Annotated in this window: 64 protein-coding genes (2 of these 64 running past the window's edge); 57 read left to right on the top strand and 7 right to left on the bottom strand. The window is 45.0% G+C overall.

From position 1 onward, the window contains the following. From NCY57_RS03095 to NCY57_RS03020, 16 genes are all read left to right on the top strand, one after another. Positions 1–837: the 3' portion of a relaxase/mobilization nuclease domain-containing protein gene (locus NCY57_RS03095; RefSeq protein ID WP_173885158.1), read on the top strand. It extends 465 nt beyond the left edge of the window; only the last 837 of its 1,302 coding nucleotides appear in the window; the start codon falls outside the window, past its left edge; the stop codon is at positions 835–837. Positions 838–842: 5 nt separating this feature from the next. Continuing rightward, positions 843–1,655 (top strand): PcfB family protein, encoded by an 813-nt coding sequence (locus NCY57_RS03090; RefSeq protein ID WP_027642813.1) that lies wholly within the window; start codon positions 843–845, stop codon positions 1,653–1,655. 5 nt (positions 1,656–1,660) lie between these two features. Next, a complete protein-coding gene (locus NCY57_RS03085) occupies positions 1,661–2,602 on the top strand; it encodes an ArdC family protein (RefSeq protein WP_054335461.1) in 942 nt (313 codons plus the stop codon). 128 nt (positions 2,603–2,730) lie between these two features. After that, positions 2,731–3,039 (top strand): hypothetical protein, encoded by a 309-nt coding sequence (locus NCY57_RS03080; RefSeq protein WP_027642811.1) that lies wholly within the window; start codon positions 2,731–2,733, stop codon positions 3,037–3,039. Positions 3,040–3,086: 47 nt separating this feature from the next. After that, entirely contained in the window at positions 3,087–3,347 is a 261-nt protein-coding gene (locus tag NCY57_RS03075) for a DUF4314 domain-containing protein (RefSeq protein WP_027642810.1), read from the top strand. A gap of 41 nt (positions 3,348–3,388) precedes the next feature. After that, entirely contained in the window at positions 3,389–5,110 is a 1,722-nt protein-coding gene (locus tag NCY57_RS03070) for a VirD4-like conjugal transfer protein, CD1115 family (RefSeq protein WP_180214483.1), read from the top strand. Positions 5,111–5,126: 16 nt separating this feature from the next. Next, positions 5,127–5,522 carry a hypothetical protein gene (locus tag NCY57_RS03065; protein WP_022279583.1) on the top strand — a complete coding sequence of 132 codons (396 nt, stop codon included), beginning with the start codon at positions 5,127–5,129 and terminating at the stop codon, positions 5,520–5,522. Between the two features lie 64 nt (positions 5,523–5,586). Then, positions 5,587–6,429, top strand: coding sequence for a hypothetical protein (locus NCY57_RS03060; protein WP_022279582.1), 843 nt, complete (start codon positions 5,587–5,589; stop codon positions 6,427–6,429). 12 nt (positions 6,430–6,441) lie between these two features. Continuing rightward, entirely contained in the window at positions 6,442–6,885 is a 444-nt protein-coding gene (locus tag NCY57_RS03055; RefSeq protein ID WP_022279581.1) for a DUF4313 domain-containing protein, read from the top strand. An 8-nt stretch (positions 6,886–6,893) separates the two neighbouring features. Beyond that, positions 6,894–7,331: a PrgI family protein gene (locus tag NCY57_RS03050; protein WP_022279580.1), complete on the top strand. Its 438-nt coding sequence runs from the start codon at positions 6,894–6,896 to the stop codon at positions 7,329–7,331. Continuing rightward, entirely contained in the window at positions 7,328–9,673 is a 2,346-nt protein-coding gene (locus tag NCY57_RS03045; RefSeq protein WP_330638964.1) for a VirB4-like conjugal transfer ATPase, CD1110 family, read from the top strand. The genes NCY57_RS03050 and NCY57_RS03045 overlap by 4 nt, the downstream gene beginning before the upstream one ends. Positions 9,674–9,709: 36 nt before the next feature. Next, positions 9,710–10,072 (top strand): hypothetical protein, encoded by a 363-nt coding sequence (locus NCY57_RS03040; protein WP_022279578.1) that lies wholly within the window; start codon positions 9,710–9,712, stop codon positions 10,070–10,072. A gap of 33 nt (positions 10,073–10,105) precedes the next feature. After that, the gene (locus NCY57_RS03035) at positions 10,106–11,929 is read left to right on the top strand and encodes a lysozyme family protein (RefSeq protein WP_054335463.1); all 1,824 of its coding nucleotides are present in this window, start codon (positions 10,106–10,108) and stop codon (positions 11,927–11,929) included. Between the two features lie 294 nt (positions 11,930–12,223). After that, positions 12,224–12,703, top strand: coding sequence for a flavodoxin (locus NCY57_RS03030; protein ID WP_022279576.1), 480 nt, complete (start codon positions 12,224–12,226; stop codon positions 12,701–12,703). A gap of 126 nt (positions 12,704–12,829) precedes the next feature. After that, a complete protein-coding gene (locus NCY57_RS03025; protein WP_022279575.1) occupies positions 12,830–13,249 on the top strand; it encodes a hypothetical protein in 420 nt (139 codons plus the stop codon). 106 nt (positions 13,250–13,355) lie between these two features. After that, positions 13,356–13,634 (top strand): helix-turn-helix domain-containing protein, encoded by a 279-nt coding sequence (locus NCY57_RS03020; protein ID WP_022279574.1) that lies wholly within the window; start codon positions 13,356–13,358, stop codon positions 13,632–13,634. 364 nt (positions 13,635–13,998) lie between these two features. Here the strand turns inward: NCY57_RS03020 and NCY57_RS03015 are convergent, their stop codons facing one another. Beyond that, positions 13,999–15,363: a sensor histidine kinase gene (locus tag NCY57_RS03015; protein ID WP_250789470.1), complete on the bottom strand. Its 1,365-nt coding sequence runs from the start codon at positions 15,361–15,363 to the stop codon at positions 13,999–14,001. Beyond that, the gene (locus NCY57_RS03010) at positions 15,360–16,052 is read right to left on the bottom strand and encodes a response regulator transcription factor (protein WP_022279572.1); all 693 of its coding nucleotides are present in this window, start codon (positions 16,050–16,052) and stop codon (positions 15,360–15,362) included. Before NCY57_RS03010 ends, NCY57_RS03015 begins: the two co-directional genes overlap by 4 nt. Before the next feature lie 148 nt (positions 16,053–16,200). Here NCY57_RS03010 and NCY57_RS03005 point away from each other — a divergent pair, with 148 nt between their 5' ends. From NCY57_RS03005 to NCY57_RS02925, 18 genes are all read left to right on the top strand, one after another. Continuing rightward, the gene (locus tag NCY57_RS03005; RefSeq protein ID WP_022279571.1) at positions 16,201–17,124 is read left to right on the top strand and encodes an ABC transporter ATP-binding protein; all 924 of its coding nucleotides are present in this window, start codon (positions 16,201–16,203) and stop codon (positions 17,122–17,124) included. Then, positions 17,117–17,902, top strand: a complete 786-nt coding sequence (locus NCY57_RS03000; protein ID WP_022279570.1) for an ABC transporter permease — start codon at positions 17,117–17,119, stop codon at positions 17,900–17,902. The genes NCY57_RS03005 and NCY57_RS03000 overlap by 8 nt, the downstream gene beginning before the upstream one ends. A 10-nt stretch (positions 17,903–17,912) precedes the next feature. After that, complete coding sequence (locus tag NCY57_RS02995) at positions 17,913–18,686, top strand: ABC transporter permease (RefSeq protein ID WP_022279569.1); 774 nt, start codon at positions 17,913–17,915, stop codon at positions 18,684–18,686. Between the two features lie 17 nt (positions 18,687–18,703). Continuing rightward, positions 18,704–19,048, top strand: coding sequence for a YxeA family protein (locus NCY57_RS02990; RefSeq protein WP_022279568.1), 345 nt, complete (start codon positions 18,704–18,706; stop codon positions 19,046–19,048). Between the two features lie 21 nt (positions 19,049–19,069). Continuing rightward, positions 19,070–19,414, top strand: a complete 345-nt coding sequence (locus NCY57_RS02985; protein ID WP_022279567.1) for a response regulator — start codon at positions 19,070–19,072, stop codon at positions 19,412–19,414. 43 nt (positions 19,415–19,457) lie between these two features. Further along, positions 19,458–20,381, top strand: a complete 924-nt coding sequence (locus NCY57_RS02980) for an ABC transporter ATP-binding protein (RefSeq protein ID WP_022279566.1) — start codon at positions 19,458–19,460, stop codon at positions 20,379–20,381. Continuing rightward, positions 20,374–21,132, top strand: a complete 759-nt coding sequence (locus tag NCY57_RS02975) for an ABC transporter permease (protein ID WP_022279565.1) — start codon at positions 20,374–20,376, stop codon at positions 21,130–21,132. Before NCY57_RS02980 ends, NCY57_RS02975 begins: the two co-directional genes overlap by 8 nt. A gap of 3 nt (positions 21,133–21,135) precedes the next feature. Continuing rightward, positions 21,136–21,870 (top strand): ABC transporter permease, encoded by a 735-nt coding sequence (locus tag NCY57_RS02970; RefSeq protein WP_022279564.1) that lies wholly within the window; start codon positions 21,136–21,138, stop codon positions 21,868–21,870. 70 nt (positions 21,871–21,940) lie between these two features. Continuing rightward, positions 21,941–22,348 carry a winged helix-turn-helix domain-containing protein gene (locus NCY57_RS02965; protein ID WP_250789484.1) on the top strand — a complete coding sequence of 136 codons (408 nt, stop codon included), beginning with the start codon at positions 21,941–21,943 and terminating at the stop codon, positions 22,346–22,348. Positions 22,349–22,423: 75 nt separating this feature from the next. Then, positions 22,424–22,930 (top strand): GNAT family N-acetyltransferase, encoded by a 507-nt coding sequence (locus NCY57_RS02960; RefSeq protein ID WP_022279562.1) that lies wholly within the window; start codon positions 22,424–22,426, stop codon positions 22,928–22,930. 94 nt (positions 22,931–23,024) lie between these two features. After that, positions 23,025–23,525 (top strand): GNAT family N-acetyltransferase, encoded by a 501-nt coding sequence (locus tag NCY57_RS02955; protein ID WP_022279561.1) that lies wholly within the window; start codon positions 23,025–23,027, stop codon positions 23,523–23,525. After that, on the top strand, positions 23,525–23,650 hold the full coding sequence (locus NCY57_RS16770) for a transcriptional regulator (RefSeq protein ID WP_022279560.1): 126 nt from the start codon (positions 23,525–23,527) through the stop codon (positions 23,648–23,650). The genes NCY57_RS02955 and NCY57_RS16770 overlap by 1 nt, the downstream gene beginning before the upstream one ends. Positions 23,651–23,877: 227 nt before the next feature. Beyond that, on the top strand, positions 23,878–24,564 hold the full coding sequence (locus NCY57_RS02950) for a response regulator transcription factor (RefSeq protein ID WP_022279559.1): 687 nt from the start codon (positions 23,878–23,880) through the stop codon (positions 24,562–24,564). An 8-nt stretch (positions 24,565–24,572) separates the two neighbouring features. Further along, positions 24,573–25,610 (top strand): sensor histidine kinase, encoded by a 1,038-nt coding sequence (locus NCY57_RS02945; RefSeq protein WP_022279558.1) that lies wholly within the window; start codon positions 24,573–24,575, stop codon positions 25,608–25,610. 73 nt (positions 25,611–25,683) lie between these two features. Continuing rightward, positions 25,684–26,367, top strand: a complete 684-nt coding sequence (locus NCY57_RS02940) for an ABC transporter ATP-binding protein (protein ID WP_022279557.1) — start codon at positions 25,684–25,686, stop codon at positions 26,365–26,367. Further along, positions 26,364–28,178 carry an ABC transporter permease gene (locus NCY57_RS02935; protein ID WP_022279556.1) on the top strand — a complete coding sequence of 605 codons (1,815 nt, stop codon included), beginning with the start codon at positions 26,364–26,366 and terminating at the stop codon, positions 28,176–28,178. The genes NCY57_RS02940 and NCY57_RS02935 overlap by 4 nt, the downstream gene beginning before the upstream one ends. Before the next feature lie 271 nt (positions 28,179–28,449). Further along, positions 28,450–29,187 (top strand): transglycosylase domain-containing protein, encoded by a 738-nt coding sequence (locus NCY57_RS02930; protein ID WP_022279554.1) that lies wholly within the window; start codon positions 28,450–28,452, stop codon positions 29,185–29,187. Positions 29,188–29,242: 55 nt separating this feature from the next. Then, a complete protein-coding gene (locus NCY57_RS02925) occupies positions 29,243–29,647 on the top strand; it encodes a winged helix-turn-helix domain-containing protein (protein ID WP_250789469.1) in 405 nt (134 codons plus the stop codon). Between the two features lie 59 nt (positions 29,648–29,706). Here NCY57_RS02925 and NCY57_RS02920 read toward each other — a convergent pair whose 3' ends face one another. Next, the gene (locus NCY57_RS02920) at positions 29,707–30,054 is read right to left on the bottom strand and encodes a winged helix-turn-helix transcriptional regulator (protein WP_022279552.1); all 348 of its coding nucleotides are present in this window, start codon (positions 30,052–30,054) and stop codon (positions 29,707–29,709) included. A gap of 148 nt (positions 30,055–30,202) precedes the next feature. On the opposite strand from NCY57_RS02920, the gene NCY57_RS02915 reads away from it, so the two are divergent. Next, the gene (locus NCY57_RS02915; RefSeq protein ID WP_022279551.1) at positions 30,203–30,721 is read left to right on the top strand and encodes a nitroreductase family protein; all 519 of its coding nucleotides are present in this window, start codon (positions 30,203–30,205) and stop codon (positions 30,719–30,721) included. A gap of 48 nt (positions 30,722–30,769) precedes the next feature. Here NCY57_RS02915 and NCY57_RS02910 read toward each other — a convergent pair whose 3' ends face one another. After that, positions 30,770–31,087, bottom strand: coding sequence for an ArsR/SmtB family transcription factor (locus tag NCY57_RS02910; RefSeq protein WP_022279550.1), 318 nt, complete (start codon positions 31,085–31,087; stop codon positions 30,770–30,772). Here NCY57_RS02910 and NCY57_RS02905 point away from each other — a divergent pair. Continuing rightward, a complete protein-coding gene (locus NCY57_RS02905) occupies positions 31,086–31,538 on the top strand; it encodes a metalloregulator ArsR/SmtB family transcription factor (protein WP_330638961.1) in 453 nt (150 codons plus the stop codon). The two genes, NCY57_RS02910 and NCY57_RS02905, sit on opposite strands and share 2 nt — an antisense overlap. 46 nt (positions 31,539–31,584) lie before the next feature. Here NCY57_RS02905 and NCY57_RS02900 read toward each other — a convergent pair whose 3' ends face one another. Continuing rightward, a complete protein-coding gene (locus NCY57_RS02900; RefSeq protein ID WP_022279548.1) occupies positions 31,585–33,465 on the bottom strand; it encodes a heavy metal translocating P-type ATPase in 1,881 nt (626 codons plus the stop codon). A gap of 107 nt (positions 33,466–33,572) precedes the next feature. Further along, positions 33,573–33,791, bottom strand: a complete 219-nt coding sequence (locus NCY57_RS02895) for a heavy-metal-associated domain-containing protein (protein WP_022279547.1) — start codon at positions 33,789–33,791, stop codon at positions 33,573–33,575. A gap of 295 nt (positions 33,792–34,086) precedes the next feature. On the opposite strand from NCY57_RS02895, the gene NCY57_RS02890 reads away from it, so the two are divergent. The 10 genes from NCY57_RS02890 to NCY57_RS02845 all read left to right on the top strand — a co-directional run bounded on the left by NCY57_RS02890 (position 34,087) and on the right by NCY57_RS02845 (position 45,267). Continuing rightward, positions 34,087–36,672 (top strand): heavy metal translocating P-type ATPase, encoded by a 2,586-nt coding sequence (locus tag NCY57_RS02890; RefSeq protein ID WP_250789468.1) that lies wholly within the window; start codon positions 34,087–34,089, stop codon positions 36,670–36,672. An 11-nt stretch (positions 36,673–36,683) separates the two neighbouring features. Then, on the top strand, positions 36,684–36,947 hold the full coding sequence (locus NCY57_RS02885; protein ID WP_022279545.1) for a metal-sensing transcriptional repressor: 264 nt from the start codon (positions 36,684–36,686) through the stop codon (positions 36,945–36,947). Positions 36,948–37,003: 56 nt separating this feature from the next. Further along, positions 37,004–37,738: an ABC transporter ATP-binding protein gene (locus NCY57_RS02880; RefSeq protein ID WP_250789467.1), complete on the top strand. Its 735-nt coding sequence runs from the start codon at positions 37,004–37,006 to the stop codon at positions 37,736–37,738. 3 nt (positions 37,739–37,741) lie between these two features. Continuing rightward, positions 37,742–38,644: a SufB/SufD family protein gene (locus NCY57_RS02875; protein WP_250789466.1), complete on the top strand. Its 903-nt coding sequence runs from the start codon at positions 37,742–37,744 to the stop codon at positions 38,642–38,644. 181 nt (positions 38,645–38,825) lie between these two features. Next, entirely contained in the window at positions 38,826–40,199 is a 1,374-nt protein-coding gene (locus NCY57_RS02870; RefSeq protein ID WP_022279542.1) for an MATE family efflux transporter, read from the top strand. Between the two features lie 12 nt (positions 40,200–40,211). Beyond that, on the top strand, positions 40,212–40,427 hold the full coding sequence (locus NCY57_RS02865) for a FeoA family protein (protein WP_022279541.1): 216 nt from the start codon (positions 40,212–40,214) through the stop codon (positions 40,425–40,427). A 4-nt stretch (positions 40,428–40,431) separates the two neighbouring features. Continuing rightward, positions 40,432–42,471, top strand: a complete 2,040-nt coding sequence (gene feoB, locus NCY57_RS02860) for a ferrous iron transport protein B (protein ID WP_022279540.1) — start codon at positions 40,432–40,434, stop codon at positions 42,469–42,471. 131 nt (positions 42,472–42,602) lie between these two features. Further along, the gene (locus tag NCY57_RS02855; RefSeq protein WP_022279538.1) at positions 42,603–43,955 is read left to right on the top strand and encodes a radical SAM protein; all 1,353 of its coding nucleotides are present in this window, start codon (positions 42,603–42,605) and stop codon (positions 43,953–43,955) included. A gap of 1 nt (position 43,956) precedes the next feature. Next, the gene (locus tag NCY57_RS02850; protein WP_250789465.1) at positions 43,957–44,100 is read left to right on the top strand and encodes a FeoB-associated Cys-rich membrane protein; all 144 of its coding nucleotides are present in this window, start codon (positions 43,957–43,959) and stop codon (positions 44,098–44,100) included. A gap of 120 nt (positions 44,101–44,220) precedes the next feature. After that, positions 44,221–45,267 (top strand): helix-turn-helix domain-containing protein, encoded by a 1,047-nt coding sequence (locus NCY57_RS02845; protein WP_022279536.1) that lies wholly within the window; start codon positions 44,221–44,223, stop codon positions 45,265–45,267. Between the two features lie 279 nt (positions 45,268–45,546). On the opposite strand, the gene NCY57_RS02840 is transcribed toward NCY57_RS02845, so the two are convergent. Next, positions 45,547–45,912 (bottom strand): helix-turn-helix domain-containing protein, encoded by a 366-nt coding sequence (locus NCY57_RS02840; RefSeq protein WP_022279535.1) that lies wholly within the window; start codon positions 45,910–45,912, stop codon positions 45,547–45,549. A gap of 652 nt (positions 45,913–46,564) precedes the next feature. Here NCY57_RS02840 and NCY57_RS02835 point away from each other — a divergent pair. The 11 genes from NCY57_RS02835 to NCY57_RS02785 form a co-directional block, all read left to right on the top strand. Then, positions 46,565–46,777: a hypothetical protein gene (locus tag NCY57_RS02835; protein WP_022279533.1), complete on the top strand. Its 213-nt coding sequence runs from the start codon at positions 46,565–46,567 to the stop codon at positions 46,775–46,777. Beyond that, positions 46,774–47,595, top strand: coding sequence for a DUF3825 domain-containing protein (locus NCY57_RS02830; protein ID WP_022279532.1), 822 nt, complete (start codon positions 46,774–46,776; stop codon positions 47,593–47,595). The genes NCY57_RS02835 and NCY57_RS02830 overlap by 4 nt, the downstream gene beginning before the upstream one ends. 263 nt (positions 47,596–47,858) lie before the next feature. Next, positions 47,859–48,299, top strand: coding sequence for a hypothetical protein (locus NCY57_RS02825; protein ID WP_022279531.1), 441 nt, complete (start codon positions 47,859–47,861; stop codon positions 48,297–48,299). A gap of 596 nt (positions 48,300–48,895) precedes the next feature. Next, positions 48,896–50,863, top strand: a complete 1,968-nt coding sequence (locus NCY57_RS02820; protein WP_022279530.1) for an ATP-dependent DNA helicase — start codon at positions 48,896–48,898, stop codon at positions 50,861–50,863. Between the two features lie 159 nt (positions 50,864–51,022). Then, positions 51,023–52,141 carry a tyrosine-type recombinase/integrase gene (locus tag NCY57_RS02815; RefSeq protein WP_022279529.1) on the top strand — a complete coding sequence of 373 codons (1,119 nt, stop codon included), beginning with the start codon at positions 51,023–51,025 and terminating at the stop codon, positions 52,139–52,141. Positions 52,142–52,156: 15 nt separating this feature from the next. Continuing rightward, positions 52,157–54,133, top strand: a complete 1,977-nt coding sequence (locus NCY57_RS02810) for a tyrosine-type recombinase/integrase (RefSeq protein WP_022279528.1) — start codon at positions 52,157–52,159, stop codon at positions 54,131–54,133. Then, on the top strand, positions 54,130–55,623 hold the full coding sequence (locus tag NCY57_RS02805; RefSeq protein WP_022279527.1) for a tyrosine-type recombinase/integrase: 1,494 nt from the start codon (positions 54,130–54,132) through the stop codon (positions 55,621–55,623). Before NCY57_RS02810 ends, NCY57_RS02805 begins: the two co-directional genes overlap by 4 nt. After that, the gene (locus tag NCY57_RS02800; protein ID WP_250789464.1) at positions 55,613–56,038 is read left to right on the top strand and encodes a DUF6262 family protein; all 426 of its coding nucleotides are present in this window, start codon (positions 55,613–55,615) and stop codon (positions 56,036–56,038) included. The genes NCY57_RS02805 and NCY57_RS02800 overlap by 11 nt, the downstream gene beginning before the upstream one ends. Before the next feature lie 20 nt (positions 56,039–56,058). Next, a complete protein-coding gene (locus tag NCY57_RS02795) occupies positions 56,059–56,442 on the top strand; it encodes a DUF6262 family protein (protein WP_022279525.1) in 384 nt (127 codons plus the stop codon). Positions 56,443–56,612: 170 nt separating this feature from the next. Further along, positions 56,613–56,762 carry a Flp1 family type IVb pilin gene (locus NCY57_RS02790; protein ID WP_250789463.1) on the top strand — a complete coding sequence of 50 codons (150 nt, stop codon included), beginning with the start codon at positions 56,613–56,615 and terminating at the stop codon, positions 56,760–56,762. 59 nt (positions 56,763–56,821) lie between these two features. Further along, positions 56,822–57,399: the 5' end (the start) of a DUF5702 domain-containing protein gene (locus tag NCY57_RS02785; protein ID WP_022426241.1), read on the top strand. The gene runs 916 nt beyond the window's last position; 578 of the gene's 1,494 nt are visible here — the first part of the coding sequence; it begins with the start codon at positions 56,822–56,824; the stop codon falls past the right edge of the window.

Genomic DNA, 57,399 nt, shown 5'->3' with positions numbered 1-57,399 from the left:
GATGTGCGGAGGATATCCGATGGATTGTGCAAAAAATATGGCCTGTCCATTATCCAGCCGGGAGGCGGCAAAGGGAAGGCTTATGCTGAATGGCAGGCGGAGCAGGACGGGAAACCAACCTGGAGGACCGCCATCCGTATGGATATTAGAGAAACTGTGGCAGAGAGCTTTAGCTGGCGGCAGTTTATCAGCATGATGGAAAAGAAGGGATATTCCTTTAAATTGAACCGGAAATATATTGCCCTGCGCGCTCCAGGCATGGAGCGGTATGTGAGGCTGAAAAGCCTTGGAAAGAATTATACCGAGGAAGCCATCCGGGGATGGATCTTACAGCCCAAACTTCCCCAAGGGCAACAGGCTGGAAAAGGAAATCCCGCAAAGCGGAAAAAGCTTCACGGGCTGCAGGCCCTTTATTATTCTTATCTTTACCAGATGGGGGTTCTCAAGCGGAAACCAAAGCGTGTTCCTTATGTGGTGCGGCAGGATATCCGGCGTCTGGATGAACGGATCGCCCAGATGGAATTTTTGCAGAAACATGGGATCACGACCAGGGAAGAATTAGAAAACTATCGGAAACCGCTGGAACAGCAGGTTCTGGCCCTTACGAAAGAACGCCATCGTCTGTACCGGGCAGAACCGGAGTCTGTGCGGATCCAGGAGATCACAGGCACGCTGAAGCCGCTGCGGAAAGATATCCGCATGTGTGTAAAGATCGAACAGCACTCACTGGAAATTGAGCAGAGGATGAGGGAACTGGAGAAACAATCGGAGCATGAAAAACAAGAATCCTGCGAACAGGCAGGAAAAGAACATCAGGAACAGAGAGAAGGGAGGTGAGAGCCATGAATTTTGGTGGAGATGCGGCAGACCAGGTCGTGCGTTACTCTCTGGAAGGGATCGATTACAGCCTGCGCTTATCCGGCACGCTTGCAAAAAATCTTGCTGTATTTTTTGCGGCAGTGTTAAAGGACCAGAAGAAAACTTATGGTAAGACTCGCATGGTGCGGATGTTGAAGGAGAACCGTCCATTGAAATTTTTTACCGTGCCGTCTGACCGTTTAAAAGAATTCGCCCGTGAGGGAAAGAAAAGAGGCCTGTTATATGTTGTCATCCGAGACAGGAAGAATCCGTCCCAGTGTGAGATTATGGTGTTTGCGGATGATGCCGCCAAGGTCAACCGTGTCATGGATAAAATGAATCTTGACTTCTTAAAATCTGAAAGCGGTGAAGCTGTTCAGGAAGTGGCAATGGAAGCAGATCGGAACCAGGAAATGCCAGAGGCCCCGACTGAGACCGTGGAGATGCCGGAGGGCGAGATCCAGTTTGAACTTGGGGATATGGAGCAGGATTTTGGGTTTGAGGAACCAGCGCCGGATATGGAAAATTTTATGCAGGCGCAGGAAGAAAGGAATCCGTCCGAACCTTCCTCGCGCAGCAAAGATATTTCTACCGGGCAGGAAAAGTCTGAACAGGATTTATTAAATGCGCCGGAAAAGACAGAAGGAAAGGAGAAACCGTCTGTCCGCGCGGAATTGGACCAGATCAAACAGGAAAAGCAGGAGTCTGCAAAAAAGAAAGAAAACAGCAAAAACCGCAGACAGAACCGCTCGGCTGGCAGGAAAAAGAGAAAAAAAGCAAAAACGAAGGGAAGGTGATATAAATGGATTTATCAAAATATTTATCGGGAGGGGAGCCGCCTGTAACAGAGGAACAGCCCCGTATGAGCAAAGAGGAATATGCCGCCTTAAAGAAGCAGGAGCGCGAAGAAGTATGGGCAGAGATTGACGCAAAGGCCCAGGATGTGTTTAAGGACGGGGATTCCTTAAAAGGATTCCTTGATTTTATGGCACAGTGCAAACCTCAGAAAACGCCAAACCTGCTTCTGCTCTACAGCCAGAATCCGGAGATCCGGCAGGTCATGACATTTGAGAAAGTGAAAGAGGAAGGTTATTCCCTGCGTGCGGGAGTGCATGGATACCGTTTTCTGGTCACGCAGGATTATGAAAAAGACGGCGTGACTATGCAGGGGACAAATATCGGAAAAGCATATGATATCAGCCAGATCCGCATGAAGCCGCCAGTCCCGCCGGAGCCGAAAGATATGGAAACGCTCATGGGAGCGCTTTTGACAAACCCGGATGTGCCGATCCGTATTGCGGACAATCTGCCGGAGGGAGTGCAGGCGCAGTATATCCCAAGACAGCGTACCATTTATGTGAGGAATGGCATGAGTGAAGTGACTACATTCCATGCCATCAACCGGGAACTGGCCTGCGCCGTCATGGACGCCCATGACGGCAGCTATGCCCGCCAGAAGGTATCGCCCAAAGCGTTCTGCACCGCTTATATCGTTGCACAGAAATACGGTGTGGATACTTCCGGCTTCCGTTTTGATAAGGTGTGTGAGATGCAGGGCAACGGCGATAAGGATCCCAAGGAGCTTCGTGCCTTTATCGGGGATATCCGTAATGCCGCTTATGGCATCAGCAACCATTTGAACCGCAACCTCGGAGAGCAGGAACAGGAATTTGTTGCAGATGAGTTTGCCGTTTCTGATGGAAAAGTAAAATCAGGGAAAGAGAAAAAACAGCCGGAACGCTGATAAACAGGCACTTTGCCGTTGGAAAAAAGGCGTCCGGAAAAGTGCTTTTTTTGGGGAAAAGTAAGTAGCTTTCTGCTGGTGAGTGTGGTATGTTGTGGTCAGGAAGAATAAAAAAAGGAGGCCGGAGGATGGAAAAGAGACGATGTGTAAAAACAGATGAGATTACCGTCAATATGCTGGTGCATGCACTGCGGGATGTGTTCCGGGAAGAAAAAGAAGCGGGCGCATCCACAAAAGAGACGGGGGATCTTATCCTGCGGCTGGCCGGCCACAAGGATAAGAAACTCTATCTGACAGAAGGAGAACATAAAAAAGCGGTACAGGCTTTAAATGGGCTCAGAGATACTTATATTGAGAATGGAAGATATACCGATGGGATCGATACGGTTTTAATGCGTATCATGAACGCAAGGTACAGGACCTATCGGACACGGTAACGGACAGGCGGGATGCCTGTCTTTTTTGATCGGAAAGGAGGAATGCCATGAATGAATGGGAAAGACTGAGCAGGCAGGCGCAAGGCATTAAGCAAAGGTATCCTAAAGGGACAAAAGTCCGCCTGGGCTGCATGGATGGAGAAAAGGGAATGCCGCCCGGACTTTTAGGGACGGTATCTTTTGTGGATGACATCGGCCAGATCCATGTGAATTGGGAAAATGGAAGGTCACTGGCATTAAATACGGAAGTGGATAGTTTCCAAGTAGTAAGCCGGCCGAAGAAAGAACGGGGTGAACCTTCCCGGTAAGTAAAAGCGGCAAGTCAGAGTGGATTGTCTGGCTTGCCGCTTTGCCGTTTGTATGGTGGGCGGCGGCATTGATCGCAGATGCCATCATCCCCGGAGGGAACCTTTTTGAGATGATGGAAGCCCTGACGGAGAAGCTGAATCATCCCCTGGCACTGCACTATACGGAATATACCATGAAGTCCATCCTGATCTGCACCCTTTTGTATGCCTTTGGAATCGGCATCTATTATGCCAACCGGAGGAATTACCGCAGGGGGGAGGAACACGGGTCGGCCAAATGGGGGAATGCCGCGCAGTTGTGTAAAAAGTACCAGGAGAAGCCTTATGCCGACAATATCCTGTTTACACAAAATTTCCGCATGGGGCTTGACTGTTACCGCCATAAAAGGAACTTGAACGTCCTTGTCGTGGGCGGCAGCGGAGCGGGAAAATCCAGGACATACGCTTTACCGAATATACTCCAGGGGAATTGCTCTCTGGTAATTACAGATCCAAAAGGGGAACTTCTTAGGAAAACAGGCGGATTTTTGGAGAAGGCCGGATATGAGGTGAGGGTATTTGACCTGATCAATCCGGATACCTCTTTCGGTTATAATCCGTTTGAATATGTGAAGGATGATAAGGATGTGCTGAAACTCATCACAAACCTGATCCGGAATACGACACCCAAGGGGGCGCAGTCCTCGGATCCGTTTTGGGAGAAAAGCGAGACTGCGCTTCTTCAGGCACTCATGCTGTACCTTCTGCATGAAGCCCCGCCGGAGGAACAGAACTTTGCCATGATTATGGAGATGCTATCATCTGCCCAGGTAAAGGAAGATGATGAAGATTACGAGTCACCGCTGGATATCCTGTTTGAGCGTTTGGAAATGCGCGATCCGGAAAATATTGCCGTGAAACAATATCATATTTACAAACAGGCTGCAGGAAAGACAGCAAAGTCGATCCTGATTTCCGTAGGTGTCCGATTGGCGGCGTTTAACCTGCCGCAGATCGCAAATTTAACTTGCCATGATGAACTGGACCTTGCCAGCATGGGAGAAAAAAAGGTGGCGCTTTTCTGCTGTATCCCGGATGCGGATACATCCCTTAATTATCTGGTGGGCATGATCTATACCCAACTTTTCCAAACACTTTATTATGTGGCTGACCGCAAATACGGGGGCAGGCTGCCGATTCCGGTAAACTGCATCATGGATGAGTGGCCGAATGTTGCCCTGCCGGATGATTTTGAAAAAATTTTGAGTACCTGCCGTTCACGTTCGATTTTCTGCAGCATTATCGTGCAGAATATGAGCCAGATCAAGGCACTTTTTAAGGACTCCTGGGAGAGCCTGGTGGGTAACTGTGATGAGCTGTTATACCTTGGCGGCAATGAAAAAGAGACGCATAAGTATATCTCGGAACTGCTTGGAAAGGAAACCATCGATACCAACACGTATGGGCAGACAAAAGGACGGTCAGGAAGTTACTCTACAAATTTCCAGCAAAGCGGAAGGGAACTTCTCATGCCGGATGAAGTGCGTATGCTGGATAACCAGTACGCGCTTTTATTTGTCCGTGGGGAACGCGCCATGAAGGACAAAAAATATGATTTGATGAAACACCCCAATATCAGGCTGACAGAGGACGGAGGGGCAGAAGCGTATGACTATGCGAAAGCGCCGCTGGCCCATGATACCTTTGCGTTTGATGCGGGCAGATATGAAGATTATGAGCTGCTCTCTGATGAGGACATCATCGGAGGGCAGTTTCCTATTTAAGAATGGAGGGATGCCGATGAAATGTAATTTATTGAACCAGATGAAACTGAAAAAGGGCTGCATGGAGGAAACTGGCAGACAGGAGGCAAAAAAAGAAACCTCATCCATGCCGATGAGCAGGGTGCAGAAGAAGCTGTTTGCTGTTTATTCTGTGCTGATGTTTATCGGGAATGTGTGTACGACTTACGCTTATGCGGCAGGGGATCCCCTGTCTGTTGTGAATAACCTGTCGACTTTCATTTTCTCCCTGATCCGGGCTATCGGCCTGATCCTGTTGGGCTTTGGTATCGTGCAGGTGGGCCTCAGCCTTAAGAGCCATGATCCAAGCCAGAGGGCGAACGGATTTTTGACACTGGCAGGCGGTATCATCATTACTTTCGCAAAAGAGATCCTTGACCTGATTATGGCGTAAGGATGCCAGCGGGCGGGCAGGAATACTGTCCGCCCCTTATCACACGAAGGAGGTGAGATAGGAAATGGAAAGCGATAACTGGATCGTGCAGAACCTGCAATCTGCATTAAATACCTGGAATGACAAATTAAATGAAATCTGGACACTGCTGACACAGGATCCGGAATCCTTTAAAGGCGGGGCTATCTGGAGCGTGATGACAAATATCAATGGCGCCTTGAAAGCCATCGCTTTGGGGCTTTTGGTTTTATTTTTTGCCATGGGGATCATTAAGACCTGCGGCAGTTTTACAGAAATGAAAAAGCCGGAGCATGTGCTGAAAGCATTCATCCGTTTTGCATTGGCTCAGGGAGCCGTGGTATACGGCATGGACTTGATGAAAGCACTCTTTTCTATCATACAGGGCATTGTCACAACGATTTTAGCCAATGCAAGTATGTCTGGCGGGACAGTGTCACAGTTGCCAGCGGAGATCGTGGAAAAGGTGGAATCCGTAGGCATGCTGGATTCTATTCCGCTTTGGATCGTAACGCTGCTTGGCAGCCTGCTGATCACGGTATTGTCTTTTATTATGATCCTGACCGTTTATGGACGGATGTTCAAGCTGTATATGTATACCGCCATTGCACCCATTCCCCTTTCGTCTTTTGCAGGGGAGCCGTCCCAATCGGTAGGGAAAAACTTCATCCGTTCCTATGCGGGAGTTTGTCTGGAGGGAGCGATCATTGCATTGGCCTGTATCATATTTTCAGTATTCACATCCAGCACACCTGCCGTGTCGGATACCAGCCTGTCGGCGGTGACGATTGTCTGGAATTATGTGGGCGAGCTGGTGTTTAATCTGCTGATCCTTGTAGGTGCGGTCAAAGCATCTGACCGGATCGTTAAGGAGATCATGGGATTGTAGGAGGATAAGGAAATGGATGAAATAAAAACATTGGGATTTGACTGGGAATTCGGGCATGAGGAATTGGCGCTTGAGGTGTCATCCTATGCAAACAACGGATGCCTCTATATCGGCCTTCATAACAAAACGGAAGAAGGCTTCGACCAATTTGGGAATCTGACAGTAAACCTGCCAATGAGCAGCATGATCCCGCCAGAACCCAATGAGGCATACATTGATCATTTTTTAAGCAAAGAGAATCTGAGATTTATTAAAAAGCATAAATTGGGTGTCGTTCTGCCGGAAATTGGATTCTCCGGTTACTGTGCCTATGCAAAAGTGGCTTTTGACATGGAGAGATTAAGGGAATTTGATCCAAAAGGAGTAGAAGGATATCTCCAGAGAAGAAAAGAGCAGGATGCCCCAAAGAAAGAAACGAAACCGAAGAAAAGAAAGCATGAACAGAAAGAAAGGTAGGAACGAATATGGAAGTGAAAATGAATAAGGAGATCCGGGATTACCAGGAATCTATGTTTTTTGGACTGAATTTCAGGCAGTGTGCATTTTCAGTGCTGGCAATCCTTGCGGCGGTGGCGATCTATTTTGGAACGAAAGGGCGTTTGCCCGATGAGATCCAGGGATGGCTGTGCATGCTTGGGGCCGCCCCGTTTGCCGCCTGTGGATTTTTCAAATATCACGGGATGACCGCAGAACAGTTTTTATGGGCATTTATAAAATCTGAAATCCTGTATCCGAAAAAGCTGAGTTTCCAACCGGAAAACCTTTACTATTCCTGCATGGAAGAAAGCATCCTTGCAGGGGAGCGTACCGGGGGTGACGGAACGGCCATCACCCGGAAGAAAGAGAATGTGGCGAAAAAGAAAAAGGTGAAGAAGAAAAAAGGAAAGGGGGGATGCCTTTGATTAAAACACTGAGTCAGGCATTAAAAATGGATAAAGAGCGGTTTCGGGTGCCAAAATCTGTCCAGCAGGCGGTTCCGATCCGCAGGATATGGCCGGACGGCATCTTTCAGGTGGGAAATAAATATTCAAAATCGTTCCGGTTTACGGATATCAATTATGCCATCGCAAGCAAAGCGGATAAAACGGAGATGTTCCTCGATTATTCGGAACTTTTGAATGCGCTGGATTCTGGTTCATCCGCCAAGATCACGCTGAATAACCGCAGGATCAATAAAGAGGAATTTGAGCATTCCCTGCTGATCCCGATGAAAGGGGATGGACTGGATCATTACCGCCAGGAATATAACGATATGCTATTGTCCAAAGTCAGCGGTACCAGCAACAGTATCTATCAGGAGCGGTACCTTACTGTCAGCATCCATAAAAAGAACGTGGATGAAGCGCGGACATACTTTGCGCGTGTGGGAACGGATATCGTAACCCATTTAGCAAAGCTGTCCTCGGTAGCAGAAGAACTGGACGCCGGGGAGCGGCTGCAGCTATTTCGTGATTTCTTTAAGACGGATGAGCCGTCTGCGTTTCCCTTTGACCTGAAAGCCTTTGCAAAGAAAGGGCATAGTTTTAAGGACTGGATCTGTCCTGAGAGCATGGAATTTCACAGCGACCACTTCCGGATCAATGGAAGATATGGGCGTGTGCTTTATATGCAGGATTACGCCAGTTATGTAAAAGACGATATGGTGTCAGAACTGTGTGATCTAAGCCGGGACCTGATGCTGTCTATTGACATTCTGCCAGTGCCGACCGATGAAGCGGTGCGTGAGATCCAGAACAAGCTGCTTGGTGTGGAAACCAATGTAACGAACTGGCAGAGGCGGCAGAATGCCAATAATAACTTCTCTGCGGTGGTTCCTTATGACATGGAGCTTCAGAGAAAAGAGACAAAAGAAATGCTGGAGGATCTGACGACCAGGGACCAGCGGATGATGTTCGGGCTTCTGACGATGGTACATATGGCAGAAACCAAAGAGCAGTTGGATTCCGATACGGAGACACTTTTTTCTGTGGCAAGAAAACATCTCTGCCAGCTTTCCACCTTGAAGTGGCAGCAAGTGGACGGGCTGGATACAGTGCTTCCCTATGGGCTCCGGAAGATTAATGCCCTGCGTACCCTGACAACGGAATCCACAGCGGTGCTGATCCCATTCCATACACAGGAGATCATGCAGCCTGGGGGTATCTATTATGGGCAGAATGCGGTCAGCAAAAATATGCTGGTGGCAGACCGCAGAAGGCTTCTGAATGGAAACTCATTCCGTCTTGGCGTCAGCGGATCCGGTAAGAGTTTTTCCGCAAAGGAAGAGATCGTGGACCTGGCACTGTCCACAGAGGACGATATCCTGATCCTGGATCCGGAGTCAGAGTTCGGTTCCCTTGTAGAAGCGTTAAACGGTGAAGTCATTAAAATCTCGGCTACATCGGATACCCATTTGAACGCCATGGATATGGATTCCGCATATGGAAATGACAAGAATCCGCTGATCGAGAAATCGGAATTCATCCTGTCCCTGTTCGAACAGCTCGTGGGTGCGGGTAATCTCTCAGCCAAAGAGAAATCCATCCTCGACCGCTGTACGGCAGATGTTTACCGGGATTATATCCGCAGCGGGTATCAGGGGCAGGTGCCGACATTAAAGGATCTTTACCGACAGTTGATGCTCCAGCCGGAGGAAGAAGCCAGAGGGCTGGCATTGTCCTCAGAATTATTTATTAACGGAAGTTTAAATACCTTTGCACAGCCGACCAATGTCAATACCAAAAACCGGATCATTGCGTATGACATCCGGGAGCTTGGCGAACAACTGATGCCTCTTGGCATGCTGGTCACTCTGGATTCCATTTTTAACCGTGTGATCCAGAACTGGAAGATGGGAAAGACAACCTGGATCTTTGCGGATGAGTTTTATCTGCTTTTCCGGTATGAGTACAGCGCCGACTTTTTCTATCGTCTGTATAAAAGAATCCGAAAGTATTCTGGCTTTGTGACCGGCCTGACGCAGAATGTGGAGGAACTCTTAAAATCTGATACCGCAAGGCTGATGTTAGCAAACAGTGAATTTTTGATCCTTTTGAATCAGGCAACGACTGACAGGGATGAACTGGCGAACCTTTTGAATATCTCGGATAACCAGTTATCGTATATCACGAATGTGGGCGCCGGCCATGGCCTGATCCGCTGTTCCGGCAATATCGTGCCATTTGAAAACAGCTTCCCGAAAAATACAGCGTTATACCGCTTGATGACGACCAAGCCAGGGGAGGCACAGGGGTTGAATCCATAAAAAAACATAAGGCGTTGATGCCAGGAAGGAGGAAGTATGGAGCAACAGGAAACAGCCAGCATCCGGTTTTATACAGCCGGATGCATGGAATTTGAAAACTATTCAGAGTGTTATGAGAATCTGACACTGGCACAGGCAGTGGATATCTATAAAAAAATACGGAAACGGAATGCCTGCAGCATCCCCGGCATTGGGTTTGAATTGCAGGATCCGGCAATCCCGGATTATTCAGGGATACACTGGCCGCTTTTAGTGGCAGATCAGATCGATAAGGAATCCATTGACATGATTCCGGCCTATGCGAACCATCCGCTGGTACAAAAAGCGGTAAAGGAACTGGAGGGCTATCTGCCGAAGATCCAGAAAGGGGCAAAGCACAGGAACACTCCAGAACGATAATCGGTTCCAGGATATGCGGATGGGAGGTGAGATATGAAGGATATCAAAACAAGAGAGCATGACCGGAAACCGAAGGTTTTGGAAAAGGCTTCCCGTATGCCAAAAGAGCTGGCGAAAGAAGCCGGGCTTGCGGCTAAGGAAAAATCTCTCCAGGGATCCAGAGTATCCGACGCAGCGGACCATCCGGATTCCCCGACCGGGTATGCTGGTGATAAAGTGGAAAGCGTACTGAAAAGAGGGGCAAAGGAAAGCGGCCGGACAGCCACAAAGGTTTCTTATGCCGCCGGAAAACAGGCAGCCCAAAAGACCTATCAGAATCTGCAAAAACGTACTGGAGCAGAAAGGGCGAAGAAAGGGATGGATGCGCATTCCGGGCAGGGACCGGAAGATGCCGTGGAAAAGGGACGGGTGCGTACAAAAGAAAGAGCCAGAAAAGATGCGGCCAGGAAAAAGGTACAGAACCAGTCTTTGGAGCATCAGGCAGAGAAAAATACCATGATCCAGGATTCCGGCAGAACGGGCAGAGGCCAGACCATCCGTACCAGGGAAAATGCCAGACGCACCGTGCGGGAACAGGCATCCAGGCAGCCACCAAAAGTAAAGTCAGCAGACAGGCTGTCGGTGAAGAAAGCACCCCGGATCATAAAGCCTCAGACCGTGCCGGGAAGTACCATGCAAAAGATATCATCTGCACAGAGAAAGGCACAGGCGGCCAAGGCTGCAAAGCGGACTGCCATCCATAATATGCAGCAGGGCGCAAGACGGGCAGAACAGGCGGCATCCGCAGTGGTGCGGTTCAAACGTGCGGTGGAGGCCGCGGTAAAAGCCGTCCGGAATGGGCTTGTCGCATTGGCGGCCGGAGCTGGTTCCATGTTCATTGTACTGATCCTGATTGTTGGCGTCATTGGCGGTGTCTTTGCCTACAGTTCTTCACAGAGCAGTGCATCTTTAAGTGAGCAGGTACTGGCCTATACGGCAACGATCCAAAAGTATGCCAGCCAATATGGTATCCCGGAATATGTCCCTGTGATCCAGGCGATCATGATGCAGGAATCCGGAGGGAATGGAACGGATCCGATGCAGTCCAGTGAATGTCCTTACAATACACGGTATCCAAACAGCCCCGGAGCCATTGCAGATCCGGAATATTCCATAGAGGTTGGAGTGCAATATTATGCAGACTGTGTCCGGGAGGCTGGATGCACCAGCCCGCAGGACATGGACAAGCTGAAACTGTCGCTGCAGGGATATAACTATGGAAACGGGTACATATCATGGGCGGTAAGAAATTACGGGGGATATAGTGAAGCCAATGCACTGCTGTTTTCCCAACAGCAGGCAGCCTCCCATGGATGGGCAAGGTATGGGGATCCGGAGTACGTTCCCCATGTGCTTCGCTATTATTCCGGAGGAAATCCGTTTGCAGCCCTGTTCGGAAACGAGCAGATCGTATCTGTAGCACTGACGCAGTTAGGGAATGTAGGTGGAGACAAGTTCTGGTCGTGGTATGGATTTGACAGTCATGTCAGTTGGTGCGCCTGCTTTGTTTCATGGTGTGCGGATCAGAGCGGCCTCATAGAGAGCGGTGCTGTTCCAAGATTTTCTCTCTGTACAGATGGAGTAGACTGGTTCCAGGGAAAAGGAAAATGGCAGGCTGCAGGAAGCAGCCCAACCGCAGGGATGATTATTTTCTTTGACTGGGATGGAGATGGCAAGTCCGACCATGTAGGTATTGTAGAAAAAAGCGAGGGCGGCAGAGTCTATACGGTGGAAGGAAATTCCGGAAATGCCGTAAAGCAGAACAACTATGATCTTAATTATTCTTGTATCATGGGATATGGGGTAGTGTCATATTAAACGGCAATATATAGGCAAGAATTAAAAACAAGGGGGAGACATGGCACTTTGCACGAACAGCAAGGTGTCATGTCTCTACAACATTCTCACTATTTATATAGATAGGTATAGACATACTCTCTTACTGGCTTGCGTACCATAAATTGATACAATGCACCCTTGAGGGTATTTGGGTTCAAATTTAACGATTACCCATACTCAAAAAACGATAGGGTGCATTTGCCACAGATTTATGGTATTCTATAGTAAAACACAGTGTTAAAATATGATTTCCTTGAAAGGTGGGTATTGATTATGAGCAAGGTATTAGTAGCGTATTTCAGTGCCAGCGGCGTAACAGCGAAACTGGCGAAGCGGCTTGCAGAGGCTATCGGAGCAGATTTACATGAGATTCAGCCGGAGGTTCCATATACGGATGCGGATCTGGACTGGATGAATAAAAAGAGCCGAAGCAGTGTGGAAATGAATGATAAATCATTCCGGCCTGCCGTTGCAAATAAAGTGGAGAACATGGAGCAGTATTCCGTGATTTTCACAGCATTCCCTATCTGGTGGTACGTCGCTCCGACTATTGTGAACACGTTTCTGGAGCAATATGAACTGACTGGAAAGACGATTATTCCACTGGCAACTTCGGGCAGCAGCGGTATGGGGAACACAAACAAGGAACTGGCGGTTTCCTGTCCGGGAGCGGAATTAAAGGAAGGAAAGCGATTCCCTGCGGATGCAAGTGCGGAAGAACTGAAAGCATGGGCAGAAGGGTTCGGGATTTAAAGAAAAGACCGATAAACTTATCAATATAGACCCATAAAGTTATCTCTCATGACAACGAATAATAAGAAATCTATGGTAACATCCTACCCGTAGTGGTAAATTATTCTACAGGAAAGGGTGCGAAGCATGGAAAACGAAATATATGAAAAAGACTACGGAGAGGAATTCAGGGAGCGAAGCGATAAGTCAGAGGGAAAGGATTTTCTGGACACATTGATGGAGGTTGGATTCTTTCAGAAGTACCAGGAAGAAATGGATAAAATCCCAAAGCGTGTGGTTCCCAAAGAAAAAGCAGATTATGAATACCTGCTTGGCGAGTGTGATGCTTACGTCCGGCAGTTCGGAGGAAGAATCCGGGGCGAGGTAGATTATCAGAAATGGCAGGCGACCATTGATCTGTACCTGGAGCATTTTGAGTTTTGTGATCGGGAGGCGCTGACGCTGCTAAAGGAGATCGCAGACCGGGCGGAAAATGTGACGTTTTCAATGAAAGATGGATTGATTCGGATGTCGGTGTTTATTGGGTATTTTGATGAAGTGTATTAAAGGGAAAGTGTATTAGGGTGTGAGGGCATCTGTCAGTGACTGGCGGATGTTTTTTCTCACAGATATGGTATGTTGTTAGCAGTATATCAACTTGGAGGTACGGAGCATGGAGGATCAGCAGAATACATTGACTTATGAAATCATCAAAGCGGCAGTTGCCGGGGAAAAATGGGCAACGGAAAAGATTATGGCATATTACGATGATTATATGACAGAGCTTGCCACAGTGAAAGAAAAGCAGCCGGACGGCAGTGTAAAGAGTTACGTGGATGAGGATTTAAAGCAGGAGATAGCTCTGAAACTGCTGGAGGAGATACCGAACTTTCCGATGGAGGAAGCGGAAAGGATAGTAGGAGATGAAGAAGAACCTGATGAGGGAATATAACATTAGTGTATAATGGTGTCTGATTTCACGAAGTATCGGGCTTGAAAACGGTTCGAGGGTACATTATGTGGTAGAAAAGCCCGAAATAAGCCCTATATGTGGGAAAAAACCGGCTCATGCAGAAATCAGAGTACATAAAATTTGTGTGTTTCTTGGACGAATGGTTCATACTCATGGAAGAATAAAAGGGTGGGGTAAACTTCTGAAAAAGAAGCCCCCACCTTTTCGCATAACTAAGAGGGTGTCAGAACTTTTCCGCAAAACAGAAAATTCGGTTGTACCTTTTCGCAAAAGAGGATTTGTGCTGAAAAAACTCCCCTGAAATAGCTCAAGTGAGCTGATTTTGGGGGAGTTTAAATACGGATCATTTTAATGGTAAAGATATTTTGATGATTAGCCCGTGAGGGGAGTTTTTCAAAAAATGAAGTTTCCCATGATGGGCTTTTACAATCTGCCGTACAATTTTATGCCCCAGGCCGTGATCTGCACCGTTGTTTTCCTCTTGGGTGCTGGATATGGACACGCCACTATTCAGCAATGCCATACGTGAGTCGTTTATTCCACATCCTGTATCACGGATTTCAAAATAACAACTGTCAACATCCACTCCAACACAAAGTGTAATCTTACACCCATTGGGGTTGTGTACGATGCTATTGCCTATGAGGTTGCTTAACATCCGGTAAAGCAAGGAATCATCACCATTTAGAAAAACGGGCTTGTCTGGGCTATCCTCTATTATTTCAATTTCATATTGTTCCGGCAACTCATTCAAAAATTCGCTTGCAACCTGCCGGGTTAATTCTACGGCATTGATCGTTTTTTTCTTTAAGGCATACATGGAGTATTCCAGTTTAGTAGTTAAATTCAGGTCTGTAATAAGTGCCCTCAGTTTTTCACTTTTTTGCCGTATAGCCGTTGCCTGTTTCCGCGTGGAAAGAGGTAAGCTGGAATTATCTTCGATTTCACAGGCATAACCAAATATAATAGAAAGCGGTGTGCGAATATCATGGGAAATTCCCCGTATCCATTCAGCACGGGTGTTGTCTTTTTTAATCAGATATTCGCCAGCACGATTTAGTCCAGCGTTTATTTCAGCCAATTCGCCCTTTTCTTCCAAATGGAACTCTTTCCCCTGTGAAAGCGATTGAATACCGTTTAAGATAGGTTCCATTGATTTTTCTACCCGATGTGCGTTGCGTACAAACAAATAAACCATTAAGAGAATATTGATAATGAACGCAATGCCAATCCCGATACATAGCGGCCATACATAAGCCGTATTTGTTGAAATGTAGTGATTGAGAACACTTCCGGGGACAAAACCGATTACCAATAGCCCGTCAGACCGTTTCCAGATATTCACAGGATAATCGTCCAGATACCAACGGCTGAACATGGCTATATCTGTTGCGGTGTATGATCGCGGTAATTCTTCCGGCAGGCCATCTTCCCATATAACGGTGCCGTCATCATTTAGGATCATAGCCCAGGCATCGGCATGGTGTAATATTTCAAGGGCCTGCGTATCCGCGCTTAGTTTTCCGTCCTCAACAACAATATGGTTGGAAAAATCTTCGATTGGGAAATTGGAATCTGCGACACCATTGAGATATGCAATAATGAAGAACATCCCCACCAATAGCAAATTAACGGCAAAAAAGAGGGCTATGATTCCGATGGTAGAAAATATATAGCGGCGAAAAAAACGTTCTACGGCATTCATCATTTCGCCCCCTTAATATTAAGCCGATAACCCACACCCTTAATTGTTACAAGCGAAACTGGCTTTGAAGGATTTTCTTCAATCTTTTCCCGCAGATGGCGGATATGAGTGGATAGTGTGCTTTCATATCCCTGCCAGAATTCACCACATACTGCTCCACACAAGGAACCTGTTGTTACAATACGCCCTGCATTTTCAGCAAGTTTTTCTAATAGCGTTAATTCCTTTCCTGTTAGTGGGAATTGATTTTCGCCGCGCTGGACGTCGGCCTTTTCAAGATCAACCACAGCAGCCTCTAAATATATTTTTCGTTCTTTCTGTGGATATGTCCGGTTCAGAATTACCTGTACTCGTAGTAACAGTTCTTTTGGGTGAAACGGTTTTACCAGATAATCATCAGCTCCAACTTCTAATCCTGCTACTCGATCTTCAGCCTCACCACGGGCTGTCAGCAGGAGAACCGGAATATTACTTGTTTCCCGTACCTCTCTTAGCACGGACAATCCATCAATCCCTGGCATCATTATGTCAAGAATTATCATATCTGGCTGCCGTTCTTTCCATATCTTTAATGCTTCTGTGCCTGAAGATGCAGTTAAAATATTAAAAAAACCGGCACGTTCAAAAATAGACTGTATCATTTCCAATAAATCAATTTCATCATCCACAACAAGGATTACTTTGTCATTCATGTGACACCTCCTCGTGCTTATTATAACTCAAGAAACCGTTCCTGACTATTTTATTACCAAAATCTCAGAGAAAAATCAGAGTTGCCTCAGAGTTATCTCAAAGTTGATATGCTATGCTGAATGTGAAAACAAAAGGAGGCATACGAACATGAGCGAATATATTATTGAAACTCACAATCTGACAAAAAGATACGGAAACCAGGTGAGCGTTTCCAATTTGAATATTCATGTAAAGCAAGGCAGGATTTATGGCCTGCTGGGACGCAACGGTGCGGGCAAGACCACCACCATGAGAATGTTGTTGGGATTAACAGCCCCTACCTCCGGCGAAGTTAAAATTTTCGGACGACCTATGCAGGGTAACGAAAACAAAATTCTTCCTCGTATTGGATGTTTGATTGAATCGCCTGGTTTCTATCCGAACCTGACCGCAACGGAGAACTTGAGAATTTTTGCGGAGCTGCGGGGAATTAACAAGCCGAATTATATCAAGGACGCATTGGAACTTGTCAATTTACCATACCGGGATAAAAAGCTCTTTTCTGAATACTCCCTCGGCATGAAGCAGCGGCTTGCAATCGCACTGGCTGTCATGCATGAACCGGAAGTACTCATACTGGATGAGCCGATCAACGGCCTTGATCCTATCGGCATTGCGGAAGTACGGTCGTTTATCCGGGAGCTGTGTGATGCCAGAGGTAAGACAATTCTGATATCCAGCCATATCCTTTCAGAAATTTCTCTACTGGCAGATGACATTGGAATTATTGACCGTGGTGTTTTGCTGGAAGAAGAAAGTCTGAAAGAATTGGAGGCAAAGAACGCAAAGTTTGTTCACTTCATCGTTTCGGATGCAAGTAAGGCTGCACAGATTATCAGCAAGCTGTTCCAAACTAGAAATATGCAGATTGCTGATAGTTACAATCTGTATCTGTATGATACAACTTTGCCAGTAGCAAAGATTAACCGCGCCCTTATGGAGAATGGTATTGACATTAAGGAAGCGCATCTCTGTGAGGACACTTTGGAGGATTACTTCAAAAAGATTACAGGGGGTGAGGGGATTGCTTAAACTGATTAAATGCGAATTTTGGAAGCTAAAGCGCAAACATTTTGTGTCTTTTGTGGTTTTCGCAGCCCTGCTTTTCCCTATTCCCTTTACAGCACTGGTATTAGCCGGGAGTGTCGGAAATTTTACGGGATTTGATGCTGTTTTTGGACTGCTCGTAACATTGGGAGAGCCTGTCATGCTGCCTATCGTTTTAGGAATTGTGGCGGCCATGCTGTTTTTTATGGAGCGTGATAACGATACATTAAAAAATTTACACACAATTCCTGTTTTCCCAGTGAAAATTGCGAGTGCTAAAATTGCCGTTCTTTTTATTTTGGGTTTGATTTACTCATTGGCAACTCTGCTGTCTTCTATGGCCGGAGGACTAATGGCTGGGAGCGAATTAGTAAACATTGGTGAGAAGATATGGATTTCTGTTGTTACCAGCGTGTTATATACAGCCAGCACATTGCCAGTTGTCATTATAATCGTTGGGCTTAACCGTTCTTATATCTTTTCAATTATATTGACATTCTTTTACACCATGTTTGATTATATGCTGGCGTATGGAGGGCAATTTGCATCGGAAGAACCAGCCATGAAGCTGATATCCAACATATTCCCTGCACCCACTATTTACCGTTGGCAGGCAGCACAATTTGTTTCACCGGACTCCCCGGCATATTCAGTCATAGAGCCATATTTCCTGCCGCTATGGATGGTTGTCCTGATTGTGTTTATCATCGGTGCAATATCTTATCTGGCTATCATAAAGATTTACAGCAAGCATGAAAGTTGAGGTGAAAGTAATGCTAAAAATCGCAAAAACAGAGTTTTATAAATTAAAGAGGTATTCTGTTGTCTGGATCGGTGTTGCCACGATGCTAACGGTTGTTCTGCTTACCCGCTTTATGGCAACTGCATCGGATGGGGCGGTTCATACCCTTGAATATTTTTCAAACAGTGTGATCTGGAATAACTTTAGTCTGATTTTTCCGGCGACTATTACCCTGATTGCTGGTTATATCATCGAAAGAGAACGTGTAGACGACACGTTAAAAAACATTTTGACAATTCCGATACCGTTTCGGAAATTGCTGGCGGGCAAATTGATTGCCGTTGGCGGATTGGCGATTATTCTGGCCGCCATCGAATTTGTTTTTACCATGATTATATTTTTTATAAGCCGCTTTCCGGGCTTCTCTTTTGCAGGGATGATACTGGCCCTTGTTAGGATGATTGGAATGAACCTCTTTGTGTATGTGGCTGTTCTTCCGATTATTGTATTTACTGGGCAGCGCGCAGGCAGCTTTATGGCGGGGGTTGGATTTTCTTTCTTTTATGGATTTGTAGGAACATTTGCATCTGGTCATGGTCTTGGTAATATCTATCCCGTTACTGCGGGATTAGGGCTTATTAATTACCAGGGTGGTGAAACGGCTGCCTACAATATATTTTTAAGCACTGGAATACTGCTGCTTATGTTTACTATAAGTACTGTTATGCTTTTATTTGCTGAAAATAAAGCATCTATAACAAAAACAAATCAAAAGGTCAAAAAAACCGCTAAAAATAAGCGGTAAAATTAAGGAGGGCTAATATGAAATCGAAAAAATTGTGGCTTGGTATTGGTGCAGTAGTCTTAATCGTGCTGTGTATGGGTGTAGCATTCCTGGCTACGCAGGGAAAAACCGACTACTATACGCAGATCGATAATCGTTGGGTAACAGAAATTGATCCACATGGTACCATGAACTACGAATACAATCTGGATGCCTACGATGAAACCGGAAAAGAACGGGATATTACATTTGAAACAAGTAAAGTCCTGACCGATGGTGCGTATCTTTGCCTGAAAGTGGCACCGATTCGTGGTGTAGTAACCTGGGCAGAGGTACAGTATGATGAACTTCCGGAAGCAGTACAAGCTGTATATTCAAAGTAGTAATTTACAAGGAGAACGAAATTGAAGAAAATACTTATTGTGGACGATAATATGGATTTTTTGCGGATATTGTCATCCGCTTTGCAAAAGCGATTCCAAACCTATGAGTCTATGGGTGTGGCTGATGCCTTGAAAATTCTTGAGTCTGTTACTGTTGATGCAGTATGTTCTGATTTTAATATGAGGGACGGCACAGGGCTGGAGCTTCTTATAAAATTACGCCAGAAGGGTGTGAAAGTTCCATTTTTACTTATGTCTGGCGATGATGATACTCGTCTAAGAAATGAGGCACAAGCCTGTGGAGCGGTGTTTTGCTGTAAAACGGACTATGACCTGATTGCCAGAATTAACGAAATGGTAGGTTGATCTGGCATCTTACAGCAGTAAACTGTTAGTGAAGGAGTTGAAAATGAACAATCTTATAATTGAAACAAGTAATTTGTGTAAATGTTATGGAGTGAACATGGTAGTAAGTCATGTAAATATTCATGTTCAAAAAGGGAGCATTTATGGATTGCTTGGACGAAATGGTGCAGGCAAAACATCAATAATGAAAATGATGTTGGGGTTGACTCCAATAACAGATGGAAACATTACGATGTTTGGAATGCAATTTCCTGCAAATAAGGCAGAAATTTTGCGAAGGGTTGGAGTAATGATTGAAACACCGGGATTTTATCCTAACCTGACAGCTACGGAAAATTTGCAGATTCTTTCAAGTTTGCGTGATGTCACAGACAAGAATGCCATTCAGAAAAGTTTGGAATTGGTTGGTTTGCCATACAAGGATAAGAAAATGTTCTCCGAATATTCGCTTGGTATGAAGCAACGGCTTGGCATTGCAGCGTCTATAGTACATGATCCTGAACTTTTAATACTCGATGAACCCACAAACGGCCTTGACCCTATCGGAATTGCAGAAATGCGTTCTTTCATTCGGGAACTGTGCAGTACCAAAGGAAAAACAGTTTTGATTTCCAGTCATATTCTTTCTGAAATTGCTATGCTGGCCGATGATGTTGGCATCATAGACCGCGGTGTACTGCTGGAAGAAGAAAGTTTGAAAGAACTGGAAAAAAAGAATACAAAGTATGTTCAGTTTTTCGTATCGGATGCTGGAAAGGCTGCACAAATCATTGATGGTGCATTTAAAATAAAAAGCATGAAAATTGTGGACAAAAACACTCTTTATCTGTATGATATGTCGTTTCCAGTGGCAATGATTAACCGTACTCTTGTTGAAGCTGGCATTGATGTAAGCGAAGCGCATCTCTGTGAAAATACATTGGAGGATTACTTTAAGAAGATAACAGGAGGTGAGGGGATTGCTTAAAGTCTATTTAAACGAATTACGAAAAGTAAAGAGACAGAAAACAGTGCGAATGATCATGTTGGTTGGCGTACTTATGCCTACGTTTTCTTTTGCACTTTGTTTGCATAATGGATATCGTTTCCGCAACCTTGTAGGAATGAATATTTTATTAGGTAATTTCCTTGTTGCCCCTTTTTTGTTTTCCATTATTCTGGTAATGCTTTTTTCGATGGAGGAACAGAACGATACTTTGAAAACAATACTTGTGACTGCCGTACCAAAGTCCAAAATTCTTCTGTCAAAGATTGAAGTAGCATTTACGTTTGTGCTGATTTTTTCAATCATAAACTGTCTATATACATTCGCAGGCGGCATATTTTTGGGAATGTCGTCTGCCTTTGTATTAAAAGCATTGAAAGCACTTTTTATTACTGTAATAGCTGCCGTTTGTGGAACAGCGCCAGTATTGTTGGTAATTGTTGTGTTCCATAAAAAGCATCTTATTGCGTTGATTTTAGCAAATTGCTTTGTGCTTATAGATTTCCTCTTTGTTTGGCAGTTGACAATGCTTAATTGTCTAAAATTGCATCTGCCTATTTGCATTGCGTACCGTATTACCTATCCATTGTCGATTGTTGAATATACTCCAAACTTACAATATGGTTTGGATGCTTTATACTATCCGGCATTTAGGGGAGAGTTGCTTCTGGTCATTGTAGTATGTATTTCAATGCTTGGAGGCATTTTAATTTATAATGGTCAGGAGGTGTAGCGAATGAAAAAACTCTATCTGGCGGAAATTTGCAAGATTAAAAGAATGAAAATGACATATGTTGCATATATCGGCATTTTGTTTAGCATGATTATTTCTTCTGTTCAATTACTTGGGCGGGTACAGGATGCAACTTTTGAACAGTTAGCAAGTATGTTTACATACAATAATGTATTGTTGGTTTTGCCTTTTTGTCTATCTCTTATTGGTGGATATATCATTGATAGAGAGTATACTCAGAACACGCAAAAGAATTTATTTACAATACCTGTTCGTTGGAGCCGTGTGATTAAAGCGAAAGTTTTAGTTGCGTTTAGTCTTTCGATATGGATAGGGCTGTTTTCGAACATTGTTTTGATACTGACTGGTATGGTTATGAATTGCTCACAAATAGCAATTACAGATATTTGGAAGATTGTCATTTCAAACTTTATTTCGCCTGTTTGTGTCCTTGTTGGAACCCTCCCTATTATCCTATGGTTTTCAAAAGCAAAGGGGAAGTATTTGTGGGGTGCCACATTATCATTGTTGCTTGGTGTATCAGGTGTTTTTGTTGCCAATGGAAGGGCTGTAAATTGGCACCCTATAACATACTGCTTTTCATTTATACAATGCGATTCAATATATACTACTGTGCTGAAGATACCATTTTCTTGCCTTGCAATAGTGCTTTATTTACTTCTGTCCGTCATTATTTATGTGTTCATGTATAGGAAGCAAGAATACCCTGTTTCATGAAGAAAATGCACTAGAGGAAACCATGCATATAAAAATGAAGTGATATGCAAGCAGGAATGGGGTGAATGAAATGGTAAATGTTTTAATGATTGAAGCAGATAAATCTCTCCTTCAAGATGTAGTGAAATATCTTTCTGATAATGTACAGTGTCAAGTTACAAAACTATCAGTACCAGGAGAGCAAAGAAACATCCTCACCTTCCCCAATCTGGAAATCCGCATTAACGAACAGATTGTCTACCACAATGGCATTCCCGTTCCACTCACCCACCATGAGTTCTTTACCTTATTCTACCTAGTCCAACACCCATCCTGGGTTCTTAGTAAAGAGCAGATCTACGAAGCGGTCTGGAAAGCGGACCCGGAGCATTGCGGGGCGGCAGTGGCGAATGTGGTGTATTCCCTTAGACGGAAGATCGGAGATGGGTACATAGAAACTGTGGTTGGGAGCGGGTATAGGTTTGTGGGGGAAGAATAGAGTCATAATTAGTTTGACTATCCTGGAAATTATGGTATATTAAGCTAAAGAATTTGGATATGTGAGGCAAATAGAATGAATTTTAGATTAGCTGTTATGCAAGATTTACCACGGCTTAAGGCTATGTATGAGGATATAATTCAGAATATGAATAACAATCAAATACAGATATGGGATGACATATATCCGTGTGAGTTTTTTGATGAGGATATTAAAAATAACCGCCTTTATGTTCTGTACAGTAATGAAGAACTTATTTCGGCATTTGTCTTGTGTGATACAAATTTAGGCGAAAAATCTGTAGAATGGCAAGATAATCAGCGTAAATCTTTGTATTTAGACCGACTGGGAGTAAATGTAAATTATTCAAGAATGGGAATAGGCAGTCTGATGCTTGATAAAGCAAAAGAAGTTGCCCAAAATTGTGGTGCTGAGTATTTGAGGCTTTTCGTTGTGGATATAAATGTGCCTGCCATTCACTTGTATATTAAGAATGGTTTTATAAGAGCAAATGGTATTTATGATGAAGTTATAGATAAAGATTTGGTTTTACATGAATATGGATTTGAAGCAGCACTTTGACTGTAGTGGATTCAGCCTATCAATCGAAAAAATTGATTAACTCATGTTGCTACAGATTAATACCGAATAAGCAATTTGAATTTTGAGGTGTGAAATGATACGTTTAATGGAGATAGGCGATCTTGACATTGTGGGAGAGATTGTTAATGGTGATTGGAAAAATATATACAGTTCTTATATAAATCCGGATTTGTTGTCCCTCGAAGGCTGTAAAAAAAGAAAAAAGGAAATTGAGGCAGAGTTGCTTTCTGGCAGTCTGGCAAATTATATTTATGAAGATGATGGAATTGTAAAAGCGCTGTTGACGTTTGGACAAACTGCTGATTCTGATAAAAGTGGTGCTTTTGAAATCTGGCGTATTTATGTTTCGCAGGATTTTCAGGGAGTGGGAATTGGAAAAAGCCTGCTTACATTTGCAGAAAAACAGGCAATGTTATCTGGTTTTCAAGAAATTATTATTTGGGCATTTAAGGAGAATTTCAAGGCAGTTTCATTTTATAAGCACAATGGATATGTAGAAGATAAAGTAATGAACTTAGGAGATCCTTACTGTGCAGAAGGTGTACGGTTTTGCAAAAGGCTGGAAAAGAGTTGATGTACAAGACAGTAAGCGCCCCGGAGCATTGCGGGGCGGCGAATGTGGTGTATTCGCTTAGACGGAAGATCGGAGAGGGGTATGTAGAAACGGTGGTTGGAAGCGGGTATCGGTTTGTGGGATGAGAAAAAAGTTAAGTGTCGATGGCAATGAGCGTTTGTGCGCTGTTGCTGTCGGCACTTTTGTATCTATTGACGATGATCGAGTTGAGAAAACCCGATTTTAGAGGTAAAATAAGCTGTAGCGAATCTGTGTCCATAGGACAATGAAAGGTTCTAAAGAGAAACGCATGACTTTTCCTCAGTTGAAAATGACTGATTGAAATAAGAAACTGATAAAGGAGCAATACATTATGAAAAGAATTTTATTGGTTGAGGATGACTTAAGCCTGATAAATGGACTGTCCTTTGCCGTAAAAAAGCAGGGGTATCAGCTTGATGTTGCACACACCAGCAGTGAGGCAGACAGCTTATGGGAAGCAGGAAGATATGATCTGGTGATCCTGGATGTTACCCTGCCGGATGGTTCAGGATTTGATATATGCAGAAATATACGAAAGACTTCAAAAGTTCCGATTATGTTTCTGACTGCTATGGATGAAGAAACGGATATTATCATGGGGCTTGATATCGGCGGAGATGATTATATTACTAAACCGTTCAAGCTGGCGATTTTTATGTCCAGAATCAATGCGCTGCTCCGTAGGAGCGATAACTTTAACCAGGCAGATACGGAACTGAACTCAAATGGTATCCGTGTCGAGCTTCTAAAAGGAGAAGTGTATAAAAACAATGAACAGGTGGAATTAACTGCAAACGAGTATAAGCTCTTGCGCCTGTTTATGGAAAATCCGGATACGGTTCTTTCGCCGGAACAGATTTTGAGCCATCTTTGGGACTGTGATGAAAACTATATAGACAATAATTCCCTTACGGTGTATATCCGCAGGCTGCGGACAAAAATCGAGGATGATCCGGCAAATCCTCAAAGAATTATTACAGTACGCCGTATGGGATATAAGTGGAATACGGCTGAGTGAGGTACCTTATGAAAATACTGGCAAACAGAAAAATTAAAGCCTTATTTTGCAAGATAGTGGCGTGTATACTGGTGTTTGCTCTGATTTCTGTATCATTCATAGTCTTTGGGGTGCATGATGCAGCACTTTATATTTTATTATGCGCTCTGGCTATGGATATTGTAATCCTGATTGCCTGCTATGGGTATTTTAAGAACCAGAATAGAATTATGGAAGATGCAGTGGAGCAGATTACAGAATACATTTCCGGCAACCGTGAAGCGAGGATTGCCTGCGCTGAGGAAGGAGAACTGTACAGACTGTTTCATGAAGTAAATTCTCTGGTGGCTATCTTAAATGCAAATGCAGAAAATGAGAGAAGATCAAAACAGTTCCTGAAAAATACCATATCTGATATTTCTCATCAGTTAAAAACGCCTCTTGCGGCGCTAAATATTTATAACGGACTTTTGCAGGGGGAAACCGAAGAATTACCGGAGCTTCAGGAATTTACAACTCTGTCAGAAAAAGAACTGGATAGGATTGAAACGCTGGTACAGAACCTGTTGAAGATTACAAAGCTGGATGCGGGTTCCATTGTGTTTGAGAAAACCTCTGAGAATGTGGCAGACATATTGGGAGAGGTCGAGCTGCATTTTGCATACCGTGCAAAGCAGGAGCAGAAAGAACTGGTTCTGTCCGGGGACGACCACATTTCACTGTTTTGTGACCATGACTGGATGATAGAGGCAATAGAGAACATTGTAAAAAATGCCTTTGACCATACAGAACAGGGAAAATTTATCCGAATTGAGTGGAAACAATCCGCATCTATGGTTCAGATTATCATAAAGGATAATGGAAACGGCATTCATCCAGAAGATTTGCATCATATTTTCAAAAGATTTTATCGGAGTCGATTTTCCAAAGATAAGCAGGGCATAGGTCTTGGCCTGCCGCTTGCGAAGATGATCATCGAGGCCCACAGAGGTACAATAGAAGTGGACAGTGAATTGGGAATCGGCACTACATTCACACTGAATTTCTTGAATCCTACAAAATTGTAGGCTGATTGTCATGTTACTGTAGGGTATGGATGATATGCTTTAAAAGAATTCAGAAGAAAGAGGTGCTTATAATATGGATTTATTAGAAGTAAGATCAATTTCCAAAACCTACGGCAGTGGTGAAACAGCCGTACACGCATTAAAGGATGTCAGCTTCTCCGTACCGAAAGGGGAATTTGTGGCGATTGTCGGTGAATCCGGCTCTGGCAAAACCACCCTTCTCAATATGCTTGGTGCGCTTGACACGCCGACCTCCGGCAAAGTGCTGATCGATGGCAAAGACACTTTTTCCATGAAGGAGAGAGAGCTTACCGTTTTCAGACGCCGGAATATCGGCTTTATCTTCCAAGCGTTTAATCTGATCCCGGAACTGACGGTTGAGCAGAACATGATCTTCCCTGTCCTGTTGGATTACCAGAAGCCCAACAAAAAGTATCTGGAGGAACTGTTGTCGGTACTTAACCTGCAGGAGCGGCGCAACCATCTGCCAAGTCAGTTGTCCGGTGGTCAGCAGCAAAGAGTAGCAATCGGACGCGCTCTGATGACGCGGCCGTCCCTGATTCTTGCTGATGAGCCGACCGGAAATCTGGATTCTCAAAACAGTAGCGAGGTCATTGCTCTGCTGAGAGAGACATCCCAAAAGTATGAGCAGACTATCATCATGATTACGCATAACCGGAGTATCGCACAGACCGCAGACCGGGTTTTGAATGTATCGGACGGTGTGTTGACCGATTTGGGGAGGTGCCGCGAATGAGAAGCTATCTTAGCCTTATCCCGATTTCAGCAAAGGTGCGTAGGCGGCAGAACCGTATGACACTTCTATGTATTATTTTTGCTGTATTCATGGTAACAGCTGTGTTTAGTATGGCTGAAATGGGGGCAAAGATGGAACAAGCCAGATTAGCAGCAAAGCATGACGGCTTTTCGTTTCAAAATTTGTTTGACAGCCAAATGGGGCAAACCCTTTTATTGACTGCCGTTGTATTATTCCTGCTGATTTTAATTGCAGGTGTTCTGATGATTGCAAGCAGTATCAACAACAGCGTTGCTCAAAGAATTAAATTCTTTGGCATGATGCGTTGTATCGGAATGAGCAAACAACAGATTATACGCTTTGTACGATTGGAAGCCTTGAATTGGTGCAAAACAGCGGTTCCGATTGGTCTTGTGCTTGGAATTGTGGTCACTTGGGGGCTGTGTGCCGCTCTGCGTTTTTTCGTAGGCGAAGAATTTTCCAACATTCCTCTTTTTGGCGTCAGTATTATTGGGATTATTAGCGGTATTGCTGTTGGTGTTATTACTGTACTGCTTGCCGCAAGAACTCCGGCGAAACGTGCTGCAAAGGTATCGCCCATCGCGGCAGTTTCGGGCAATTCAGAAAATACTAAAGTTGTCCGTCATTCGGTCAACGCACGTTTTTTCAAAATTGAAACAGTCTTGGGTATTCATCATGCAACTTCTGCAAAGAAAAACTTGATTCTGATGACGGGTTCTTTTGCCCTTAGCATTATTTTGTTTCTGAGTTTTTCCGTTTTGATCGATTTTGTCGATCATATTATGCCTCAATCGGCATCCGCTTCTGACATCAACATTTCAAGTAGCGATGGCAGAAATGCTATCGATAGTGGATTGGCAGAAATGATTCTGGACATGGATGGTGTAAAGCAAGTATATGGTCGCCGGAGCAGCTTTGATATTCCCGCAGGATTGAATGGTGACAGGACGCTTGCCAGCACCATCGATCTTGTTTCTTTTGACGATTTTGACTTAGATTGTCTTAAAAAGGATAGAATCCTTCGCCAGGGTAGCGATCTCTCAAAAGTCTATGGTGACAGTGGGTATGTCCTTGCAACATGGGATCAGAGCTGCCCTTGGGAAATCGGTGATAAAATTCTTGTTGGAACCGATGAACTTGAGATTGCAGGATTGTTAAAGTACGATCCATTTAGTGTGGATGGACTGACTGGTGGAAAGATCACTCTCATCACTTCCGGTGAAACTTTTGCCCGTTTAACAGGCGTGACTGATTACTCACTCATTATGGTACAAGTAGCTGCTAATGCAAACGATGAAGATGTGGCTGCAATCCGCAGTGTAGTCGAAGGAAACGGTTACAACTTGACCGACAATCGGGATCAGCGTACAACTGGTACTTATTTTGCATTTGTGGCTTGTGTATATGGATTTTTGGGAATTATTACACTGGTTACAGTAATGAACATCGTCAACAGTATTTCCATGAGCGTATCAGCCAGAAGCAAACAGTACGGTGCCATGCGAGCGGTAGGAATGAATAAGCATCAAATCACAAAAATGATTGCGGCAGAGGCATTTACCTATGCTTTTTGGGGCTGTGTGATCGGCTGTGTTGTTGGTTTACCCTTTAACAAGATGCTGTATGATTTTCTTATTTCCAACCATTTCCCTTATGCGGTCTGGAGTCTGCCCGTTGGCTCGTTGGTAGTTATTCTCTTGTTTGTTATTTTAGCAGCGGTACTTGCTGCGTATGCTCCAGCAAAACGGATGCGGAACATGGCAATTACCGCAACGATCAATGATATGTAATGGAGCGATAGATAAAAACTGTGGTACAGTGGAAAAGAAAATCTGCTGTACCGCAGAACATTTTAGGTATCAGTTAAGATTGAATATGGGAGCGAACTATGAAAAATAAGACTTATATTTGGAACAGAATTGCTCAAAAGACATTAGAAATTGCATATATAGCGGCATTATGTGTTTTCATGGTTTTGTTTTCTATGCTGCTTATCGTTATCTGCATTGTTTATTCACTGTCGGATTGTACCGTTAGAAAGCTGGAGAAGGATGGATGTTTATGAGAAGAAAATGGAAGAGGAAACATCCTGTTAGAAAATTGTTTATGAGTCTGGTGGCACTTTTGCTCTGTACACTATTTGCTGTTTGTGCTTTTTTCGGCGTGAAGGGTTATCAGATGTACAAAAGAGCGGTAGAAGAACAGCCAATCAATGAAAGAGTAGAGGAAATTTGCAACATGGAAGGATTTACTCCTTATTCCGCGCTGCCACAGTTTTACATAGCTGCCACCATATCCGTGGAGGATCGCAGGTTTGAAGAGCATTGTGGAATTGATCTGATTGCGATTGGCCGTGCAGCATGGACGGATATCAGAGCAATGTCTTTTGTAGAGGGAGGAAGCACCATCACGCAGCAGCTTGTCAAAAATTTGCTCTTTACACAGGATAAAAAGATTGAGCGCAAGGCAGCAGAGATTTTCGCAGCATTGGAAATGGAATCAAAATACAGCAAAGAAGAAATCTTCGAGCTATATGTGAATACAGTTTATTTCGGCAGTGGCTATTATGGCATCTATCAGGCGGCTATAGGGTACTTTGGAAAAGTACCATCAGAACTGACGGATTATGAATGTGCTATGTTAGCAGGAATTCCGAATGCGCCATCGGCTTATTCGCCCAATACCAATAAAGAACTGGCCTTACGGCGTGTGAGTCATGTATTAGACAGTATGGTGCGGAATCGCATAATCACTCAGGAGGAAGCTGATAGGATAGAAAGAAATGATGCTAACAATTAAGCGGATATGTAGGGTTGCTGATTTTTTACAGTGTAGGATTAGTATGGGAGGGTGATTGCATGGGAAAATAATGGTTGTAACCTTTTCTGATTCTGAAGAACATATTATACAGAAGATTATGGATGTATTAATGGTTGAACCAGTAATGGCACATCCCTTAGAAAAATCTCTTACTTCAAACATCCTTACATCCCCTAACCTGGAAATTCGCATCAACGAACAGACAGTCTACCACGATAACCACTCCGTTCCACTCACCCATCATGAGTTCTTTACCTTACTCTATCTAGCCCAACACCCATCTTGGGTTCTTAGCAAAGAGCAAATCTACGAAGCAGTCTGGAAAGCGGACCCGGAGCAATGCGGGGCGGCGGCGAATGTGGTGTATTCGCTCAGATGGAAGATCGGAGATGGGTACATAGAAACTGTGGTCGGGAGCGGGTATCGGTTTGTGGGGTAAGTAGTAAATGTGCCGATGGCAATGAGCGTTTGTGCGCTGTTGCTGTCGGCACTTTTATTTTATTTTTTGCAGCATGGAGGCTGCACATCCAATCCGTCCAGATAGTTGGTTCCCCATTGACACATAGCATCTAAAAGAGGAATGATACTCTGCCCAAATGTGGTAAGAGAGTAGATTGTCTTTGGTGGTTTCTCCGGGATTACCTCACGATGGATCATTCCGCAATCCTCTAAATCATGGAGCTGCTGAGAAAGCATCTTCGGTGTTGCATTTGGAATAAGTCGTTGCAATTCCATATAATGAAGCGGCTGGTCAATTAGGTGCCAGAGGATTAATGGTTTGTACTTGCCGCCGATCAAAGACAGGGTTGCTTCCACCGGGCAGTTGAATTGATTTTTTTCTTTCATATAGGTTCTCCTTTCCTGCAAGGTACTATCTTTTGGGGAAGTATCTTCCGAAAAAGTGCATTCTTGCGGATTCGTTTTTGAGTGCTACAATAAAGTCAAGGTTGGTTTGACATACCAAATACATGATACACAGAAAGGGTTAATTATTATGGAATTTATCAATATTGCAAAACAGCGTCAATCTGTACGCAGCTATAACAACAAGAAGGTGGAGCCTGAAAAGCTGGAGAAGATTCTGGAGGCGGCCCATGTAGCACCGACCGCAGCAAACCTCCAGCCTGTTCACCTGATCGCTGTTCAGAGCGAGGAAGGTCTTGCGAAGATCAGCAAGGCCGCTGGCATCTACGGTGCGCCACTGGCAATTATCGTCTGCGCCGACCACAACAAAGCATGGGTACGTCCCTTCGACCAGAAGCAGACGAATGACATCGATGCGTCCATTCTGACTGACCATATGATGCTGCAGGCCACGGAGCTTGGTCTTGGCACGGTATGGGTATGCTATTTCAAGCCCGATGTTCTGCGTGAGGAATTTAACCTTCCGGCAAATCTGGAGCCGATCAACATTCTGGTTATCGGCTATTCCGATGAGGAACCGGCGGACACCAATCGTTTTGATACACAGCGTATCCCTATGAGCCAGTTGGTTTCCTACGAAGCTCTGTAATGAAATATCCGGCGCAGCCCCTGTAAAACAAGCACAGGGGCTGTGCTTTTATCTTTCTGAAATGTGGTCATAGGTTTTTTCAAGAATCCACCGGATATGCTCATCCTGCAAGGAATAGATTACATTTTTTCCTGCTTTATGTGATTGTACCAATCGGGCAATACGCAATGCCCGAAGTTGATGGGAGATAGCGGACTCTGTAATTTCCATTTTTTGAGCCAGGTCGCTGACGCAGTATTCTTTTTGCATCAGATACCATAGTATCCGAATCCGCGTGTAATCGCCCATTGCTTTATGAAGCTCGGCCAGTTGTTCCAATTCAGCAGAACTTGGAACCGTAAAGGTTGTTTTTTCTGTTTTATTCATGTATTTTCTCCAATCTATTATTAAGCTGTTTGACAGACAAAAGTTATATAGGTATCATAGGTACAGGAAGGAACTGATTTTTATGCCGCATTATAATCTGCCTCACAACCACGGACAGAATATTGAAAAGGTACTAAACAAAATGCCTTCTGCGGAAGGCTTTACAGATATAGCATTTTTATTTCAGCAGCTTGGCGATCCAACCCGGCTGCGGATTTTGTGGCTGCTGTGTCATTGCGAAGAATGTGTCTGTAACATTGCGGCGGCTGTGGATATGAGTGCCCCTGCTGTGTCGCACCACCTACGGATACTGAAAAAGAGCGGGATCATTTCAAGCAGAAGGGATGGAAAAGAAGTCTATTATTCTTTGTCGGATACGCCCCAGGCAAAGCTCTTGCACCGTTCCATAGATGCTTTATTTGAAATATCCTGTCCGACTGATACGCAATAAAGAAATGCGCCGCAGCGTTTGAAAGTTGCGGCGCATTCTATTGCACTTAAACCTGATTTCCGCCGCTCACTGGCAAATCCGGCTGCCTGACCCGCATAGCGCGGATCGCATTGAGAATGGCGATAACGGAAACACCCACATCGGCAAACACGGCCGCCCACATATTCGCATATCCCAAAGCACCTAAGATCAGTACCAGGAACTTCACACCCAGGGCAAAGACGATGTTCTGATTTGCGATGCGGATTGTCTTGCGGGCAATCTTCATCACAGCGGGGATTTTGGATGGCTCATCCGTCATAAGGACGATATCGGCGGCTTCAATGGCCGCATCGGAACCCAGGCCGCCCATAGCAATACCTACATCGGCGCGTGCCAGTACGGGAGCATCGTTGATACCATCCCCAACAAAGGCAAGTGTACCTTTTTCACTTTTCTGTTTCAGCAGACTTTCCACACGGTCAACCTTGTCGGCAGGGAGCAGTTCTGTATAAGCCTGATCCAGACCAAGACGCCCTGCGACTTTCTTACCAACTGCATCGGCATCCCCAGTCAGCATGACTGTTTTGCGGATTCCGGCAGATTTCAGCAGCTTGATTGCCGCTGGAGCATCGGCTTTGATCTCGTCCTCAATGACGATACATCCGGCGTATTTCCCATCACAGGCCAGATAGACCACTGTACCGACAGAAGCAGATGGCGTGTATTTGATATGCTCTTTGTCCATCAGCTTGGCATTCCCGGCAAGAACCGTTTTTCCATCAATGACAGCCCGCACACCATGACCAGCGATTTCCTGAACTTCGGAAATCCGGCTGCTGTCGATTTTCTGTCCATAGGCTTGCTTGATTGAGAGTGAGATCGGGTGGTTGGAATAATCCTCTGCATATGCAGCCAGTTCCAAAAGCTGTGCCTCCTCCATGCCGACCGGATGGATTTCACTGACTGCAAAGGAGCCTTTTGTCAGTGTGCCAGTCTTGTCAAAGACAACCACCTCAGTATGTGCCAGAGCTTCCAGGTAGTTGCTTCCCTTTACAAGAACGCCGATCTTGGATGCACCGCCAATGCCGCCGAAGAAACTAAGCGGAATGGAGATGACCAGCGCACAAGGACAGGAGATAACCAGGAAAGTCAAGGCACGGTAAATCCAGGTGCTAAACGGCTGCCCGGTAATGAGTGGAGGCAGGATTGCCAGCGCCAGGGCAGCAAATACCACCACAGGGGTGTAATATCTGGCGAAGCGCGTGATAAAATTCTCGATCCGGCCTTTTTTGTCACTTGCATTTTCCACAAGGTCAAGGATTTTTGCTACGGTGGATTCTCCAAATTCCTTTGTGGTCTGGATGGTCAGAATTCCGGTCTGATTGATACAGCCGCTGATAACCTCCATTCCCGGTTCCACCTCGCGGGGCATGGACTCGCCAGTGAGGGCAGAAGTGTCCAGTGCAGAAAATCCTTTGATGATCTTACCGTCCAGCGGGATGCGTTCTCCCGGCTTTACAACAATGGTATCTCCAATCTGAACCTCATCCGGGTCAACCTGAACCAGTTTCCCGTCTTTTTCGATGTTGGCATAGTCCGGGCGGATATCCATGAGGCTTGCAATTGATTTTCTGGATTTGGATACCGCATAGGACTGGAACCATTCACCTACCTGGTAAAAGAGCATAACGGCAACGCCCTCGGAATGTTCTCCCAAAATCAGCGCACCGATAGTGGCAATCGTCATCAGGAAATTTTCGTCAAACACCTGTCCGTTCAAGATGTTCGTGATTGCTTTCCATACAATATCCCATCCGACAACCGCATAGCAGGCAAGAAACACGCCCATCTCTATATATTCGGGAAGATGGAGCAGGCTGCCTGCAAGGAACAGCACTGCCGCCACAATAATGCGTGTGAGCAAGTGCTTTTGTTTTCTTGTCATAATTTATATCTCCTTTCATAGCAGGAAAAGCGGTATGTGAACTTTTCCTGCGTCTTGATGTAAAAACACCGGCTACCAGGAAACGGCAGCCGGTGTCCAGCTTTTCTTTACGCCTTGACAGTCACATCCGGCTCGATCTTCTTAATCAGCGCCTTTGCTTCGGCCAGGACAGCATCAAATCTGTCGTCCGGCGCTTCCAGTACCATCTTCTGGCCCAGGAAGTTGACGGATACATTAGTGACACCGTCAATCTTCTTTACGGCGTTCTGGATTTTGTCAGCACAGTGTCCGCAGTCAAGGTCGATCAGTTTAATGGTCTTTTTCATGGAGACAGCCCCCTTTCTTTTTTGATATTTGGTTGGTTTGACATGACTGAACAATTAAAAGATTGTTTAATCGTTCATGCCGTCAGTATATTCACGAAACCCTTTAAAGTCAACGGTTTTGGGAACGGTTCTGCCCTTTGGATTGGAAAACCTGCCGATTGGATTTGCCATGAAAATCATTTTCTTTTTGGATAAAAAATGCTCCTTTATGGAGCGTACAAAACCGGGAAGGCGTGTTTATAATGATTGCGTTCCCTACGGGGGACGGGTACCCAATCATAACAAGAAAGAAGGGATGAAATTGCAAAAGGAGCAATTTGACATTACGGGTATGACCTGCTCGGCCTGCTCTGCCAGGATTGAGAAGAGTGTAGGCAAGCTGCCCGGCATCAAAGAAGTGTCTGTCAACCTGTTAAAGAACAGCATGGTTGCTTCTTATGATGAATCCGTTCTGGATACGGCAGGGATTGTCCAGGCTGTTGAAAAAGCCGGATATGGGGCATTTCCCAAAACGGCTGCAAATGTCCAGAACAAAAGCAGTGCCGCAGGCCGGACTCAAAATCCGGAAACCAGTACGGCACAGGCAGAATATAAGCAGATGAAACAGCGGTTGCTGCTTTCTGCCCTGTTTACCATACCGCTGTTTTATATATCAATGGGCCACATGATGGGATGGCCCCTCCCCGGTTTCCTGCTGGGGATGGAAAATGCCATGAGCTTTGCGTTTACGCAGTTCCTGCTTTTGATTCCGGTGGTGTTCATCAATTTCAAATACTACCGGATGGGCTTTAAGACGCTGTTCCACGGTTCTCCCAACATGGACTCACTGATTGCGATAGGTTCCAGTGCAGCCATCGTCTATGGCATTTATGCCATTTATAAAATCGGCATTGGCTTCGGTCATGGTGATATGGCGACTGTCCATAGTTTTATGATGGATTTGTATTTTGAATCCGCAGGCATGATCCTGACGCTGATTACGTTAGGGAAAACCCTGGAAGCCCGTGCAAAAGGTAAAACCTCAGATGCGATTACCAAACTGATGAACCTGGCTCCTAAGACTGCAACTGTAGAGCGTGACGGACAGGAGTTTACCGTTCCGGTGGAGGAAGTGCAGGCCGGGGAAACACTGATCGTGAAAGCGGGAGAGTCTGTGCCAGTGGATGGCATTGTCATGGAAGGATTTTCTTCTGTTGATGAGTCCGCACTGACGGGTGAAAGCATTCCGGTAGAAAAGCATATCGGAGATAAAGTCATCGGGGCTACCATGAATAAGTCCGGCTATTTTAAGATGCAGGCAACGAAAGTGGGCGATGATACTACCTTGTCACAGATTGTCCGTCTGGTGGATGAAGCGACCAGCTCCAAAGCACCGATTGCAAAAATGGCGGATAAGGTCAGCGGTGTGTTTGTGCCAGTGGTAATCAGCATTGCATTGATTGCCGTTGTCGTATGGCTGCTGTTGGGATATGGGTTTGAATTTGCCCTTTCCATTGGCATTTCTATTCTGGTTATTTCCTGCCCTTGTGCATTGGGGCTTGCAACACCAACGGCGATCATGGTCGGAACCGGAAAGGGTGCGACAAATGGTATTCTGATCAAATCAGCAGAAGCATTGGAAACTGCCCATAGCATTCATACGGTGGTTCTTGATAAGACTGGAACCATTACGCAGGGTACGCCAGTGGTCACAAATTTTCTATGCAAAGATGACATCGGGCAGAGGGAACTGCTGCAGGTTGCGGCTTCCCTGGAAAAACTGTCTGAGCATCCATTGGCAGATGCGATTGTGGCGGAAGCGGAAAATGAAAGACTTTCCTTCCTGCCAGTAGAAGATTTTAAACAGATTCCAGGTCAGGGTATTATGGGTAAGATTGAGAATGAACTCTGCCTTGCCGGAAACAGACGTTTGATGGCGGCGAACGGTATTAACGGCGGCGCACTCCTGCAAATGGGGGAACAACTGGCCGTTGATGGAAAAACACCGCTGTTCTTTGCCCGTGGTGGTCAGCTTATCGGTGTGATTGCCGTAGCTGACGTTGTAAAGCCTACCAGCAAGCAGGCAATACAGGAATTGTCTGCTATGGGCATTGAGGTGGTTATGCTGACCGGAGATAATGCGAAAACAGCAGAAGCGATCCGGCGTCAGGTTGGCGTGGACCGTGTTGTGGCGGAGGTATTCCCGCAGGACAAGGAAAAGGAAATCCGGCGTTTGCAGGATAGTGGTAAGAAAGTAGCGATGGTGGGCGATGGCATCAACGATGCCCCGGCGCTTGCCAGGGCAGATGTAGGCATTGCCATTGGAGCCGGAACCGATGTGGCGATTGAGTCAGCAGATATTGTTCTGATGAAAAGTGACCTGCTGGATGTGTCCACAGCGATCCAGCTTAGTAAGGCGGTCATCCGCAATATCAAGCAGAACCTGTTCTGGGCGTTTATCTATAACATCATTGGTATTCCGGTGGCGGCAGGCTTGTTCTATCTGCCGTTTGATTTGAAACTGAACCCGATGATCGGGGCGTTTGCCATGAGCTTCAGTTCCGTGTTTGTAGTATCAAATGCGTTGAGGCTTAGATGGTTTAAAGCAAAACACACATCCCATGCAAAACCGGATGTGGACCGTGTGTATGAACAGACAACAATCATAAATGAAAGCAAAGGAGCGATTCAAATGGAAAAAGTATTGAATATTGAAGGTATGGTTTGTATGAATTGTGTAAAGCACGTAGATAAGGCACTGCGGGAAATCCAGGGCATCAAGGATGTGAAAGTCAGTTTAGAGGACAAAACCGCCCAGGTACAGCTCGGGGAGGATGTGCCGGATGATGTACTGAAAGCCGCTATTGAAGATGCAGGTTATCAGGTTGTAAGCATTCAGTGAGCGGGCTGCCTATGAAAGCAAAAAAGAGTGACATTACCCATAAACTGAAGATTGCCAGAGGGCAGATTGATGGTATCCTGCAGATGATTGAATCAGATCGGTATTGTGTGGATATATCCAATCAGCTCCAGGCAACACAGGCCTTACTGCGAAGCGCCAATCAACAGATTTTACAGGCTCATATCCGAAACTGTGTCAGGGAGGCCCTGCAGACCGATGTTGAAAATCCAAAACTGGAGGAAGCACTTCAGCTTTTGGAGAAAATGAATCAATGATTTTCAGGGCGGTGCAGTTCACAAATGGGCTGTGCCGCCCTTTCTATGGAGGAAATATGCTGGAACTAAAGAACATCTCTTTTGAGGTTTCCGGGGATTCCGGTTCAAAGGAGATTTTACAACAAATCAATTTATCGCTGCCGGATGACTGCTTCATTGCGGTAACTGGCCCCAATGGTGGCGGGAAGTCCACCCTGGCAAAGATAATTGCCGGAATCGAACAGCCTACGTCCGGACAAATCCTGCTAAATGGTGAGGACATCACACATATGGGAATTACGGAAAAGGCACAGAAAGGGATCAGCTTTGCTTTTCAGCAGCCGGTCCGCTTCAAAGGCATTACCGTTCTTGACCTGATACGAATATCGGTCGGGCACGATTTGACCGTTTCGCAGGCGTGTGAGTACCTCTCCGAAGTCGGCCTGTGTGCCAGGGATTATATTCACCGGGAGGTAAATAGCAGCCTGTCAGGAGGTGAGTTGAAACGGATCGAAATTGCAACCAGTCTGGCAAGGTCAGCTCCGTTGTCTATTTTTGATGAACCGGAAGCGGGGATTGACCTGTGGAGTTTTCAAAATCTGGTGCAGGTTTTTGAAGGGATGAAGCGCAGGCTGCATGGTTCCATTCTGATCATCTCCCATCAGGAGCGCATTTTGAACATTGCCGATGTGGTTCTGGTGGTAGCCGATGGCCGGATCGTGCGCCAGGGAGAACGTGACAAGGTGCTGCCGGAACTTTTGAACAGTTCCGATATGGGTGGCTGCCGATTCTATCAGGAAAGGAAGGGATAAGAAATGGATTTGATACAAAAGGAGTTGTTGGAGGCTGTGGCTGGCCTGCATGAAATTCCGGCTGGAGCTTTCAATATCCGTTCCAATGGAAAGAGCGTGGAACGTAGAACTACGGAACACATTGATATCATATCTAAAGAAGATGGTTCGGGTATTGATATCATAGTAAAGCCGGAAGTCAGGGGTGAAAGCGTACATATACCGGTCATCATAAGCCAGTCGGGACTTTCCGAAGCTGTATATAATGACTTTCACATTGGAGAGAATGCCGATGTGACGATCATAGCAGGCTGCGGAATCCACAATGGGGGTACAAAGGCCAGTCAGCATGATGGCATTCACAGGTTCTTTATTGCTCCCGGTGCAAAGGTAAGATATATTGAGAAACACTATGGCAGCGGAGACGGTATGGGGAAACGGATCATGAACCCTCAGACCATCGTGCATATCGCAGAAAACGGATACATGGAAATGGAAACAGCGCAGATTAAGGGCGTGGACTCTACAGAGAGGCTTACCACTGCCAATCTAGCTGCCGGAGCAACGCTTGTGGTCACGGAACGGTTACTGACGCATGGCTGCCAGAGTGCAAAAAGCACCTTTGAAGTAGCTCTAAATGGGGAGGGATCAGGAACCCATATCATTTCCCGTTCCGTAGCAAAAGAACATTCAAAACAGCTTTTCATATCCCGTGTCAGTGGCAATGCCCCATGCAGCGGCCATACGGAGTGCGACGCCATCATAATGGATGAAGCCAGTGTCCGGGCGGTGCCGGAGATTGCGGCAAACTGTATGGATGCGGCATTGATTCATGAAGCTGCGAGGGAGCAGATCGTAAAACTGATGACTCTCGGACTGACAGAGCAGCAGGCAGAAGAACAGATTATTAGTGGTTTCCTGAAATAAGCAATCATCAGCAGAGGGATGAGGCACGGTTGTCTGTGGCTCCCCATACCCGGTATGGGAATTTTATTGCCGAATGGATTGTAACTTCTGCCTGATGGAGCGTACAAGGAAGCCCGGATTTTATATACTTAATATGGTTGGTTAGACATGACTAATAAACATAGACCAGGAGGAATAAGTGATGAAACAGGCACTTGATACAAGAACAAAACTTTTAACGAAAAGTCCCTGGCCGCTTATGATAGAACTCAGTATTCCTGCGGTTCTCGGCATGGTGGTCGTTGGGCTATATAACATGATGGATTCCATTTTTGTCGGACAGATGGTCGGTGATGTACAGATGGGAGCCATATCGGTATCGTATCCATTAACGCTGATCAATGCGGGTTCGGCGGCCATGCTGGGCGTGGGTTCCGCATCGGTGTTGTCCCGTGCAATTGGCAAGAAGGATGAAAACACAATTAAAAAGATCATGGGCAATCTGGTTGCGATGGTTCTTTTGCTGTCAGTCATATACACAGTTGTAGGTATGGTATTTACCCGCCAGCTTTTGTCCCTGACCGGAGCAAGTGACAACATCCTGAACTACGCTGAAAAGTATCTGCGTATCGTATTTGCCGGATCGCTGTTCGTGAACTTCTTCCAGAGTGCGAATATGGTCATCCGTGGAGAAGGGCAGCTCAAAAAGGCAATGACCATTATTGCCAGCGGCGCTATTTTGAACATTATCCTTGATCCTATTTTTATCAGCATCCTGAACCCCTACGGCATGGGCATTGAAGCCGCTGCTTATGCAACGATTTTCTCCCAGTTTGTTCAGGCAGTAATTACTTTATGGTACTTCAAGAAGAAAAGCCCTCATGTAAAGATCGGGCGCATCCGCATTGACGGAGAGCTGCTTCCGCAGGTTCTTTCTGTTGGTGTATCTGCTCTGTTAATGCAGATTTTGACTTTGGTACAGCAGACGGTGATCTATCGTGTGGCTTCCAATTATGGCGGTGAAACTTCGCAGCTCCTTTTGGGTGCAGCACTCCGTTTCTGGAATTTCTCTTTCGTCCCGCTGTGGGGCATCAGCCAGGGATTCCAGCCTGCCGCTGGTACAAACTACGGTGCAAAGGACTATGACCGGGTAAAGACGCTGACCAGAGTTTTCATTACGGCTGCGACACTGTTATCCCTGATATTCTATATCCCTGCCGAGCTGTTCCCGGAAAAGATATTGTCCATGTTCCTGACAACGCCGGGTATCGCCGCATCGGGAGCAACGAACTTCCGTATCATGTTCAGTACCTACGTTCTGCAGGGCAGCTTTATGATTGCAGTAACTCTGTTCCAGTCTTTAGGTAAAGCGAAAAAGGCAACCTGGCTGGTGCTGTTCCGCCAGATCATCCTGTTTATTCCGCTCTGTGTGGTTCTGCCTATGATTGGCAGCATGGGTATCCGTGGTGTTTGGCTGGCGATTGCTTTGACCGATGCAATTCTCGTAGTGATTACGATCAGCATGATGCTTTCTGAGTTCCGTAAGATGCCGGCTGCAGCGAAAGCAAAGCGGTAAGGAGGGACATCTATGTATCTTTGTGATGGAAAGATAGGAAAAGAATATCAGGTGATGGATATGAACCTGCCCGTAAATATGGAAAAACGGCTGGAAGCCCTGGGAATGACAAGCGGGACATCGGTTGCTGTCTTAAACAGCAAAAATAAAGGCGTCCTGATCGTAAAGGTTCGGGGAACCCGTTTTGCTCTTGGGCGTAACATCACCAAAAATATCGTAGTGGGGTGATTTGATGAAAAAAAATCTGACAATCGGCTTCATCGGAAATCCGAACTGTGGAAAGACTACGCTTTTCAACGCCTATACAGGTGCGAACCTGAAGGTGGCAAACTGGCCGGGTGTTACCGTTGAGAGGGTGGAAGGTGCCATAAAGGACCATGACTTGAATATCCGTCTGGTCGATCTTCCCGGCACTTACAGCCTGACTTCCTATACAATGGAGGAGCAGGTATCCAGACAGTTTATATTAAGCGATGAAGTCGATGTGATCATTGATGTTGCAGATGCTTCGGCGCTGGAACGGAACTTATATTTGACGTTACAGCTTTTGGAGCTTGGAAAACCTGTGGTACTGGCCCTTAACATGATGGATATTGTGGAAAAGCGGGGCATGGAGATAGATACACACAGGCTGCCGGAGATGTTGGGGATTCCGGTGATTCCGGTTTCCGCCAGGAAACGTACTGGTCTGGATGTGCTGCTCCATGCGGCGGCACACCACAAAGACTGCAGGAACCCGGAGTGCCTGATCCATCACCATACATACAAGCCAAAACATCGGCATGACCATCATGCGGAATATGCGATGGTTTACAGCGATGCCATTGAGGATAAGATTGACCTTATCATAGAAGAATTGAAAAAGAAATATCCGGATCTGACGAATTACCGCTGGCACGCAATCAAGCTGTTAGAGCAGGATAAAGAGATCACAAAGCGGTATCCGGTCAACCTGCCGGATGTGATCGACCGCAATTATGAGTCGGACATCATCAACGAGAAGTATGATTTTATTCAGGAGATCATCAAAGAAGTATTGGTAAATAAAGACCGGCAGGATGCTTTGACAGAAAAGGCAGACCGGGCATTGACGCACCGTTTTTGGAGTATCCCGATTTTTCTCGGTATTATGGCACTGGTGTTTTTCCTGACCTTTACCATTGGAGACTGGCTCAAAGGATATCTGGAAGTGGGAATTGAGAGCCTTTCCGATGTCGTCAACAAGGGATTGATTGCCGCCGGGGTCAGTGAAATGCTCCGCTCGTTATTGGTAGATGGTATCATAGCTGGTGTGGGCGGTATCCTCACCTTTTTGCCGAATATTTTTATCCTTTTTCTTGCACTGGCCTTTCTGGAGGACAGCGGATACATGGCCCGTGTTGCTTATGTCATGGAAGGGATTATGAGTAAACTTGGCCTATCCGGGCGGGCGTTTATCCCTATGATTTTAGGGTTCGGATGTACGGTTCCGGCAATCATGGCGTCAAGGGCACTGGAAAATAAACGTGACCGCTTTAAGGTGATGCTGATTACGCCGTTTATGAGCTGCAGCGCCCGCCTGCCAATCTACATTCTGTTTTCCGAGATGTTCTTTCAGGAACATGCCATGTTGGCAGCCTATTCCATGTATGTGATCGGGCTGGTGACAGCGATTCTGGTGGCTGCGGTCATCCATTTGATTGACCGGAGGAAGTCAGAAAACTATCTGTTGATCGAGCTGCCGGAATACAAAGCCCCAAGTGCCAGAACGGTAGCGATCTATGTATGGGAAAAGGTGAAAGACTACCTGACGAAAGCAGGAACCACAATCTTTGTGGCATCGATTGCGATGTGGGTGATCTTAAATTTCGGTCTGCATGGCTATACGACAGAAATGGCAGACAGCTTCGGAGCAATTCTGGGGCATTATCTTGTGCCATTCTTTGCACCGATTGGCCTGGGATTCTGGCAGATAGCGGTTGCCCTGATTGCTGGCATTTCCGCTAAGGAAGTGGTAGTTTCCAGTTGCGCCGTCCTGTTTGGAGTTCCGAACATCAATTCCGGGGCAGGGATGGACACACTGGTTGGCATCCTGGGTGCTGCAGGATTTGGACAGCTCAATGCGTTCTGTCTGATGGTGTTCTGTCTGCTGTATATTCCTTGTGCGGCGGCATTGGCAACGATACGGAAAGAGTCGGGCAGTACCCGGTGGATGCTGTTATCCGCCCTGTTTCAGTTAGCAGTAGCATGGATTGTGACATTTGTTATTTATCGTATTGGGATTTTGATGTGAGGTAAAAAAGATGAAATCAGGAAAATGGATTTGTATAGCAGCCGTTCTGGTATTGAGCGGTATGATAGGAAAGAATTTATTTACAAAAAAGAAAACTGACTGATACACGGACAGTTGGGAGGAGGACACAAATGAGTATCATTGATTCAGTAAAAAATACAGCTTTTTCAACCGCTGTGAAAACAGTGATGGATTATTTAGAGAAAGATCCGGAAAAAAATATTCCCAAGGCAATGAGCATGATGGATAAGGTGTTACCGGATGGGTGGTATGAGGGACAGCGGGCTGCATTTCGTAAAGCAATCGCAGAAAAAGGGAACTGGTATCAGTTGATTATGAAAGCATATCAATTAGATGCGGGAGTGAGAAAAACCTTTTTTCAGAACTTTATTGTCAATTCAGCGCTGAAAGGTTCTGCCATTCAGAATGAGATCAGGGAAAGGGAAAACTGCAATGTGCCGTGGGCGGTTCTGTTAGATCCCACTTCGGCCTGCAACCTGCACTGCACGGGCTGTTGGGCTGCCGAGTATGGGCATAAGCTGAGCCTCGATCTGGAGACCATTGACAGCATTATACGCCAGGGCAAAGAGATGGGCACTTATATGTACATTTACACAGGCGGAGAACCGATGGTCCGGAAAAAGGATTTGATCACGCTGTGTGAACGCCATCCGGATTGCGAGTTCCTTTCTTTTACGAATGGAACTTTGATCGATGAAGCCTTTTGCCAGGAAATGCTCCGGGTAAAGAATTTTGTTCCGGCAATCAGCCTGGAGGGATTTGAGCAGGCGAATGACGGACGCAGGGGACAGGGCGTTTTTGAAAAAGTCATGCGGGCGATGGATTTGCTGCGTAAGAATAAACTGCCCTTTGGCATTTCTACCTGTTACACCAGCGCAAACTATGCGGACATTAGCAGTGAAGCGTTTTTTGATATGATGATTGAAATGGGAGCGATGTTTGTCTGGCTCTTCCACTATATGCCTGTTGGCAATGAGGCGGTGCCGGAGCTTCTGCCCACACCGGAACAGAGAAAGACTGTCTATGAACGGATAAGGGCATTTAGAAACACAAAACCGATCTTCAGCATGGACTTCCAGAATGACGCAGAATATGTAGGCGGCTGCATTGCCGGAGGACGGAATTATTTACATATCAATGCTGCCGGAGATGTAGAGCCGTGTGTGTTCATCCATTACTCTAATGTGAACATCCATGAGTGCAGTCTGTTGGAAGCCTTAAAAAGCCCGATCTTTATGGCGTACCGTGACGGCCAGCCGTTCAACAGGAATATGCTGCGCCCCTGCCCGATGCTGGAAAATCCACAGCTTTTAAGAGAGATGGTGAAACGTACCGGGGCGAAGTCCACTGATCTGCAATCCCCGGAGAGTGTCGATCATTTATGTGAAAAATGTGAGGTATATGCAAAGCATTGGAAGCCTATGGCGGATGAGTTATGGGATGCCAGTGGGAAAGGAGAATAGAATGATTGTTACCGGAATCATTGTTTTAGGAGTGGCAGCTTATGCGGTATGGGCTGTCCGGAAAATCCACAGAAATCGTAAGAATGGTTCCTGCTGCGGCGGAAGCTGCTCCGGCTGTGAGGGAAAAGAATATTGCAGTAAATAATTGGTCCTGGGCTGATGCTTTCTTAGAGAGCGTCAGCCCGTTTTCTCTGTTTGCACTATTGGAAGGGTTATAATATAATGCTAAATGGATTGTAAATCCTTCTGATTGGAGCGGTGCGAAATGAGAAAAACTTATATAATAAAAGATGCCAGAGAGATTCTGGCAGAGCAAATAAAGAATAATGGATTAATAGAAAGGGATGTTATGAGCGAAAACTCTATTACAAATGCAAAAGGGTTGTCTGCGGTCATTCCAAAAGATAATGATGGATATTGTACGGTTTATAAAATGGACTGTACAGATGGTTTGGGATTGATGACAGTTTACCAGGTTTATCCTGGAATACAGCTTATTTATAATGACTTTGAAGCCACAAGCTGTGACTGGAAAGAAAATCTGGATAAGAATATATTAGAAATCAATCACTGCCGGGAAGGACGGGAAGGAAGTACGCTTTTAAGCGGTTCCTGCCTGTATCTTGGTGAAGGGGATCTTTCCATTCACACAATGGATAACTGTTCCCCAGAGATGAGCTTTCCTTTAAAACATTATCGTGGAATCTCTGTGGTAATCAACCTGAAAATCGTAGCAGAAAACCCGCCGGAAATCCTTTCTGAGAGCGGCATTGACATTTTGGATTTTAAGGAAAAATTTTGTGCGGAAGGGAACTGTTTTGTTATGCGGGCAAAGGATGAGATTGAACATATCTTTTCTGAACTTTATTGTGTGCCGGACTGCCTGCAGAAACCCTATTTTAAGATAAAAGTCCAGGAGCTTTTCTTATTCCTGTGTATGGTAGACGTATCGAAAGAAAAGCAGCGGGAGCAGTATACCTCCCCGCAGGTAGAAGTTGTGAGAGAAATACACAAAAAGCTGACCTCCAATCTGCAGGTGCGTCCTACGATTGAGGAGCTTTCTAAAGAGTATCTCATCAATACAGCATCTTTAAAAGATACGTTTAAAGGAATTTACGGACAACCGATTGGTGCGTATATGAAAGAATATCGGATAAAGCAGGCCGCTGTTCTGCTCCGGCAAACGCAGTACACGATAGCGGAGGTTGCAAATCAGGTGGGGTACGAAAATCAGAGTAAGTTTGCGACTGCTTTTCGGGATGTTCTGAAAATAGCACCGGCTGAGTATCGAAAGCAGAACAGCAGTGACTGATTGGTTTGCAAGGTAAGCCGTAAATTAAGATTGTGGATGCCTTATATCAAAAGACAGGATACAAACAACGGTATGAGGTTATGGAATATAGAAATGCCCTGGAGGAATGTGAGAAATTACTCCGGGGTATTTTTCAATTTTAACGTCATATTTTGTCGAAAAGTTTTTAAAATTATATACCATCCATAACTCATCCATAACTCGTTCATAAGTCGGTGGTTTATAATGGCAGATAATGAGAAAAACCAGCAGAAACAAGAAACTCTTGTCCTACTGGTTTCACTCGGAACCATTCGGTTCATTTTTCTGCTGACGGGTCAGTAACTGTTCTGATAGAAACTCCATTGTGCGAAGAAGGATTTCCTGATTTTCCTTATTGTGTGACTGGAGTTTCCCAATAACGCGCTGTGCCAGCTCATTTTCAGATGATACTTTGTCTGGAAAAAGAGAATTAGGGGTAATGCCCAATCGTTCAATCAACAGGGAGAGAGTTTCATAAGAAGGATTTTTCCTTCCGTTCTCAATATCCTGAACGGTTTTTATGGCCAGACCGCACTGATCAGCCAGTTCCTGTTGGGTAAGACCGCAGTTTTTCCTTTCGGATCGGATGCGGTTACCCAAATACATAAGTTTGTCTTTCGGCATAATTGTTCACCTCGAATACATTCTATCGTACCGATTATGGAAAATACATTCCCTTAAAGTATGTATAGAATAGGTGTTATGATGCCGATTTGAAAGAGAATAAACATTCCGTTACTTCGGAATGAGAGTAGAACTGATTTAATGAAATAACGGAAAGCCCTGTTGGGGAGCTAATAAAAAAAACGGCTTCCCGCAGCAGGGCTTATTCGTGTTTGCCATCTGTGGTTTGCCGTTGGGAGGAAACCATGGGTGGCATTGATTTTGTGAAAGGATATAGGCTCCGGCCGGGTGAACCGCTAAAAAAATCCCGGCATTCGATGCGGAGGCTTATACCTGTGAACCGGTATTATATTACGTGTTCCATACCTATAATAATGCCTATATCGCATATTACTACCATATCCGGAACCATTACGTCAGAGAGCAGAAGAAGCTCCCTGGCGTTTTTCTTTGTCGATTTCTGACGATATTCCCCGATTGTCATTGGAGCAGAGGCCCGCCTTCTTCGTCTGTTTTTATTCATAAACGATGGGAGAAGTGCAGGACTTGCGGAACCGGAAGAAATTTTTTCAAAAAAATAAAAAAATTTTCAAATCCATTTCCGGTTTTACATGGCCTGAGTTGTTTTAGTTATTCAAAGGAGCAAATCAAGATGGAAGAAAAGAAACTTACATATAAGCTGATCCGTGCTGCGGCCGCTGGAGAGCCGCAGGCACAAGAAGATATTCTAAATGAACATACCAATTCGCTGGCGGCTATAGAAGAACAAAAAGATAAACAGAAAACACATTACATAGATGAGGGCTTAAAGGATCAATCCCAGTCAAGCCCGGTAGACACCACAAGAAAGCAGAGGAACGTATGATGATGTTGAAACCGGATTTATTTGATTTTGCCTTTGTGCCGGACTGGTACGGGCAGTTAAACGAATTAAGGGAGATGGCGCTCCCGGAACCATGGCGGTTCAAGAAGCCAATGAATGAAACCAAGAATCAGGATACTCCTATCCTTGAACGCTATTTACATATCATTTTCCGCAAGCAATGCATTGAGTTTAATTTTCATTCAACAAGGGATATTAAAAAATCGTCTCAGTTCTTTCATGTGGAGAATGAGCGCGCATGTTTCCATACTGGACTTTACAACAGCAGGTATAAAGGGATTTATGCCTTCTTTGAACGGAACCACAAGAAGGATTCCATGCTGGACTGGTATTTCCGGGGGTTCTGTGATGAGCTGTCACCGTGGCTGAGATACATACAGCCGCTGCCACAGAAGCCTTCTTTCTATGTGACACAAAAGTGCGCAGGATTTAATCCGGACTGGCCGGTCAGGGCAAACGTAGAACATATATTGGGAGATGCGGAAAATCTGGAGCGGATTCCAGCGAAGATCCGCAAGGCGAAGAACCTGCCGCTATTATTTGAAACAGCGGTGGAACTGGGCAGAAGAAGGGCTGTGGTGGAACCGGGGCTTGTGGTACCTCAAGGATACCAGGGAAAAATACAGTACCTGCTTCCGGTCTATCTGACAAATATGAAGAAGCCAGACCTTGCCATGACACTGGAGGTGATGGACGGCTACTATATGGGCCATACCTGCCTGACTTTGGAGATGGCTTATTTAAATGCCAGGGTGATCGCAAGACCGCTGGCTCCGTGGCTGACAGAATTAGTGCGCTAGGGAATTAAGTTGGAATAAACGCCCGATAAAGATGGAATCCGTATAGGCCATGTCGGGTGTTTGTCTTTTGGGAGAGCAGGTGAATCAACTGCGTATGTGTTTTAAAGGAGGAAATCAGAACAGCCTTTGATACAAACGAAGGTTTTTTGAATATGCTGAATCAAATAGTCAAATTTTGTAACAGATAACGAAATATTCGAATATGCAAGAGCGCCACCACTTCGATTTGATTTCTAAAAAATTTCAGATCGGAGGTAAAAAAGGTGGCTTATAACAAAGCAAGAGAAGAACAAAAATGGAAGAAGTGGAAAGAACGTGAGGAAGAAAAGCTCCGGGAACTGGGCATGGATGAAGTATCCATACAGGTATTGCATGAGAGCGATTGGGCGGATTTTAATTCTGAAAGACGCTATCGGGAACATCAAATGCCGCTTTTGGATTATGTGGAGATGTTACTGGCAGAAACAGAAGTTAGTGAAACGCAGATCCAAAGTGTAGAGGAACTGCTGGATGCCATAGGCGATGAACAGCTATTACATATTTTGATGGAAGCAGACAGGACAACACTGCAGATCGTTGTCCTCAAGATGATGGGCTATGCGCCAAAGGAGATCAGCGCTTGTATCAATATGCCGGAGCAGACGATCTATACGAAACTGAGGCGATTGCGGGAAAAAATAAAAAAAGTTGTGAAAGCTGAATAAAAACAGGCTGTCTCATCGGCTATTAAGTAGAAGGGGGGATAGTGTCCCCTTTTACGCACCTTGAAAATCTTATACCAGCATTACTGGTACGTTCCCATGGATAGTAGCGTTGCAGGATGAGCGCCAGGACGAGGAAATTTGAAACGGGTACCGGGGATAGACCAACCGCAGAAATTGTGTGATGGAAAGTCTGCCCTGGTGTCTGTTTCGGTTTCTTTTGAGCGATCCATCAGACCTGACAGGGAGCCGCGGCTGGCTCTCCGCCATGAGCATCCATGGGGGATAATGATACGATATTCTGCCAACGAGCAGAGGATGAACTCCAGGTTGTAATCAGCAAGACCTTCAGAACATCTGCGAATGGCATTTGCCAGATGCCTGCCGGTAATGTTCCCATATATGCCATGAAGGAAGTGGCAGAGGCTGTCAGGGGTGCGAGGTCAAATATGACGCCGACAATGAAACAACAATTAGAAATCAATGGAAGTGTGTCGTTGATATCAGATATATGCGGCTGTGGGGGAACTCACAGCCGTACTTTAAAAAGATGTGTTTTCCTTTGGTATTGACGTCATGCGTGAAAGGCAGGCAATGAAATGAATTATAAGAATCAATATCAAAGAAAAGCACATCAGGAAATTGACTTTATTTTCTTGACGCTTCTGCCGCAGGCTGGATTAAGCGTAAGGGAAGAACAGGTAAAACTAAGCCATCAGATGTTAGATACCCTGCTGGAAGGGAAAATAGCCCTCTGCGATGCGGGTGTGGGGATTGGGAAAACATATGCTTATCTGGTAGCTTGTGTCCTAATGCGAAAATATGCGGCGGCAATGGGAAACGGATGGGTGTGTGATAAACGTCCGGTAGTTATTTCCACCTCCAGCATTGCATTGCAGGAGGCAATCATACAGGAGTATATTCCTTTTTTATCAGATATTTTTCTGGCAACCGGGTTGATCGGATCCCCATTAAAGGCTATTGTGCGGAAGGGCAAGGAGCATTTTGTTTGTGATAACCGTCTGGAAGTCCGCTTGGAGGCTGTCCGGGATAAGCCTAAAAATGAGGCGCAGAAAAAAGCCCTGTTTTCTTTAAAACAAATCTACGATATGGATGAGGTTGCCAATCTGAGCAGCTTTGACCGCAGGCTGGTCTGTGTCCCGAAATTCTGCCCAAAAGAGTGTCCGGGAAGGACAAGCTGTCGTTATCAGATGTATCTGAAGCAGGCACGGGATCCGGATATCTTTTTCCAAATCTGTAATCATAATTATCTGCTTGCGGATTCTTCCCATCGGGCAAAGGATTATAAACCTCTGCTGACGGATTACCGGGCGCTCATTGTGGATGAAGCCCATAAACTTCCGGATGCGGCAAGGCAGATGTACGGGAAATCTCTATGCTATGAGGATATTTTAGAAATCTGCTATTTTCTGGAGCGGGAGCATCAGGGGATGGCGGCTAAGAAGTTAAAGGGTGTTTTCCATAATCTTTTCCATATAGTCAGTGAAAATCATATGACAGATGAGGGACCAGCATCGGCTTTTCGAATGACAGAGGAATGTGCCATTGCGCTGGAGGAAGGGAAAGAAGTGTTAAAAGAATTGACAGACAAATTAAGGGGGATTGCTCCGGGATGGATACGGAACCAGCTAGAAAAAGCAGGAGAGGTATTAACTATTTTTACAGGCTCCAGTAAACGCTACATCCTGCACTTAGAGCAGGATAAGGGGAAATTGCCGCAACTGTGTGCGACAAGCAGGAAAATCCCGGATATTCTCTCTGGCATGCTGTGGAGCCAGGGTTTCCCGGCTATCCTAACAAGCGGCACTTTAAAGGCCGGAAATGGCTTTTCCCGCACCAGGCAGGAAAACGGGCTGGGAAAGGAAATCCGGGTGATGGAATATGTGGCGGAATCCCCATTTGCTTATGAGAAGAATTGTCTCTTATACCTGCCGCAGACACTACGAAGGACAAAGCATGGAAGCCGGGAGGAAGCCGTCATGATGGCGCAGCATATCCAGCGTCTGATCTGTTCGACTTACGGCCATACGCTGGTGCTGTTCACCTCTTATTCTTTAATGGGCAGCGTCTACCAGATTTTACGGGACAGCCTGCCTTTTCCGATGGTGGAAGTGTGGCGCAATGCCCAGGAGGAGATCATGCGGTTTAAAACAATGGAGAATGCGGTGCTGTTCGCAGCCGGTTCCTGTTGGGAAGGTGTTGATTTTCCCGGAGATATTGTGTCCTCGCTGATTATCGTAAAACTGCCCTTTGCTGTCCCGGATCCCTTAAGGGAAGCGGAAAAGGAGCGGTATGCGACTCTGACGGAATATATCCGGGATATTATTGTGCCGGATATGCAAAAAAAGCTGCGCCAGGGGTTTGGAAGGGCGATCCGGACGGAGAGCGATACGTGCGTAGTGTCCATCCTGGATCACCGGGCGGTGGCAGGGGGCAGGTACCATGAGGATGTTCTGTGTGCGCTTCCAGCCTGCCAGATGGCAGAAACCATCGAGGATGTGGAAACCTTTATCCGCAGGCAGAAATGTGAAGAATATTATATGTAGAAACACGTTGCGGGCGTTGTTGGTTCTGAACAGATCAGGAGCGGTTTTGCAATAAAAGTTCAGTGGTATTTCAGGCGGTTTTTGGGGAGCTTGGAATTGCTTTGTTGCCCCGAAGTGGGTATACTGTGTATAGCGTTAGAAAGGAAGGAAGTGAGTAAAATGGCACAATATGTAGTAGACATGCAGATGGAAAAACAGGAAAAATTCTATTTTATCCGGGAGAAAGAAAGCATGGACATTGTCCTTTTACCTTCCAAATATCTGATGCACAAGAAACGGTCGAGGATATCACCGAATACGATCCGGAGAAGTGCATTTGCCCTATCCTATTATCTGAATTATATGGATGAAAACCAACTGCATCTGGACGATGTATACCAAATGAAATATGCTGAACAGCATGAACACTTTACAGACTTTCTGATATGGTTAAAAGCAGGTGAGCATAGCCGGGAGGAATATTCAAAACTCCCCAATAATGAGACTTGCAATGCATATCTGAAAGAAGTGTTCCGGTTCTATACTTTTATGGAACGGGAAAACGGCCAGTCAGAAAGCCTGAAAGTGTTATCGGACGCACAGACGATTGTGCGAAACTCGGTAGGTGTCAGAAGGGTGCTGAACCGGAAAAGTTTTCACGGCTATCTGAAAGAAAAAGGACATCAGGGAAAAACCATTGAGCAGGACAAGATCGTAAGTTTGCTGCAGGAATGCGCAAACTGCCGCGATCAGGTTCTGCTTTTATTATTGGCCGAGACAGGGTTCCGTATCGGGGAACTCTTAGGTGTCCGGTATGGAGAGGACATAGATTACAAAAACCATGTGATCTATGTAAACTTTCGGGAGGATAATGAGAATAATGCAAGGGCTAAGAATGCAGAATTCCGCAGAGCAAAGATCAGCGATGCGACATTTGATATCTTGACATTTTATATTGAAGAATATAAGGAACTGATTTTGAAACAGGAATACCTGTTTATCAATGTCTCCGGTGATTACGCAGGAAAACCATTTAAAGTAAGCGGAGTTTATGCGATGTTACGCAGGCTGGAGGAAAAGACTGGTATTAAAGCATCTCCACATATGCTAAGACATTACTTCGCAAATGAAAGACGGAAGGACGGCTGGAAGCTGGAGCTTATCAGTCAGGCACTCGGACATCGGAATATCGAAACGACCATGAAATATCTGAATATAACGGATGAGGAACTGATACAAGTCAGTGATGAATTTTACAGTAAGCATCAGGCTATGTACGGTATTCAGGATCTGTTATAGGAAGGGGGCGGTCAAGTGTCTGCAATCAGATTACTGCAAGCTGAACGGCATGAGGATATACAGCATCTTCACAAACAGCTAGTGACAGGCGGGATATTGCAGAAGGAATTGTTGGAAGAAGCGGAAAGTTATTTGATACAAAAGGATATTTATGATGTCACGCTGATAGAAGAATGCGATTTCCGGGAATATAAAAAACTTCTGATAGACAGCGGACGATATACGAGGCAGAGTGCTGTTGAACGCTCATCCGCACTCCGGAAGATCCAGCGGTATTGGGTGGAACAGGAATACGGTGAGCTGATCGCAGAGGTTAAGGAGTGTCAGGTGTCGGACGCGCCGCTTAAAGGAAACATTCAGAGGTTTCTCATCCGGCAGGGAATCCACCATATCAAAGATATCGATTATACCGTGCGGAGCCGATATGAAGCAGAACTGCAAAAGACCGGGAATGAGCAGCGTGTGATGAAATACCTGAAGGTGTTCGACCATATCAAACAGTACAGTGTCCAAAGCGAAATAAGCAGTCTGCCGGGAATGGCAAGAAACCGGATGCAGTATAAAGCGCAGATTATTTTCCTGCCTTACCTGCCGGATCCGAAACTGGTCAAGGACTTTGAATACATTCAGGATAAGCAGGAACTGGTATGGGATTTTGCAAGGATAGCGCCAGAGAAATTAAAAAAGCAGGTGTTTCTACTATTAAATTACATACTGGAAAACCTATACCGGGACGATCCCAAGGAAAGAAGGGTGCGCTTCTTATTGCCCCTGCACTGGCTGTATGATTTCTGTGTGGATGAGGACATCGAAGATCTGGAGCGCCTGGAATTGAGCCAAATCGACCAGTTTGAAAAGATCGTAGAGAAGAAAGTGGTCAATGTGAAAAATTCCATGCAGATCATAGACAACAGCCGGAAAATTTTATTTTTGACTGCACCGGAGATTCACTGGCATGCTAATGTGTGGTATATGGAACGGTTTCATTTATCAGAGGACAGACTGAATCCGAGCAGTCCAGTGCAGAGACTGAGCTTTATAGAAGTTACCAATCAAAAGAACCGGGAGCTTCTACAGGAATATGCCCAATATCATGTCGGAATCGGAGGGCTTACCATAGCCAATATCCGGTCACAGTTATATGAGGTTAAGAAACTGCTGAAATATTTTAATGACGAAATATCCATCTGCCAAGTGGATGAAAATCAACTGGATGGCTATTTCCGGGAGCTGGAAGAAAAGGATACAAAGGATGACACTTTTAATAAAAGAATTGTGTGTTATCTAAAGTTTTACCAGTTTTTAAATGTAAGAGGATATATCAAGGAAATCCCGTTTCAGCCAGAATATTATCTGAAAAAGACATACCCGGAGCATCATGACAGGACAGTGGAAGAAGAAGTTTATATGGAGATCCTGCATAAGCTCCACTTATTTCCGCAGGTTCCCAGGCTGATATTTTTACATCTGTGGTGTACCGGACTCAGGATCAGCGAGGTATGCACGTTAAAAGGGGATGCGTATTATTGGGATGGGGAAGATGCATGGCTGAAAGTTTATCAGATCAAGATGAAGGCAGATAAAATGATACCGATACCGTTTATGCTGTACATGGTTATGAGGAAATATATAGAGAAAAACCATATCCGCCCCAAAGATTATATATTCAAGGGGAAAAATGGCGGGGCATACCGGGTGGGGACATTCCGAAAGGAGTTTCAGTATCACTGTACCAGGAATCAGATAGCAGATGGGGAATATATTTTCAAAACCCATGATTATAGACATACACTGGCTACCCGGTTTTACGATGATGGCGTTTCCATACAGACAATCCGGGATTATCTTGGACACTTCTCAGAGGAAATGACAAAGCAGTATGTAGATTTTATGCCAAAGAGGATAGCAAAAGCGAGTGATGCCTACTTTAAGAAACCAGGAAATGACCTGGCATCAGCGATCACAGTCAAGAAGCGTGGTGATAAGAAATGAGAAAAAGAATTTATGTGTATGAGATGGACTGTTACAAGCAGGCATCGGAGGAACAGATCGGGAAAATGCATATCCGCCCGGACAGGTATTTTGATCTGGAAGGGCTGCCCACAGAGGAGATCAGCAGGCTGTTAGAGGAATTTATATGGGACAGGGGAAAGAAACTTGCTCCTTCTAGCCTGTCAAGTGAGCTGCTCTATTACAATAATATCCGGGATTTTCTGATTGACCGCAATATCCGCACTCTGGATGCAAAGGCAGAGGAAAAAATAATCCGTATGCTGAAAGGCTGGATGATGGAGAATGGCTATGCTTTATCGAGTAAAAAGTACCGGGCATTATATGACAGGATAGGGATTGAGACTCCCGGCATTGTAAAGCACATGAAAAAGATCCTGAAGTTTGCGGAAGAAGATGATGACCGGGATGAGCAGGAAAAGGATATCTGGAATCTGAAAAATTTTGATTTTCCAATTCACTCGAACCCAATCCTGAATATGGAAACCATCAACTTTACGAAGATCACGCAGCCGGATATCCGGGAGGAAGTAAAAAAAGCGGTGTTTATGCATCTGAAATATTCTCCACTAGGAACGATTCAAAGTGAGATGACAGCCATCAAACGGTTTGCCAGATTTTTGGAAAAAAGATGTCCGGATATCAAATCATTACAGGAACTGGAGCGGCTGCATATCGAACAGTATCTGATATACCTGCAAACAGAAGCGCATGAACGGAAAAATTACAGGTCGGATCTTTATGCCCTGCGGAGGGTACTGGAGGATGTCGGAAATCTATATGAACGACAGAGCTTGAGTGAATTATTTTTAAGCAATGATTTTCCAAGCACTCCAAGGCATTTGTTTAAATTTTATAGCGATGCTGAAATTAAGAGATTAAACGAACACATTTTCAAGATGGACGAGCAGATATGCAGGGCATTGATTATCCACCAGTTATTGGGAACACGGATATCCGATACGCTGACCTTAAAGCCAGATTGCCTAAGCATGCGGGAAGGACGATATTTTATAAGAATCGATCAGGTAAAATCCGTAACGTATGAAAAGGCTATCAGTGAAGAAGTGGCAAGGCTCATCATGAAAGCGATTGATTATACAAAAGAGCGGTATGGAGAAACAACATACATTTTTGTAAAAAAGAATGATCCAACAAAACCTTATCAATATAGTATGATCCAAAATCAGATCATGAAAATGATACGCCAGGAAGATATCCGGGATGATAATGGCGAGCTGCTACAGTTTGGAACACACATATTCCGACACTGCTATGGAAAGAAACTGACGGAGATGCATGTGGATGACTGGATGATAGCAAGACTACTGGGGCATACTTCAACACAATCGGTGCATTACTACCGGAAAATAGGCAATAAGCTCATGGCAGATGAGACAAGAGCCGCAAGAGAAAAAATAGATATGATCCTATTAGATATCATAGAAGGATGGGATGACTATGAAATATGACAAAATGATAGAGATTACACAGGCCGAGAGCCAAAGGAAGATGGAAATTGCAAAAAAGGCTATTTCTGGTATGATTGATAGTATGGAAAGGATTACCGTTGCAGAGTTAGTAAAAAGAACGGGGCTTTCCAGAGGATTTTTTTATAAAAATCAGATGGTGAGGCGTGAGTTAGACGATGCCATCCACAGGCAGGAAGCGATCTTTAAGAACCAACATCCGGTTATAATGGACAGACAACTTGAAAATTCGATGGTTGATTTGAAACTTGAATTATTAAAAGCTCAAACGAAAAATGAGAAACTATCAGAACAGAATCAGGAATTGCAGAAGAAAAATAAGCAGTTACAACAAGAGGTAGAGAAGTTGAATAAACGGTTAAGTCGGAAAGAAGTCTCCGTTCTGAAAAAATTGTAAATGAAAGGGAGCAGATGGATATGAAATACGATAAAATGGTTGCGATGAACCAGGCTAAAAGCAGACAGAAAGCAGATGTTGCTATAAGTGAGATTGAAAAAATGCTTCAAAGAAAAGAGCGGATTTCGGTAACTGAGTTAGCAAAAAATACTGGATTTGCAAAAAGTTTTTTTTACAGAAATCCGGAAGTCAGAAAAGCGTTAGATGATGCACAGCTTCAACAGGGGGAATGCTACAATCCGAAGAAAGTTATATTCGATAGAGCGTTGGAGAATACAAACATTAATTTGAAGAGTACAGTTATGAAGTTGAAAAAAAGAATCAGGGAATTAGAGAGTGAAAATAGCAGATTAGAGAAAAAGATCGAGGAATTAACAAAAGAGTTAAACAAGCAAAAGAAATAAATAATCAAATAAGAAAGATAGCTGACAGCGGATGGTATGAACATATCTCGGCTGTTTTGCTTTATATAGAAATCATTAAGGTTATGGATTTGGACGTTTTACCTAATGCACAATGTACACAGTTTCACGGAAAATGGGCAGAAAAAGACAGAAACTTCGGAGTGACGCTGATGATAGAGCCAGTGTTTATGCGGGCTACCAGAGAAGGGGTAAAAATTATGGTGGTTCTGATCAGTCTGGTCATCATCTTTAAGGAACAGCTTACAGCACTTGTTAAAAAAATCCTTACAAAAATCACAAAACAAAGCAATACGATCTGAAAATAAGAAAAAACGGTGATATCTGCTGATATTTTCGTTTTGGAAAGGAGAGGTACCCCTTGGCAGGAAATGTGAAAAAAGGCAGCATTACGATCTTTCTGGCTCTGATCTTGAGCCTGGTTCTTTCTCTTGTGTGTGCCAGCATTGAATCTGTACGCATGGCAGCTGCCAGGACACAGATACTTAACAGTATGGATATTGGCTTATATTCCTTATTTGGACAGTATGACCGAACGCTTTTGGAAGATTATGAGCTGTTTGCACTGTATGCAGGTGGAAAAGAAGAACTGGATATGGCTTCTGTATATGATGATTTTCAGACTTATATGAAACCTGTATTGAAACAGAACAGTCAGAAACTGGAGCTTCTCCAGGGCGGATTCAATGGTTATCAGCTTCTGAGCGACGGAAAAGGCGAGATTTTTTACCAGCAGGCTGTTCAGTATATGCGTGAAACTCTGGGAAGCCAGGGGGTACAGACTCTTCTCGGAAAACTGAAGGATCAGGAAAAGAAGACAGAGGATGCAGAGAAAAAAGGAGAACAGGCAGAAAATAAAGGAACGTTGGATTCCTATGATTCTGCTATTACGGACGCCGCGCAGAAGAGCGAAGAAGCCAAAAAAGAACAGGAACAACA

It is taken from the genome of Blautia sp. MB18-30 (assembly GCF_023669475.1).
Classification (GTDB): Bacteria; Bacillota; Clostridia; order Lachnospirales; family Lachnospiraceae; genus Blautia_A; species Blautia_A fusiformis.
The sequence above is the reverse complement of the archived record's forward strand: the minus strand, read 5'-3'. Positions and strand labels throughout refer to the sequence as shown.

Coding starts and splice junctions, on each gene's coding strand:
- NCY57_RS03090 (WP_027642813.1), top strand. CDS start 843: ATGAATTTTGGTGGAGATGCGGCAGACCAGGTCGTGCGTTACTCTCTG.
- NCY57_RS03085 (WP_054335461.1), top strand. CDS start 1,661: ATGGATTTATCAAAATATTTATCGGGAGGGGAGCCGCCTGTAACAGAG.
- NCY57_RS03080 (WP_027642811.1), top strand. CDS start 2,731: ATGGAAAAGAGACGATGTGTAAAAACAGATGAGATTACCGTCAATATG.
- NCY57_RS03075 (WP_027642810.1), top strand. CDS start 3,087: ATGAATGAATGGGAAAGACTGAGCAGGCAGGCGCAAGGCATTAAGCAA.
- NCY57_RS03065 (WP_022279583.1), top strand. CDS start 5,127: ATGAAATGTAATTTATTGAACCAGATGAAACTGAAAAAGGGCTGCATG.
- NCY57_RS03060 (WP_022279582.1), top strand. CDS start 5,587: ATGGAAAGCGATAACTGGATCGTGCAGAACCTGCAATCTGCATTAAAT.
- NCY57_RS03055 (WP_022279581.1), top strand. CDS start 6,442: ATGGATGAAATAAAAACATTGGGATTTGACTGGGAATTCGGGCATGAG.
- NCY57_RS03050 (WP_022279580.1), top strand. CDS start 6,894: ATGGAAGTGAAAATGAATAAGGAGATCCGGGATTACCAGGAATCTATG.
- NCY57_RS03040 (WP_022279578.1), top strand. CDS start 9,710: ATGGAGCAACAGGAAACAGCCAGCATCCGGTTTTATACAGCCGGATGC.
- NCY57_RS03035 (WP_054335463.1), top strand. CDS start 10,106: ATGAAGGATATCAAAACAAGAGAGCATGACCGGAAACCGAAGGTTTTG.
- NCY57_RS03030 (WP_022279576.1), top strand. CDS start 12,224: ATGAGCAAGGTATTAGTAGCGTATTTCAGTGCCAGCGGCGTAACAGCG.
- NCY57_RS03025 (WP_022279575.1), top strand. CDS start 12,830: ATGGAAAACGAAATATATGAAAAAGACTACGGAGAGGAATTCAGGGAG.
- NCY57_RS03020 (WP_022279574.1), top strand. CDS start 13,356: ATGGAGGATCAGCAGAATACATTGACTTATGAAATCATCAAAGCGGCA.
- NCY57_RS03015 (WP_250789470.1), bottom strand. CDS start 15,363: ATGATGAATGCCGTAGAACGTTTTTTTCGCCGCTATATATTTTCTACC.
- NCY57_RS03010 (WP_022279572.1), bottom strand. CDS start 16,052: ATGAATGACAAAGTAATCCTTGTTGTGGATGATGAAATTGATTTATTG.
- NCY57_RS03005 (WP_022279571.1), top strand. CDS start 16,201: ATGAGCGAATATATTATTGAAACTCACAATCTGACAAAAAGATACGGA.
- NCY57_RS02995 (WP_022279569.1), top strand. CDS start 17,913: ATGCTAAAAATCGCAAAAACAGAGTTTTATAAATTAAAGAGGTATTCT.
- NCY57_RS02990 (WP_022279568.1), top strand. CDS start 18,704: ATGAAATCGAAAAAATTGTGGCTTGGTATTGGTGCAGTAGTCTTAATC.
- NCY57_RS02980 (WP_022279566.1), top strand. CDS start 19,458: ATGAACAATCTTATAATTGAAACAAGTAATTTGTGTAAATGTTATGGA.
- NCY57_RS02970 (WP_022279564.1), top strand. CDS start 21,136: ATGAAAAAACTCTATCTGGCGGAAATTTGCAAGATTAAAAGAATGAAA.
- NCY57_RS02965 (WP_250789484.1), top strand. CDS start 21,941: ATGGTAAATGTTTTAATGATTGAAGCAGATAAATCTCTCCTTCAAGAT.
- NCY57_RS02960 (WP_022279562.1), top strand. CDS start 22,424: ATGAATTTTAGATTAGCTGTTATGCAAGATTTACCACGGCTTAAGGCT.
- NCY57_RS02955 (WP_022279561.1), top strand. CDS start 23,025: ATGATACGTTTAATGGAGATAGGCGATCTTGACATTGTGGGAGAGATT.
- NCY57_RS16770 (WP_022279560.1), top strand. CDS start 23,525: ATGTACAAGACAGTAAGCGCCCCGGAGCATTGCGGGGCGGCGAATGTG.
- NCY57_RS02950 (WP_022279559.1), top strand. CDS start 23,878: ATGAAAAGAATTTTATTGGTTGAGGATGACTTAAGCCTGATAAATGGA.
- NCY57_RS02945 (WP_022279558.1), top strand. CDS start 24,573: ATGAAAATACTGGCAAACAGAAAAATTAAAGCCTTATTTTGCAAGATA.
- NCY57_RS02940 (WP_022279557.1), top strand. CDS start 25,684: ATGGATTTATTAGAAGTAAGATCAATTTCCAAAACCTACGGCAGTGGT.
- NCY57_RS02935 (WP_022279556.1), top strand. CDS start 26,364: ATGAGAAGCTATCTTAGCCTTATCCCGATTTCAGCAAAGGTGCGTAGG.
- NCY57_RS02930 (WP_022279554.1), top strand. CDS start 28,450: ATGAGAAGAAAATGGAAGAGGAAACATCCTGTTAGAAAATTGTTTATG.
- NCY57_RS02920 (WP_022279552.1), bottom strand. CDS start 30,054: ATGAAAGAAAAAAATCAATTCAACTGCCCGGTGGAAGCAACCCTGTCT.
- NCY57_RS02915 (WP_022279551.1), top strand. CDS start 30,203: ATGGAATTTATCAATATTGCAAAACAGCGTCAATCTGTACGCAGCTAT.
- NCY57_RS02905 (WP_330638961.1), top strand. CDS start 31,086: ATGTATTTTCTCCAATCTATTATTAAGCTGTTTGACAGACAAAAGTTA.
- NCY57_RS02910 (WP_022279550.1), bottom strand. CDS start 31,087: ATGAATAAAACAGAAAAAACAACCTTTACGGTTCCAAGTTCTGCTGAA.
- NCY57_RS02900 (WP_022279548.1), bottom strand. CDS start 33,465: ATGACAAGAAAACAAAAGCACTTGCTCACACGCATTATTGTGGCGGCA.
- NCY57_RS02895 (WP_022279547.1), bottom strand. CDS start 33,791: ATGAAAAAGACCATTAAACTGATCGACCTTGACTGCGGACACTGTGCT.
- NCY57_RS02890 (WP_250789468.1), top strand. CDS start 34,087: ATGAAATTGCAAAAGGAGCAATTTGACATTACGGGTATGACCTGCTCG.
- NCY57_RS02885 (WP_022279545.1), top strand. CDS start 36,684: ATGAAAGCAAAAAAGAGTGACATTACCCATAAACTGAAGATTGCCAGA.
- NCY57_RS02880 (WP_250789467.1), top strand. CDS start 37,004: ATGCTGGAACTAAAGAACATCTCTTTTGAGGTTTCCGGGGATTCCGGT.
- NCY57_RS02875 (WP_250789466.1), top strand. CDS start 37,742: ATGGATTTGATACAAAAGGAGTTGTTGGAGGCTGTGGCTGGCCTGCAT.
- NCY57_RS02870 (WP_022279542.1), top strand. CDS start 38,826: ATGAAACAGGCACTTGATACAAGAACAAAACTTTTAACGAAAAGTCCC.
- NCY57_RS02865 (WP_022279541.1), top strand. CDS start 40,212: ATGTATCTTTGTGATGGAAAGATAGGAAAAGAATATCAGGTGATGGAT.
- feoB (WP_022279540.1), top strand. CDS start 40,432: ATGAAAAAAAATCTGACAATCGGCTTCATCGGAAATCCGAACTGTGGA.
- NCY57_RS02855 (WP_022279538.1), top strand. CDS start 42,603: ATGAGTATCATTGATTCAGTAAAAAATACAGCTTTTTCAACCGCTGTG.
- NCY57_RS02850 (WP_250789465.1), top strand. CDS start 43,957: ATGATTGTTACCGGAATCATTGTTTTAGGAGTGGCAGCTTATGCGGTA.
- NCY57_RS02845 (WP_022279536.1), top strand. CDS start 44,221: ATGAGAAAAACTTATATAATAAAAGATGCCAGAGAGATTCTGGCAGAG.
- NCY57_RS02840 (WP_022279535.1), bottom strand. CDS start 45,912: ATGCCGAAAGACAAACTTATGTATTTGGGTAACCGCATCCGATCCGAA.
- NCY57_RS02835 (WP_022279533.1), top strand. CDS start 46,565: ATGGAAGAAAAGAAACTTACATATAAGCTGATCCGTGCTGCGGCCGCT.
- NCY57_RS02830 (WP_022279532.1), top strand. CDS start 46,774: ATGATGATGTTGAAACCGGATTTATTTGATTTTGCCTTTGTGCCGGAC.
- NCY57_RS02820 (WP_022279530.1), top strand. CDS start 48,896: ATGAATTATAAGAATCAATATCAAAGAAAAGCACATCAGGAAATTGAC.
- NCY57_RS02815 (WP_022279529.1), top strand. CDS start 51,023: ATGGCACAATATGTAGTAGACATGCAGATGGAAAAACAGGAAAAATTC.
- NCY57_RS02805 (WP_022279527.1), top strand. CDS start 54,130: ATGAGAAAAAGAATTTATGTGTATGAGATGGACTGTTACAAGCAGGCA.
- NCY57_RS02800 (WP_250789464.1), top strand. CDS start 55,613: ATGAAATATGACAAAATGATAGAGATTACACAGGCCGAGAGCCAAAGG.
- NCY57_RS02795 (WP_022279525.1), top strand. CDS start 56,059: ATGAAATACGATAAAATGGTTGCGATGAACCAGGCTAAAAGCAGACAG.
- NCY57_RS02790 (WP_250789463.1), top strand. CDS start 56,613: ATGATAGAGCCAGTGTTTATGCGGGCTACCAGAGAAGGGGTAAAAATT.